The following is a 55,613-nucleotide window of genomic DNA, read 5'->3' on the forward strand; positions in this document are numbered from 1 at the left end:
TTTGTTTCGCACAATCTAGTCAGGTTTTCGCGACCGGCGCTCTGCATGCACAAATTAAATTTGTCCGGACTTCAAATACTTGTAGTGGATGATCAACGCCCTTTTCAGGTGATGCTCAAAGGTATCCTGAAAAGTTTAGGTATGGTCAATATTCAGTTTGCCAGCAGCGGGGAACAGGCGCTCAGCCGCTGTGGCCAAACCGAATTTGATTTACTTTTTGTCGATTACAATCTGGGTGCCGGTAAAAATGGCCGCCAGTTGCTGGAAGACTTAAGGGAAAAACAACTACTGAAAGCCAGCGCTATTTTTATTATTGTCACAGGTGAAAACACCGTCACCATGGTGATGAGTGCCGTTGAAACCGAGCCTGATGATTACCTGATCAAACCTTTTTCGCAGAGCCTGCTGAAAACCCGTCTGTTAAAACTTCAACATAAAAAACAACATTTAGCCGCTTTATATGAAGCTTTGTACCTGCACCAAAGTGCTGAAGTGATTGTTGAATGTGAAAAGGAAATAGCCGCCAACGGCCGTTATGAACAATATTGCCGGCGGGTACTGGCCGAAACTTTATTAAACCAACAAAATTTTTCAGCATTGGAAAGCCTGCTGAGTGACAGCATGCAACAACGCCGGCCGACCTGGGCCTTGTTGTTAGAAGCCAAATTCCGCTTACAGCAACAAGACCATCAACGTTGTCTGGCGTTATGTGATGAAATTATTGAACTGAACCGGCTCTGTGCTCAGGCGCTGGACATCAAATGCAATTGCCAACTGGCACAAGGGGACACAGAAGGCGCCATGCAAAGTGTCACTCAGGCAATTTACATTGCACCTTTCCAGCTTGGCCGGCAGTATTTATTGCTAAAAGTTGCCCGTGAGGCGGCAAGCCCGATGGATATGGTGCAGGCAAGCAAACAAATTTACGAACTGACAAGGCGCACCGCCAAACAAGATGTCAGTCATCTTCTCAATTACATCAGAACCATGCTTGACGCTATTGTCAGTATCGACGAACCGGCCAAACGTAATAAATTACAACAAGAAACCCTGCTGCTACTGCACCGCAGCCAGAAAGATGAACTTTTACTTAAAGACGTTGATTTTGAAAGGTTTGAACAACTTTGTATGGCCAGGCTTGATGCCATTGAGGGGCGATACCATCAGGCGAAAAAAGCCGCAGACAAAATTTGTGACAGCATCAAAGGCACAGAGCCTGATGTGCCCGATTTGGTGATGTTATTAATTGATATCGGTGAGTTCGAAGGTGCCGACCATTTTTTGGCAATGCTCAGTGACAACAATTCGCAGGATCCGGTATTGGCACAAATGCTCAGCCAACATCAACTGCACTCTGAGGACAAACGTCAACAACTGACGGCTCTGAATAAAACCGGCATGGACAGGTATCAGGAAGGCAAATATCAGGAAGCCATGCAGCTGTTTGAACAGGCGCTACAAGTGGCGCCGGGTAACACCGGCGCTGCGCTGAATTTAATTCAGGCGATGCTGCAGGTACTGGAATCACAACAAAAACAAAAGTCGCTTGCGCTTTATCAGCGCTGCCGGCAAATTTTTAAAACCATTGAACAGGAACTGCTGATGGCGCACCACCAGCAACGTTTTGCCCAGTTACAACAGCAGTATCAGGGTTACCGGCAGGAGCTGAAACAAAGCAGCTGAGTAATTATGGCGTAAGCTGAGCCATCAATTCAGCCAGCAGCACACTGGCGCCAATACGCATCAGTTCAGGTTGCGCCAGACGCCCTGTTATTTCTTCATACATAGCAACCAGCTCCACTGCCTGCGCCAGGGTGCGCACACCACCTGATGCCTTAAAGCCAACAGGTTTTTTAGCTGCAGCTATTACTGTTAACATAATACGGGCAGCTTCCATAGTCACACCCACAGGCACTTTACCTGTGGATGATTTTACAAAATCAGCACCGCATTCAATGGCAAGTTCGGTCGCTTTGATAATTTGTTGTGGTGTGACCAGTTCGCCGGATTCAATAATAATTTTCAGGCAATGTGCACCACAGGCTTCGCGAACATCATATAAAAAACTTTTTACCCGACCGGTATCGCCGGCCAATAACGCCTGGTAAGGCAAGACACAGTCAATCTCATCGGCACCAAGCATCAACGCCTGCTGAATTTCCTGCACCACCATATCCGCTGCACAATTGCCGCTTGGGAAATTAACGACTGTTGCCAACCGGCTTTGTACACCCAGTTGCTGCAGACGCTCACGGCACTGTGTTAAAAAAGCCGGATATACACAAAATGCGGCTGGCAACTGTGCCGGCAACATATGAGCAGCTAACCAATCCGCCATGTCGGCACTGGTATCGTTGTCGGTTAAACGGGTCAGATCAAGCAATTTTAACAACTGCTGCAGTTTAAGTTGATTTGTCATTATTGAGGTCCTGGATCCGGGCCGGCTGTTTGCTGTTTTTGGAGTGCCGGCTTTTTACGTCTCTGAGTCGGGTGTGCGATTAAAACAGAAATAGTTGGCATAAATAAAGCCCTGCCACACAGAAATACCAACAAATAGCGGTGTTCAGTTGGGTGTACAAGCTCACACAACAGATCATTTTGCCTAAACTCAGAACAGACAACAGCTAAATATCAGTTTTCCCGGCCCCTTGTCCCCGTCAACACAAATCCAATAAATGCTGATGTTGTTTAAACCAGCCTTTGGCCTGCTGAAACTCTGGGTAAAACAACGCCACCCGTTGCCAAAACGCCGGTGAATGATCCATATGAGTTAAATGTGCCAGCTCGTGCACAACCACATAATCAGCGACCCAAGCAGGGGCCAACATCAGCCGCCAGTTAAAGCTGAGCAGACCTTTGCTGGTACAACTGCCCCACTTTCGCTGCCAGTTTTTAATCTGAATATCAGCCGGTTGCACCTGCATCTGCTGCTGCCAATAAAACACACGAGCAGTAAACCATTGTTGCGCCTGTTGCTGATACCAGCTCTTTAACAGATCAAGCTGTTTTTGCCGGCGACGCCCGGTACTGACCCGAGCCGACAATTGCAGCCACAGAGTCTGACCATCGCGACTGACTGCACTGACTTTATCGGTGACCACTTTTAGCTGTAGTTTTTCATCAAGCAACGGCAACAACGCACTCAGCAGATAATCCGGTGTCACAACACTTTGTTGTTGTGCTTTCAGATGGCGTTCTACCCAGTGCTGCTTTTGCAAAATAAAATGTTCAATTTGCTGTTTTGCCACGGCAACCGGGGCCAACACCGTCAGAGCGCCGTTTCGGATCTGCAACGCAACGCTACGACGACGTGCCGACCGCTTCAGTTGATAAGGCAAGGAAGTAAACTGGCAAATTTCAGACAACAGCAGCATTCCCGTTGGTTATCAAAGTGCCGCAGCATAACGGAAGCAACATAATTACAGCAAGTCCGGGACTTAGCAGCCTGTGGATCTTGATGGTATGATGCCAGACAAAGGCAATTCAGACTTGGGAAAGGTTTAGGCAAACATGAAAGTTATTTCTTTTAATATTAACGGGCTGCGTGCACGTCCACACCAACTGGCCGCTTTGGTAACAACACACCAGCCTGATTTTATCGGTCTGCAGGAAATTAAAGTCCATGATGATGAATTTCCGATGGATGAAGTAAAAACGCTGGGTTATTCGGTTTATCATTTTGGCCAAAAAGGCCATTATGGTGTGGCTATTCTCAGCAAAACGCCGGCAGACAATATGTTGTATGGTTTCCCCGGTGATGAAGCTGATGCTCAGCGCCGCATGTTGATTGGCCGCTGGACACTCCCTGATGGCCGTGTTTTTACCTTGCTCAACGGTTATTTCCCACAAGGTGAAAATCGTGACCACCCAACCAAATTTCCAGCCAAACAAAAATTCTACGCCGATTTAATGCATTACCTGCAACAAAATCACAGCCCTGATGATTTAGTGGCAGTGATTGGCGATATTAATATTTCACCCCTTGATCTGGATATTGGTATTGGTGAGCCCAATCGCAAACGTTGGTTAAAAGAAGGCAAATGTTCATTTTTACCGGAAGAGCGTGACATGCTGCAACGCCTGAAAGACTGGGGTCTGATTGATACTTTCCGCGCTTTACATCCGGAGCGCACCGAACGTTACAGCTGGTTTGATTATCGTTCCAAAGGTTTTGATGATAACAGAGGGCTGCGTATTGATGTGGTGATGGCAACAGCCCCCCTGGCCGCTTTATGTATCGAATCTGACGTAGACTATGATTTACGCGCTATGGAAAGACCATCAGACCATGCGCCTGTCTGGTCAACCTTTAAACTGTAAAAGCATAACCTTGTCACCTATGCTAACACTCTGTCCCACAAGCGTTGCGGGCAGAGTGATTTAAATTAAATCAGAGACTTCAATCATGTTCTGGCTACTGTGCTGGCTAATTCCTCTGTATTTTCTGACGCTGGACAAAAAGCTTTGTTTGTTGTGGCGCCAGGCACAGATCCGCCAGTTGTTTGCAGCAACCGGGCTTTGCCTGCTGGTGCTGTGGCAAATCAAAGCGCAGCTGCCTGATGGACCAGCCCTGCATTTTCTGGGGATCACCAGCGCCACTTTGCTGTTGGGGTTGCGTCTTAGTTTATTGTTGATCCCCGCAATTTTACTCACCACTGCCATCGCCACTTTATTGGTAGTGCCGGCCAAATTGGGCACAACAACACAGCAGCTCATTAACTGGACTGTTCTGACGGTGCTGGCGGTGCAAAGTTATCTGCAGTTGTGGCTGGTGAATAAATACTGTGGCAGACATCTGTTTGTGTATATTTTTCTGACGGCTTTTATCGGCTCAGCCTTGTGTACAGTGATGTTTGTCCTGCTGCAAAGCAGCGCGATATTGTTATTACAACCCGATGCAGCTTATGACTTTAATGCTTATCTGGTGATGTCGCCATTGCTGGCACTGCCGGAGGCGATTCTAAACGGTATGGCCATGACTTTATTGCTGGTGTACCGGCCTGAATGGGTGGCGACTTATCAGCCTGCCACACCGTCGTAACCAACAAAACTACATGCCCCCCAACAAGGCTACTCAAGGGAAACGGGCAATAAAACAAGCCTGACCTTGTATCTGCAAACACAGCATACACAAATTTGGCCTGTCACCTTGAAGGAGTCTTGTTATGGAGCTGACGAAAACCTTGTTACAGCCATTGCCGGATAAAGGTTTTATCCAGCTGCCGCACGGCCAGACTTAACAAAGTGGCCAAATCGGCATAACAGGGTTTAGCTGCAGGGCGTGGCACAGCAACCCCTTGGTGCTGCATTTTATCGGCAATCTCCAGATACCACTGCAACATGGCAGGTGGTAACACAGAATCAGCCCTTTTTCCGAGCCAATACCAACCCTGCAGTGGTAAAGACAACATAAACAAAGCACTGGCCAAAGCGGGAGCCAGATAACTTTGCCCCATCCACTGCAACTGCACAACCAGCGAAATCACACTGAGCGCGGGCAACAGCTGTTGCGCTCTTTTAGTCAGGCGAATAATTTGATTTTCCGGAAAGACACTGTTGAGCTCATTGACTAATGGCCAGGTCCGACTGTAAAGAACCCCATGTTGCAGGGTGGCAATTAAACTGCGCTGCATCTGAACCCCACGACCTATTGCATTGCCTTTTACCTTAGCATAACTGCAGCTTTGTCGGCCAGCTTGCGACTACAAAGCTGCATCAGATCAGAACCTGAAGCAGAGCTTTATCGGTACATACTGTAAGTTTTCCCGACAATAACTGCGGTTTCATTCGCAAAAGAGCTGGATAAATGCACAGTCGCTTTGATTGGCATCATTAAATTGCTATTTTTTGGCATCTTCACACGTTTTTACAAAAATGCTGATATAACAAAAAATATGCCATTCGCATTAAATGTTATTTTTTAATAAGTTACACATTCTAAACAGAGAAATACACAAAGTTGTCCACAGAATCTGTGGACAACTTTTTCCGAATAAACCCTGCCTCACAGCGTCATGCATCCGAATCTGACATCGAAAAACAACGGTTTCAGAAACTTTTCACCACCAAAACCAGTAAAATCACATTTTCTTTTTTGATGTTATAAAGACCAAACAACAGCGGCACAACGCATGCCGTGGTTTTTTGACTTGCTGCCAAACACGAAAAAAACCGAATTCTGCTAGCCTTTAACCTTGCTCTTTGGGTAGTATCAAGGGATTATTTTGTCGGAGAAACAACAGCATGCCGGTGCCTTTTTCCAAAATGCAGCAGACCACTGTGTTGCCTGCAACTCAGGGGCTGACTATTCAAAGCCCGGCAAGCGGTATGGTGATGCCTTTGTCACAAGCAACAGAGCCGGCAGCAGCTGCGGGTTATTTTGGTGAAGGCGTGATGTTATTGTTGCAAGGACATCAGCTAAAGGCGCCTTTTGCCGGTATTTGTATTCGTCAGGACCAGGCAGGACAACAACTCAGATTTTGCCATGCCAATGGTTTGCAGCTCGATATTCATTTTCCACCACAATGCCTGACGCAGCATGGCCGTGGTTTTGACTGGCAGATTGACAATAAAACAACGGTGACAGCAGGACAAACTGTGCTGCATTTTGATGTTGCCCTGCTCAGTCAGTGGGTGCAGCCGCTGTATTGTCTGATCACGCTGAAACAACACAGCAGATTTGGCAACATCTGGTATCGCAGTTGCTATCACGAAGTCTGGCAAGATCCATTATTTTTTGTCGAGTTAAGCGCTGCCGGCAGTGGCCATTCGGCCTGACTGGCATTCTGACACCAGAATTTTCAGGTGTCAGGCCACTTTATCAACGCCTGAAAAAGTAAACATCATGATTAAAATTTACGGCATTAAAAATTGTGACACCATGAAAAAAGCACGGGCTTTTTTAACCCAAGCCGGCGCTGAACATCAGTTTATCGACTACAGAGTGGACGGACTGAGCCGCGATTTATTACAACAATTTGTCGATGCTCTGGGTTGGCAGGCTCTGCTCAATAGCAAAGGCACCACCTACAGGGCTTTGCCTGAAACAGATAAAACCGATTTGACGGTAGAAAAAGCCATGGCACTGATGCTGGCGCAACCCGCTTTAATTAAAAGGCCGTTGCTTGATATCAACGGCAGTTTCCATCTTGGTTTTAAAGCCGAACAATATCAGCAGTTACTCACAGGTGCACAATGAACCCAAATAGTTTTTCCGGCACTGAAGTAACAACTTCCGCTGAACTGAGTCCGGTGGTGGCACTGACGGCAGAACTGATCCGCCGTGCTTCTGTCACCCCTGCTGACGAAGGCTGCCAGCAGCTGATGGCAGATCGTTTAAGCAAACTGGGTTTTCAGATTGAGTCGATGTTTTTTGAAGACACGTTAAATTTATGGGCGCGCCGTGGTCAGGGCAAACCGCTGTTTTGTTTTGCCGGTCACACCGATGTGGTGCCTACAGGGCCGCTGGAGCAATGGCATACGCCACCTTTTGAACCCACTATTATCGACGGCATGATGTATGGCCGTGGCACTGCCGATATGAAAGGCAGCCTGGCCGCCATGATAGTGGCCACTGAGCGCTTTTTAGCGAAAAAACCTGAGCTTACCGGCGATATCGCTTTTTTAATTACCAGCGATGAAGAAGGTCCTTTTATTAACGGCACCAAAAGAGTGATTGAAGTGCTGGAAGCCCGGCAGGAAAAAATCCGCTGGTGTTTAGTGGGTGAACCTTCCAGCACTAAAGCTGTGGGTGATGTGATTAAAAACGGCCGCCGTGGTTCATTAACGGGTTATCTGACCGTTTTGGGTGTGCAGGGCCATGTGGCTTATCCGCATCTGGTCAAAAACCCCATTCATCTGGCAGCACCTGCGCTGGCTGAACTCAGTCAGCAAGTTTGGGACCATGGCAATGCGTTTTTCCCGGCCACCAGTTTTCAGATTTCTAATATTCATGCCGGCACAGGCGCTACCAATGTGGTGCCTGGTGAAATGAGCCTCACCTTTAACTTCCGTTACAGCACAGAAGTGACGGCCGAGCAGCTGCAACAGCAAGTGCTCGCCATTTTGGATAAACATCAGCTCAACTACAAAATGGATTGGGTGTTAAACGGTCTGCCGTTTTTAACGGACAGTGGTGCTTTGGTGGCGGCAGCTGTTAAGGCTGTTGAACAAACCCAGGGTTTTACCCCATCGCTGGAAACTTCAGGCGGTACGTCCGATGGTCGTTTTATCGCGCCCACCGGGGCTCAGGTGCTGGAGCTTGGCCCTTGTAACGGCACTATTCATAAAATTAATGAATGTGTCAGCGTACAGGACCTCGAACTATTAACTGATATGTACGAACTCATGTTGCATGAGATGTTGTGCCAATGAACCTAGCCAGGCTGCTGACAGGCCTTGAGCCGCCGGATTTAGTTTCTGTAAGTGTTGAAAACCAGGCTTTGCAGCTGGAACGGCAAAGTGCGGCCGCTTTGGCAAAAATGCAACAAGCGGCCCGGCTGGATGGTATTGAGCTTGCGGTGGCATCTGCTTATCGCAGTTTTGACCGCCAGGCGGCCATCTGGAACGGCAAAATGTCGGGGCACAGAGCTGTGTATGATCAGCAGCAACAACAGCTTGATATTCAAAAGTTTACTGGTTTTGCCAAACTCGAGGCTGTGTTGTTATATTCGGCCTTGCCAGGTGCCAGCCGTCATCATTGGGGCACAGATCTGGATGTATTTGACGCTGCGGCTGTTGCTAGCAATTATCAGCTTCAGTTGCAGGAGGCTGAATATCAGGCCGGTGGGCCTTTTCACAAATTGGCGATGTGGCTTGCCCAATATGCCGGCGATTTTGGCTTTTTCCGGCCTTATCAACAATATCAGGGCGGCGTGGCAGCAGAGCCGTGGCACTTAAGTTACCAACCTTTGTCTGATTTTTATCTGCAACAATTTGAACTTCTAATGTTGCAACAAGCTATTGCACAAAGTTCTTTGACTGAAAAACCGTTGATTGAACAATATCTGCCGGACATTTTTCAGCGTTATGTATTAAATATTTGTAAGGAGGCTCTGTGAGCTGGACTTTTATCGGAATGTTATTGTTAGTGGTGGGTTTAATTGCCGCCAATCTGGCGCTGCTTAAACATGGCAGCAAAAAAAATCAACGTCCACTGAAACCAGGTAAACCGCAAAGCAGCAGCCAGCAACAGCAGCAAAAAGCGCAGGCCGCAGCGACAACAGCACCAGTGGTGGTACAAAACAGTGAAAAAACAACGCCGGACCAGGATGCCACTGCATCACAAAACAGCACTCAGGATAACGACCAGAGTCAGGTGTAATGATAGACCGGCATTGATTGGCCGGTTTTAGTCACAAACGCAGTGCACAAAGCCTCGCCTGCCAAAACGAATACGCTGTTTGCTGCGGCTTAACCACAGCAAACAGTGTCAGATTTAATCTTCTTTATTGCGGTCAAAACTGGAATAACCACGGATAAACTTCTGCAACTGGTCGCGCAAATTGGGTGGTGTGCCTTTAATGACCAGCACATCGCGCTCGGCGTCATATTGCACTCTATCACCCAGCAGTTTTTGCTCAAAACTCAGACTTAACCCGGCGCCGGCACCGGAAAATTTCACCAGCGTTTTTAACTCTTTTACATCGACGGGGAATTGCTCCGCCACCGGCAACTCACGTTCAGTACAATAACGGGCAAAAGCATGGTCATCTGAGCTGTCGACTGTTGCTGAAAGCTCCTGCAAAGTCACATCCTGACCCTGTTTGGCGCGTTCTTCACAATATTGATATACCTGCTTACGCACGTCATGTTTTTCCGCGCTGTCGTAATCGCCTTCGGCCAGATATTCTTCCACCGAAGCCAGCACCACTTTGCTGCTTTGTTTAGCGTCAACGCCTTCTTCACAACCTAAAAAGTCGAGGAAAAAGTCCGCCACTTTGCGCCCTGCTCTGCCGCGGATAAAACTGATGTATTTGCCCTGCTCAGGCGACATTTGATATTCAGTTAAATCCAGCCTTGCCGCCAGCTGCATGCGGGCAATATCCAGATGTTTGGCGCTGGACAGTTGTAAATCGGCCGACACTGAAAAATGCTCTTTGCTGCCCAAAAGTGCAATAAGCAGGTATTCGTTGGCCAGATAACGGTAATGACACAACATAAAATAACCGGTTTCCGGAATTTGATGTTTGGTTAGTTCCACCACCAACTGGCCAGTGGCGAGTTCAGCCAGACTGACAAAATTACGTTCTTGTTGTTGCCACTGATGAATAGCGTCACAAAACTCCGGATTTTTACCGCTGTTAAATGCTGCATAACCTTTGGCCGGTTTGCCGTTATAAGCTAAATGCAGCTGCTCCAGCAGCAAAGCCACTTGTTGGCTGACCGGCACCAGTTCCTGACGGAAATGCGCTGTTAACTGAGCAGATTCATTGGCTTCGATATAATTAATTGCCAGCAGGTGCACATCGACAGACATAAGTTTTCCTGTTTAAATGGATTTCTGTTAATATTCTACCTGTTTCATTCAGTTAATTTCAGAGTAATTCATGCCGATCCAATCCAAGTATTCCAACCAGCAAATCGAAACCCTTGTCAACATTCTGTTGGAAACCTTGCGGCAACAAAACGCCACCACCGAATTAAGTTTGATGTGCCTGGGTAATACCATCAGCCACATTATCAAAACAAATGTACCTGCCGCCCAACAGGGTGAAGTGGCCAAACACTTCAGTCAGGCGTTACAGGACGCCGTCAGCAGCAAGGCGCACTAACTTTTTATGGTGCTCGAGCAGAACCTGTCACTTGTCAATAAAATTGACCGGTTATTACGCTGGGGCCACTGGTTTACCTTTTTTAATGTATTGCTGGCCTTAGTGGTGACCGGCAGTTATTTTCTGGCCGATCCCTTACCACAATCTGCGATTGGCTGGATTTATCTGTTGTTCACCTGGTTGGGTCATACCGCTTTTATCTGTTTTTTGTTTTTTATCATCACTATATTTCCGGTCAGTCTGATTTTTCCTTATCAGCGCCATGTGCGGGGCTTGGCCGCTTCGCTTGCTACCGGCGGTTTTGTTGCACTTATTTTTGACGCTTATGTCTATCACAGCCTGGGGTATCACGCAGGCTCTGCTTCTTATGAACAAACCTTAGATTTATTACGCCAGCAGGTGGTGACCAATTTACGCAACTTTGTGTTAATCACTGCTGCAGTAGCGGCGCTGCTTTTATGGCTGCAACTGGTACTGAGTAACTTTTGCTGGAAAAAAATTGCCCGTTTAGGCCATTCTGGTGTTGGCAAACCGGCGCTGGTGTTGTTGCTTGGTAGTTTTGTATTCAGTCACTTGCTGCATATCTGGGGCGACGCCAGCCAAAACGATGCGATTACCCGTCAGGACAATATTCTGCCTTTTAGTTACCCGGCAACAGCCCGCACTATGCTGGCGCGTTATAACTTGCTGGAAACTTCAGCAAACGCCACTGAGCTGCAACAAAACTGGCTGCAGCCAGCGGCACTGCGGCAATTACCGGTGCAACTCAGCTGCGCCGCTGCCGCCAATACAGCGCCTGTGCATTTGATCCTGCTTAACAAGCTAACCACGGTACAACAGGCACAGCTGAAACAACTGGGCCTGCGGCCAATGAATACTCACTTTGCGCCAGTGGCCAAAACACAGGCTGTGGACAATTTGTTATACGCCGACATGGCGCAGAACGAAACACAAAAAGCACCGGACTGGCTCAAGCAGCTTCCTCCGGGTTATGTCGCTTTTTATGCCGGAAACAACTGGCAACAACAACTGCCCTGGCTAAAAACACAAAAAACATCCACAACAGCTTTGTTGCATTGGCATTTATTAGACAACGACGATGAACTGACACCATTGCTGCAGCAAGCGAACGACGGCCCTTTGCTGGTACTTGAGCTACAAGGCCAAAGTGATAAATTTGCGCTTGGTGCAGCTGCTTTTTGGTATCGTTGGCCACAGTTGCAACAGATGCGCATCAGCGACGTCACTCAACATCTGGATATTTTGCCAACCTTGCTGGCCGAGCTGGGTTGTTACAACCAGCAAAACTGGAGTGGCGATAATTTATTGCAGCCACAAAGCCAAACCAAACTAAATATTCTTAATAATCAGCTGTATAGCTTTCGCAAAGACAAAATGTTGGTAGTAGAAGAAGACGGTAGTTTTAGCGTCTGGTCGGCCGGCACTGCAGTACGGCTGGAGCAGCGGCTCGATTTACCTATGCTGACCGACGCACTGAAACGTTTACCTTCACAGCAACCCTAAAGGCTGTTAGCTGCTTTTTTAGCAAGCTTATTGCAGATTTTTACTGACTTTGGGCCGCACCACTCTTTTGCCGCTAAGCTCAAGCTCCGCCAGATGAAACAGGTTGGTAAACACTATCGCAGGCGCTTCTGCTGAAAAACGCTCTTTATAGGCCAGTGCTGCCTCTGCCATCAGCTGCGCCGCCAGCCGGTCATATTGGCTGTCACCGTCATAAGACAAAGGCTCCGCAAGCTCTGCTAAACCCAGCTCTTTTTGCCGGCGCATAAAATAATTCATTAAAAACTCATATTGTTTAACGTCGAGAAAATCGCGGCAATCCATACTCATTTTTAACAACCTTTGTGAGGGTCTGTAACCCCGGGAAAACCATCACGCAGCATAGTCACGGCGGGCGGATACATAAAAATGACGCCCTAAGCTAGTCACAACTGCACCTTTGTTATCGTTACAACACCAAAACAACTTCCCCATCCTGATTGATTTTTCCGATGATCTGAAACCAATAATAACGCTGGAAAACATAAATGCGAACAACTATCATTTGCGTATTAACCAGCTTTGGATGCCACATCATGTTAAAAACCCTGAGTTTTGCCATTATGCACTTTAGTATCGCTTTTACTGTGGCTTATTTACTCACCGGCGACATTATTGTTGGTGGCCTGGTAGCTTTGGTTGAACCTGCCGTCAATACAGTGGGTTATGTCTTTCATGAAAAAATCTGGCAGCGCCTGCAACAACGTAAGTTAGCACTGCAAAGCACCAACGCTATTTTCAAAGGCTGACATACCTTCAACCACAAAAAACGTTTACACTAGCGCCCTTTCCCAACCGTCACCCCAATTCAATCTGGGAAGCAGGATTTCTGGCGCATGGCCCTTAAAGCAACCATTTATAAAGCTGAACTCGCAATTGCCGATATGACACGGCACTATTATCAAACCCATAACCTGACGCTGGCACAACATCCGTCCGAAACCATAGAACGAATGATGTTACGTTTGGTGGCATTTACGCTTTGTGCTGACGAACGGTTGTTATTTGGCAAAGGTATTTCTGAAGACAGTGAACCTGATTTGTGGCAACACAACTTAAGTGGTGAAATTGAACTTTGGGTTGAACTGGGTTTACCGGACGAAAAACTGCTGCGCCGCGCCAGCCACAGAGCCAAACAAGGTTTAGTGCTCGCTTATGGTGGCACTGTGGTGGATAAATGGTGGAAAGACGTGCAAAAAGGCGCGCAGGAGCTGAACAACCTGACTGTGGTTGCGATAAAAGCAGACGAATCTGCCGCTCTTGCTACACTTTGTCAGCGCAGTATGCAGCTGCAATGTACCATTCAGGAAGGTCAGCTGTGGTTTGCTGACAATCAGCAGTCTGTTGTGATAAACCCTATCGTGCTCAAAGCTGCCACTTCCCCTCTTTTTACGTTGGAGTAATTATGTTTTTAGGCAAACTCAACACCTTAGTGATGAAAAAGCAGGTTGAATTTGGCGTGTATCTCGATGGCAAAAGTTGGGGTGACATTCTGTTACCACGCCGTTATGTACCCAAAGATCTGGATTTAGGCAGTTCAGTTGAAGTGTTTTTATATCTGGATTCTGAGGACCAGCTGATTGCCACCACCGAAAAACCTTTGGTGATGGTAGGCCAGGTGGCACAGTTAAAAGTAGTAGCAACCACCAAAGTGGGTGCTTTTTTAAACTGGGGTCTGAAAAAAGATTTGCTGGTGCCTTTTTCCGAACAGGCAGTACCAATGCAGCAGGATTACAGTTATCTGGTGTATTGTTATGTCGACCGCAGCAACCGTATTGTTGCTTCCAGCAAACTGGATAAATTTATTGGTAAAACCACACCGGTTTATCAGCGCGGTGATGAAGTAGAAATTCTGGTCACTGAACCTACAGATTTAGGTTACAAAGCTGTGGTTGATAACGAACACTGGGGTGTTTTGTATAAAGATCAGGTGTTTAAGCCGCTGCGTCGTGGTTACCGCTGTAAAGCTTATATTGGCAAAGTGCGGGACGATGGCAAAATTGATTTGCTGCTCGATAAACCTGGTTATGCCAAAACCATCAGTTTTGCTGAACAAATTATTGAAAAATTAACAGTGGCCGGCGGTGAATTGCCGCTGTCGGATAAAAGTGAACCTGAAGCAATTTATGCCGCTTTTGGTGTCAGTAAAAAAGTTTTTAAACAAGCCATTGGCGGTTTAATGAAAGAAGGCAAAATTGAGATTGAACCAAGCCGGATTTTGCTGAAAAAATAAAAAACCACCTCCATAGGAGGTGGTTTTAAATTGACAATAAAATCTTGCCAGCCCGGGCTCAGACCATATCACTGAGCCCGCAATCAGCTAAACCTGTCACATCTTTTATCTGAGCCAGGCGCTGGCTTCTTTGGCCGTTACCGCTTTGGCAAACCAATAACCCTGACCTGCATCACAACCAAGCTCTGACAATAATTTACGTTGCAGGCTGGTTTCAATACCTTCGGCAATGACTGTTAAAGAAAGGGTTTTTGCCAGGGTAATAATGGTATTCACTACGGCATTTTCCTGAATACGCGGCCTGATGCCGGCAATAAAACTGCGATCAATTTTTAACACATCCAATTGAAATTCATGCAGATAACTTAAGCTGGAATAACCGGTACCAAAGTCGTCCAGCAACACTTTGACACCTGCAGCCCTCAAACAATCAATACTCATTTTGGCCTGTGCCATTTTATCTATCAGGGCACTTTCGGTAATTTCAATCGCAAGATAAAAAGGCTGCACCCCGGCCTGCGCCAGCAATTCCAACACCTTGTGCGAAAAATCTGCGTCGGAGAAACTTCGGCCAGACACATTGACACTGACATAAAACGGGTTGGCAAAATCCAGCCGCCATGTCGCCAGTTGTTTTACAGCAGCCTGCACCACATACAAATCAATCTGCTGCAGCAAACCCAGCTCTTCTGCCAGCGGAATAAACTCATTTGGAAGCACCAAACCCCGCTCCGGATGTTGCCAGCGGATCAGCGCTTCAAAACCCAGGGTATGTTCCTGCGCCAAATCAACAATAGGCTGATAATACAAATCAAACTGATTTGTTTGCAGTGCCGCTTTTAATTCAGTCTCCAGCTGATAATGTGCTGTAGTAGCAAAATCCATTTCTGCACAAAACTGCCGCCAAATGCCCCTGCCATCTTGTTTTGCCTGATACATGGCAATATCGGCACGACGGATCAGCTCATCCGTATCCAACTGTTCGGTACTGACATCCGCAAAGGCAATACCAATACTGGTAGAGGTTTGCAGCTGGTGTTGTTTTAACACAAAAGGCTGCTGTAGCTGCGCCGCTATACGTTCCGCCACTTCAACCACATCAGCAAAACTCTGTACATCTTCCAGCAGAATGGCAAATTCATCACCACCAAGCCGCGCCAGCGTATCATTTTGTCGTAAACAACTTTTCAGGGCATGGCCAACCGCAATCAGAAATTCATCACCAACCTGATGCCCCAGGGTATCGTTGACCATCTTAAAACGGTCAAGATCCAGATACAGCACGGCCACCACTTTGTCCGGATACCTTAAACGGCGTTTAAAGGCATGATTAACCCTATCAATAAACAAAATACGGTTTGGCAAATTTGTCAGGGCGTCGTGCAGCGCCTGATGACGCAACCTTTGTTGTACAAAAGCACGTTCCAGCGCACTGGAAATATGCTGGGATACAAAGGTCAGCAGCTCTAAATCTTTTTGATCATAACTGATGCCAGGATCGTAACTTTGCACCACCACCACACCACGCACTGCATCACCGGAGCGAAACGGCACACCAAGCCAGCTTTCAGGTGCAGAGCCATAAGCTGTCACTTCTTTGGTGCGGTCAAATTCTTCCAGCATAGCCCTGTCCGCCAGTAAAGGCCGGTCGGTACGAAATACATAACCTGTTAAGCTGTTTGCCAGAATTTCTTTGGGGTAGATGGTGGTAGGGCTGATATGTTCAGTGGTATCAACAAAATACGGAAAATGCAGCACTTCATCCTGATCATCAAACAAAGCGATATAAAAGTTTGGTGCGTAAATTAATGAGCTGACGTTCTGATGGATATGCTGATAAAAGGCGGTAAAATCTTCGGCGTCATAACTTAATGAAGCAATATTAAACAAAGCTTTTTGGACCAGCTCGGCGTATTCCAGTTTTTGAATCGACTGTTCAAGTGCCGCCAGATCCTGCAACTTACGCAACCTGCTACTGAGAATAGAAGCAACATGCTCCAGAATTTGCTGATGTTGTTCATTAAAAAAATGCGCGTCCCACTGTTCACAGTCAATAACAGCTAATAATTCGCCTTGTTCTAATACCGGCACCGCCAGTTCAGACAAACGTTCAGACACGTCTTGCAAATAATACTGGCATTGCCGGGTATCGGGCACCAGAATGCTTGTCTGTTGCACCGCGCACTGGCCGACAATACCCTGGCCATAAGCCAGCATCCCCAGCCCCTGATGATGAGGTAAATCTCTAGACCCTACAGCAGCCACCCGCTGCAGGCTTTGTGTTGCAACGTCAGCGACAAAAATAGCGCAATCTTCGAAACCAAGTGCAGCCGCCACTTGTTGTGCAACAAAAGGGTAAATCTCAGCTGGCGTCATCAGCTCATTAAGCTGCAACGCCAGTTTATTAATAAGGTGCAAAATTGATGTTTCGCGTTGCAACTGCAGATTTTGTTGCAACAATTCGTGGCGCTGCTGCAACAACTCTTTATTTTGTTGCTGCAGCTGGCACACATCAGCAGGCTGTGCTGCAGACCATTCATCCATAGCGCAACTCATCGCGCTTTATCCATAACACAGATGCCATATTGCAGAACCACCTGTTCTGGTCCATTGGACCGAACTATTTGTTTAGCTTAAGAAAGTTATAACATAGTTCGGCTCCAATGGTAAATCAGCCGCCTCAAAGTGGTTGGCGGTGACCGGGTTTACTCAGCACCAGATGCACAGCACTGGTGGCGCGTTCTAAAAAACCACCTTCACAATAACAAAGGTAAAAATGCCAGAGCCGCACAAAACGATCGTCATAACCCAATTGATGCACAGCATCACGCGCCGCCATAAAATTACTGCACCAATCCGCTAAAGTGCGGGCGTAATCCAGACCAATATCCTGCACCTGACGTATTACCAGATCAGTGTGTTGCGCTGCGGCCTGAGTCATCCGGAACATGGAAGGCAGGCAACCGCCCGGGAACACAAACTTTTTAATAAAATCCACTTCCCGCCGGTAAAATTCATAACGTTGATCGGCAATGGTAATAGCCTGCAATAACATCAGACCGTCAGGTTTAAGCAGGCTTGAACACTTGGCAAAATAACCGTCCAGATATTCATGGCCAACGGCTTCAATCATTTCAATAGACACTAGTTTGTCGTACTGGCCACTAAGCTCTCTGTAATCTTGAAATAACAGGGTTATTTGCTGCTCTAACCCAGCAGCTTCGATTTGCGCTTTGGCATAATCATGTTGTTCCCGCGAAATGGTGGTGGTGGTCACCTTGCAGCCATAATTACGGGCGGCAAAAATGGCCAGACCGCCCCAGCCAGTGCCAATCTCCATCAGATGGTCACCAGATTTCAGCTGCAACTTGTCGCAAATTAATCTGAGTTTGTGTTGTTGCGCTTCTGCCAGGCTGCTGTCAGGCGTTGGATAAACCGCACTTGAATACATCATACTGGCGTCTAAAAACAGCTGATACATGCTGTTACCCAAGTCATAGTGGGCGGAAATATTCTTTTTTGATTGTGCTTTTGAGTTACGGTTACGCCAGTTTAATAATTTCAGCGCTGGTTTACTTAAACGCGCCCAGCCAGACTCAAGTTCATCTAACAACGCCATATTGCGGGCAAAAATCTGCACCAGCGCTGTCAGGTTATCAGTGCGCCAATGGCCTTCGATATAAGATTCTCCAGCACCAACCGAGCCTCCGAGCACCAGTTTTTGATAAAAGGCAGGGTCGACCACAGTTAAAGTAATACGCAAGTCGGCATGGGGATCACCCAGCAGTTGTTTGTCATGGTCTTCTACCAGTTCAATACAACCATGTTGTAATTTGGCCAGATAGCCCAGCATCAGATTACGGCAAATTTTGTCCAGTACGCCCAGATTGGCCAGCACCGACGAGTCTGCAAGTGAAAATGTCATAATGAAGGATCCTTAGGCTGCTGATGGCCATACACAGGTAATCTTTTAAACAAAAGTTTCAGCGCATGCCAATAAATTCGAAACACCACTTGTACGTTTTGCCAGGGCGTGTGGATCAGCTGCTGTTGCAGACTGGGTTTATTAAGTTCATGCCGGGTTAAATCCAGCCAGGCACTAAAAACACGCTCACCAAGCCGCCAGTTGCTGATGCTAAGCTGCAGCTCAGTTTCTGGCTGGTTGATTTTCCATTGATATTGCATATCCAGTGGATTAAAAGGCGACACATGGAAATTTTTATCATGGCAAAACTCAGTGTCACCTTCAGTCTGAAGCGGTATTAAATAATAATGTCGTTCATTCCAGGGTGTATTACTTACTTCTGCTAGTAAATACAAAGGCTTACCATCAGCATAACAGTAGTACAAATTGAGTGGACTGAAAAATACGTTGAAGTTTGCCAGCGGGCTTAATAAAAAAACCAGCTGCACTTCTTTGTCGCCCCCCAACGCTTTCACTTTGTCTTTCACCGCCTGCGCCAAATCATCTGCACCTTGCAGGTAATCCTTGCGTCTGAAACTCCAGGCGGCAAACTTTTCCAAACTTAAATAACGACCAAAAGACGAAAGAGAGTCAAGCTGTTGTAAATCAAGCCATAAATAACTGACGTCATAACCAAAATCATGAACTTCAGGCAAATACCTTTTGTGACCAACCCGGCCTTTATACCAGGCATGCCCTGCTTGCATCAGAACCTGACTCCAAGCAAAGCGGCCACATCAACAGCACTTCTGACGCCATCTTCATGAAAACCGTTATACCAATAAGCACCACAAAAATAGCTGCGGTTGTGGCCGTTTATTTCTGCACGGCGTTGTTGTGACAACATCGTAAAATGGTTATACACCGGATGGGCATAACAAAAAGTGCGTAATATGGCTTGTGGCTTAATACGATGATCTGCATTGAGTGAAACAACAAAAGTGTGTTCACTTTCAATGCCTTGCAGTATGTTCATATTGTAACTTAAGGTTGCTTTCTGGTTGGAACTATCATCCAGTAAATAATTCCAGGAAGCCCAGGCAGCACGGCGTTTGGGCAAAATACTGTGATCAGTATGTAGCGTCACCTGATTGTCCTGATAGGCAATACCACCGAGAATTTGTTGCTCTGCCAGGCTGGCATCGCCTAACAGTTTTAGCGCCTGATCGCTGTGACAAGCAAACACCACCTGATCAAATTGTTCAATACGACCATCCGGCAATTCAACTTCTACATAATCAGCAAAACGGCGCACGGCTTTGACAGGGCTTTGTAAGCGAATGCCTTCATCACCACATTGTTTTAACATGGCCTCAACGTAACTGCGTGAGCCACCTTTGATCACAGCCCACTGCGGCCGGTCTGTGATATTCAGCAAACCATGGTTTTTAAAAAACTGCAGGAAAAACCGCAGCGGAAAGTCGGGCATTTCAGTCAGGCCGGAAGACCAGATAGCAGCGCCCATCGGCAACAAATAATGATCACGCAGCTCTTTGCCAAAACCATGTTTTTGCAAAAAGTCGTCCATTTTCAGGTCAAGATCGGTATGGTCTTCGAGCAGCATTTGTTTTGCGGTGTTATTAAAACGCACTATTTGCCACAACATACGCCAGAACGATGGTCGCAGCAGATTGCGTTTTTGCGCAAACAAACTCCAGAGGGTATTGCCATTGTATTCCAGATTGGCTGACGGTTTTTTTACGGAAAAACTCATTTCAGTTGGTTGAAATGGCACCTTGAGTTCGGTCAAAAAGCGGTTAAACAACGGATAAGTCCAGTTATTAAACACAATAAAACCTGTGTCTATGGCGTAATTTTTCCCGGCAACTTCAACATCAACAGTGGCTGTGTGGCCACCCAGATAATCATTGGCTTCAAATAAGGTCACCTGGTGTTCACGCTTTAATAAATACCAGCTCATCATTCCGGCGATACCACCGCCTATTACTGCAATACGCATGTTTTGTTCCTTCATCTTTACTGCTTAATCCTGCGCCATTTTCTGTTTAACTTTTGTGGTCAGCCAACCCAGCAACGGAATATGCCGGTACACCATATCAGTCAGGTCGTAATAATCACGATGGTAAATAATGCGGCCGTCGCTATGCCATTGCAGTGCGGTACAACCTTGCACTTCAATGTTTTTGCCAGCGGCAATAGCAGGATGGCTTAAGGTCATAGTCCAGCTGAGAAATCCCTGATTGCCTTGTACAGCCTGTTGCAAAGGCAAAAAATGACAGCTACTGAGCCTTGCATAAGCATGGGCAAAATACTGCTCCAGGGACGCTAAACCGTGAATTTCATGTACAGGGTCAATAAACTGCACATCCGGGTGATAAATAGCGGCCAGGCTTTTGAGGTTGTTGGCAGACAAAGCATTATAAAACTCAACGAACTGCTGTAAATTTGCTGAACTTTGCATAATTCCGCTGTCTTTTTCCGTATGTTCACTCACTTGTGATTGCTCCGGCTGGTTTTTTTACCGCATTAAAGATTTCAAGGGTTCTGAGCCTGGCTTTGGCGTGGTCCACCACGGGCTTGGCATAATGCACCGACATAGGCAGAGGGTGTGGCCAATGGATCTGCTTATTGCTTAAAGCCGCCAGCTCAGGCACAAATAAACGGATAAAATCGCCATTGGGATCAAATCTTTCACTTTGGGTGACAGGGTTAAAAATACGGAAATAAGGTGCAGCATCTGTACCTGTTGAAGCGGCCCACTGCCAGCCGCCGTTATTGGCAGCAAAATCGCCGTCAATCAGCTTTGACATAAAATAGGCTTCGCCCCAGCGCCAGTCGATTTGTAAATCTTTCACCAGAAAACTGGCCACTATCATGCGTAATCTGTTGTGCATCCAGCCGGTTTGATTCAGCTGGCGCATCGCAGCATCAACAATAGGGTAGCCGGTTTGGCCTTGACACCAGGCATCAAACCATTTGCTGTTATTGCCCCAGACAATAGCGGCAGTATCCTGCTGAAAGGGTTGGTGTTTAATCAGCTTTGGATAAGCCACCAGAATATGTTTGTAAAACTCCCGCCAAATCAGCTCGCTGAGCCACACAGCTGCGCCAGAGCCTTCCTGATAACATTGCTCACCAGATTCAAGCTGCAACCTTGCTATCGCTTGTTGCGCTGATATGACACCTATTGCTAAATAGGCCGACAAACCCGAAGTACCTGGTTTTGCGGGGAAATCACGTTGTTGTTGATAGTCCAACACTCTTTCACGGCAAAAAGAGCGCAACATCTCCAGCACTTGTTGCTCAGCAACCGGATAAGCAGCAGAGCTGTTATCCCCATCCAGCATGGGTGTCACGCCATCTGGCAGTTTTAAGCTCACAGTGTTCAGGCTTTTCGGTTTTGGCAAACAATAACAACCAGTGCTTTGTAGTTTTTGCAGCCAGGTCTTTTTAAAGGGCGTAAACACCTTATACACATCACCGGTTTTACTCAGCACTGTACCCGGCGCAAAACGGCATTGGTTGTCGATAAAATGGCAAGGCACCCCAAGTTCTGCCAGCGCCGCAGTGACCGCTTTGTCTCTTTGTTGCTCACGCACTTCATATTCAGTCTGGGCAAATAAAGCCTGAGCGCCTTGCTTCGCCAAAGCAACAAGCTGGGCTGAACATTGCTGATAACTGCCGCCTTCCAGCGCCAACAACTGCCCGCCGACAGCGGCAAGCTCCTGTTGCATGGCCTGAACACGACGGCGCAGCAAATCTTGTTTTATCGGCGCCATCTGGTGTTGCAACCAGGTCGTTGGTGTGGCAATAAAAACAGCAACCACAGGCAAACCTAACTCCAAGGCAGCATGCAAAGCGGCATTGTCATAACAGCGCAAGTCGTTACGTAACCATACAATAGAAAAACCGGCCATAACGTTACGCCCGCAAACCAAGTTCAGCCGGGAAAGGCTGCAGATAACGTTGAGCCGCCACATAGGCTTGTGGGTGCTGCCGCAGATGGTGTTTTAATAAAGTTAAAGGTGCCAGCAAAGGGGCATGCCCTACCCTGTATTGGTGAATAAGCTGCAACAATTCTTGCTTGGCATCCGCCGACAGCATTTGTTTAAAAAAGCCTTGCAGGTGCATCAGAACATTGGCTTGTTGTTTGCGGGTTGCCTGTTGTTTTAATGCACGGCTGAAATCAAGCAGATAACGCATCGCAAGCTCCTCAGGCGCAAATAACTTTGCGTTGGCCACCAAACGGCCCAGTTCACGATAAGCTGTGGGATGATGCGCCATGATCAAAAACTTAAACTGGCTATGAAAAGCCACCAGCTTGCCGATGCTAAAACCATCTTTCATCTGCTGCTGCCAGGCATGTATCGCATAAACCCTGGTGATAAAGTTTTCTTTAAGCTCTTCATCCAATAAACGGCCATCTTCCTCCACCGGCAACCATGGATAGGTTTGCATCAACTGTCTGGTAAAAAGTCCGGTGGCAATTTTGCCTTGTAACTCGCCTTTTTCATTGACCAGACGCACACGTTCCATGCCGCAACTGGGTGATTTGGCGCAGACAATATAACCGGACAACTGATGTAAAGACGGCAGTTTGGCTTCAGTAAAAGCCAGCATTTTGTCGGTAAAATCAATGCTACTGTCTTTGTTATTGACCAGCCGGATGTCGCCAACATCGGTTTTCATCAGCCGGATGGCTGGCCTTGGTGTGCCCATGCCAATCGCAAGCTCAGGACACACAGGCACATAAGAAACAAAGTTTCGTAAAATATCACTACAAAAAGCCGAGTTTTTATGACCGCCGTCATAACGGACTTTTTCGCCTATCACACAAGCGCTGATGCCAATTTGAATAGTCATGGTTATTTCTGAATTACTGTCGCGGATACAATGCTTTACAGTTTAACCATCGAATTGGATCAGTGTAATTTTAAATTTATGGCAAAAATCAGCAAGAAAGCTTCAGCAACAACAAAGCAGGTTGCATTGCGCAGAGAAATGAGGAAACGTCATTCGGGGGCTAAGGCCAGCTTAAACTCCAATAAAAAAGGAGCATCCCTGAGGTTTGCTCCTTTTTTCACCCTACAGACATTATTGATTCATGCCTGCAGTGCCATCAGCATTAACACTGATTATTTTTTAGCGGTACCTACTTCAACCCGGCTTTTTAACTTCTGGCCTGGGCGGAAAGTCACCACACAACGGGCGGAAATTGGAATATCTTCACCGGTTTTTGGGTTACGGCCAGGGCGCTGATTTTTGACTCGCAGGTCAAAATTACCAAACCCCGACAGCTTCACCTGGTCGCCAGCTTCCAAAGCCACTCGGATTTCTTCAAAAAAAGCTTCGACTATCATTTTGGCATCGCGTTTGCTGATGCCAAATTTGGTAAATAAACGTTCTGCTAAATCGGCTTTGGTAAGCGCCATTCTCAATCCCTCAACGTTGCGTTGAACTCATCACTAAGTGCTTGCACTACCGAAGAAATCACCTGTTGGATGTCTTTATCTTCCAGCGTGCGTGCCTTGTCCTGCATGGTTAAAGCTATTGCCAGAGACTTCATGCCCTCTGCAATGCCCTGCCCTGTATACACATCAAACAACTTTAGGTCAACTAGTTGATTTCCGCCAACTTTTCTAATAGTAGCAAGGATATCTGAAAAACGCACATCAGATTTCACAACTATTGCCAAATCGCGACGGTTTGCCGGATATTTTGACACTTCCTGAGCTAAAACAATGTGTTTTGAGCCAAAAGCTGCCAATTCCACTTCAAACAAAAAGGCTTTGCCTTTGATGCCCAGTTTACGTTCAGCTTCAGGGTGCAAAGCACCAATAAAACCGGCCGCCTGACCATTACGGCGAATGATGGCCGTCTGACCCGGATGTAATGCGCTGTGTTCACCTTTGGCAAAACTAAACTCCTGACTTGCCGATGTCATGGCAATCAAAGCTTCTACATCACCTTTGATGTCATAAAAATCAACAGCACGTTCCGCCATAGTCCAGTGTTCATTGCCAAAACTACCAACAATCACACCACCAATCACCGGCACCTGACGTACACCACCTTCGGCATTGGCATCAGGGATAAACTTCAGGCCATATTCAAACAAACGAATGCGGTTTTGCTGACGATTTTGATTGTATTGCACAGCCTGCAATAAACCTGGCCACAGATTTAACCGCATCGCCGACATATCGGCAGAAATCGGGTTTGGCAACACTAAAGCTTCAACACCAGGGAACAACGCCTGTTGTACTTTAGGGTCAACAAAACTATAGGTAATAGCTTCCTGATAACCGCGAACGACCAGCACATCTTTCAGGTTGTGCACTGAAATTTCGGCCTCAGAATGATCGCGCATTTTTAAGCTGGCCACTGGTGCAACATTTGGGATGTTGTTGTAACCATAAACCCGCGCCACTTCTTCAATCAGATCTTCGGAGATGCTGATATCAAAACGGTAAGTAGGAACTGTCACCTGCCAGCTGTTGTTATCAAAAACAACTGCAAAACCAAGACGTTGGAAAATTTCTGTCACTGTCTCTGTGGCAATTGAAATGCCCAGAATACGGTCTAGTTTTGCTCTGCTCAGACTGATTTTTGCAGGTTTTGGCAAATGTTCATCAGATTTGGCTTCCACCACAGGACCAGCGTCACCACCCACAATCTCCAGCAGCAACTGTGTTGCGCGCTCCATCGCTTTGTGTTGCAGCTCTGGATCTACACCACGCTCGTAACGGTGCGAAGCATCGGTATGTAAACCGTATTGACGGGCTTTACCTGCCATTTCAATTGGCGAGAAAAACGCACTTTCGAGGAATATATCGGTGGTCGCTTTGGTAACACCACTATGTAGGCCACCAAAAATACCGGCCATGGCCAAAGCTTTGTTCTCGTCGGCAATGACTAAAGTGGCTGGCGTCAGTTTGACTTCGTTTTCATCCAGCAGCACCAGCTTTTCTTCAGGCTTTGCCAGACGCACCACAATGCCGCCTTCAATTTTATTTAAATCAAAAGCATGCATTGGATGACCAAGCTCAAGCAGCACAAAATTGGTCACATCAACCACAGGGTCGATAGCACGAATGCCACTACGGCGCAGCTTTTCTACCATCCAAAGTGGTGTTATTGCACCCGTGTTGATGTTTTTAATCACCCGGCCTAAATAACGAGGACAAGCTTTTGGCGCTGCTAACTCAATGGCTAGCTTGTCATTGATAGTGGCGGCAACAGGGTTTATCACAGGCACTTTGACGTCCAGCTGGTTTAACACCCCCACTTCACGGGCCAGACCCATTAAACCTAAACAGTCAGCGCGGTTTGGCGTTAAATCCACTTCAATAGCGTTGTCATCCAGCTTTAAAAATTCGCGGATATTCATGCCAAGTGGCGCATCCAGCGGCAGCTCAATAATACCGTCAGAACTTTCGGCCATGCCAAGTTCAGACAAAGAACAGAGCATACCGTTTGACGGCTGCCCACGTAATTTGGCGGCTTTAATTTTAAAATCGCCAGGCAATACAGCGCCCACAGTAGCAACGGCAACTTTCAGGCCCTGACGGCAGTTGGCAGCACCACAAACAATGTCCAGCAATTCGCCGCTTCCAATGTCTATTTTGGTCACTTGTAATTTGTCGGCTTCCGGATGTCGGCCACATTCAACCACATGGCCCACCACTACACCGCTGAACTCGCCGGCAATGGCGTCGATACCGTCCACTTCAAGACCGGCCATCGAAATTTGTTCGGAAAGTTCTAAGGTTGATAATTGTGGGTTCACCCACTCACGTAACCAGGATTCGCTGAATTTCATCAATAAACTCCCCGCTTATTTAAATTGCTTCAAGAAACGCAGGTCGTTCTCGAAAAATGATCGTAAATCTGTCACGCCGTAACGCAGCATAGTTAAACGTTCTACACCCATACCAAAAGCAAAACCGCTGTACACTTCAGGGTCAATACCCACTGAACGCAGCACATTTGGGTGCACCATGCCACAACCTAATACTTCCAGCCATTTGCCGTTTTTGCCCATCACGTCCACTTCAGCTGAAGGTTCGGTAAAAGGGAAAAACGAAGGACGGAAACGGATTTGCAAATCTTCTTCAAAATAGTTATTCAGAAAATCGTGCAAAATGCCTTTGAGTTCAGTGAAACTGACGTTTTTGTCCACCATTAAACCTTCCACCTGATGGAACATCGGGGTGTGGGTTTGGTCGTAGTCGTTACGGTAAACGCGGCCTGGCGAAATAATACGTAAAGGCGGTTGTTCAGTTTCCATAGTACGGATTTGCACGCCCGAGGTTTGGGTGCGCAGCATCAGCTTCGGATTAAAATAGAAAGTATCGTGATCAGCACGAGCCGGGTGATGCTCAGGAATATTCAGTGCATCAAAGTTATGGAAATCATCTTCGATTTCCGGACCATGTTTCACTTCAAAACCAAGTTCACCAAAAAAGCTTTCAATACGGCGGATAGTGCGGGTGACCGGGTGTAAACCACCTGCTTCCAGCGTACGGCCAGGTAAAGAAATATCAATTTGCTCAGAGGCCAGCTTTTGCGCCAGCACAGCTTGTTGCATGCCGTCACGACGGGCATTTAACGCGTCCTGAACTTGCTGTTTTACATCGTTAATTTGCTGACCTGCAACTTTGCGGGTTTCAGCGTCCATCGCGCCAAGCGATTTTAACAGTTCAGTAATGCTGCCTTTTTTGCCGAAAAATTCAACACGCACATCTTCCAGTGCTTGTACATCGGCCGCTGCGGCTACGGCAGCTAAGGCGTTTTCTAATATGGCAGTTAGGTTCATCGTTATCCTCAGACCAGCCTGATTATGGTGACTTGATTAAACCGGCAATAATACACCAGAAAGTGCCATGAAGGGCTGTTTATACTGAGGTTTTTTCGGCAGAAAATGTGGTTTTTAATGCATGGCAACATGCAGGCGGAGGGAAATAGACCAATCGCATGGTTGAAACACCAGAGCAGCCAGCAAAACCGACATCGGAGGTGGCATCAGAGCTGGCTGTGCAAGCGGTTTAGTCACCCGTTTCAGACAACACGTCTTTGACAAAAGGAATCGTCAGTTTGCGCTGGTGCACCATAGAGGCTTTGTCGAGTTTGTCGAGAATATCAACCAAAGCACGTAAATCCCGTTGCTGGCGATTAAACAAATAACGCGCAACTTCATCCGGCAATTCAATGCCCCGCAGCCTGGCTTTTTGTTGCAACAGTTTTTGTTTGTCGTCGTCACTTAATAAACGCAGCTGAAAGCTGGTACAAGCCTGCAAGCGCGACACTAAGTCGGGCAAACTAATGCCTAACTGAGTTGGCGCTTCATCGGCTACTATAATGAGCTTTTTACCCTGCTCCACCATGCGGTTGTATAAATCGAACAGCGCCACCTGCCAGTGGCTGTCACCGGCAATGGCCTGAATATTATCAAGGCAGACTAAATCAAGCTGCTCTAAACCATCAAATAACCTCGGGCTGTACTGGCGAAAATCATCCAGCGCCAGCAACTGACTGGTAAGGCCAAGCTCCTGAGCTTGTACACAAGCGGCGTACAACAAATGCGATTTCCCACTGCCGCTGGCGCCAAACAAATACACCGGCAGTTGGGCTGGCCCTGGTTGCAGATATTGCCTGATAAACTGCACCGCCGGACTTGTATCAGCACCAAAAAAGCTCTGCAAGGTTTCATCGTCCGGCAAAGTCACGGCCAGGGTAAATTGGGTAGGTAACATCAGGGTTTGATATACCGGTAAAAAGTGCTGATAACGGCAGTGGTAGTACCGGAGTTGGCAACTGTGCCACTGTTTGTTTGCTGCTCCTGAATTTGCAGCTCAGCAACAGATTCAGTTGTTGCCGCGGTTGGTTCTTCAGCACCCAGCGCTTGCTCCATCGCCTGCTCTGCTGCTGTTAAAGTTGAGGCAGAATTGTTGGCTGCTTCATCCGCGCCGGGTTCAGTGGCTGGTCTCTGCAAGGCTTCATTGTTGGGTTGAATGGCAGCAGGCGCTTGTTCGGGTTGTAACTTTTTCTCCAGCGCTAAAGCACGGTAAAAATCGGCTTCAGTGGCCGTTAATTGCAGCGCTATCACCGCCTGTTGCTGGCTAAAACTTACTAACTGATGCTGGCGCACCGTCAGCATAGAAGCAAAAATTTTCTGCACCTGTACCAAATCGGTCAGGCTGGTTACACCGGCAATGGTCAGTTGCAATTGCCCTTCAGCAGTTACAGTATTCTGCTGATGCAGATTCACTGCATACTGCGCCGATAGTTCGCTGGCAAGTGCCGCTGAAAACTGCGCCATTAAAGACGGAATATCGGCTGCGGTAAATTCTTGTTGTTGCAGCTGACCATCCTGTTGTTGCTGGCGAATCAGCCGGTATTGCAGCTGACCTGTGGCATCCTGTAATTGTTCCACCAGCAAATTTTGCACCCGCTCCGCTTTATAGCGGATAGAGGCTGTGCCTAGCGCTGCCCAGTCGCCGGCCCAAACACTGCTTTCGTTAAGCAGCGCTAAATCGTCAACGTCATACAAAGGATAAATAAAACTTAAACCGTATTTTTTGGCTTGTTGCATTAGGTTTGTGCGCAGCGGATGTTGGTTTTCCAACACAAATTTGGGTTCAGCCAGTGTTTTTTCTGTCAGCCATACCAACACATCAGGGCGGCGGCTGCCCCAGACCGGTACTTGTTGTTGCGCTAATAAAGCAGTGATTTTTTGTTGATCTAAACTCACCACCAGCAGATTGCGGCCGTCGCGCTGCACCATCTGGTATTGTTTCACATAATTGCCGGCTTGTTTCAGTTCAGCCTGCACCTGACTGTTAGCCATAATGGCGTCACTACCTGTCAGTTTTAACAGCACTGCGGCAAAAGCCGCCTGTTGCCAGGCCGACTGGCTTTGGTTTGCATCCACCTCTGCCTGATATAAATCAGTCAGTTCAGCAGCAAGCACAAAGCTGGCTGATGTAGACAGGATAAAGAGGCTGAATAAAAACGCAGACAAAAATCGCATTAAAAAATCCTCAACGCGCCAGCACAGGGAACAAGCCCTTCAGGCCCAGACTGATAAATTCAACTGAAATAGCGGCCAGAATCAAACCCATCACCCGGGTGATAATATTCATGCCGGTCTGACCCAGTTTGCCGGCTATTTTACCTGATAACCGCATCAGAATGGCCAGAATTATACCAACGACAATAATTTCCGCTGAAACAATTAAATAATGTTGCCAGCCTTCTGCTCTGTTGCCGTACAAAATGATAGAACTGATGGCGCCGGGCCCGGCCAGCATCGGCATGGCCAAAGGCACTATGGCAATAGATTCTCTTTTAGTGGCTTCCAAACGTTCGGCTTCGGTATTTTTGGCGCCGCTGGTCTGGGCATGCAACATCGAAATGGCCATTAATAAAATTAAAATACCACCGCCAACCCGGAACGAATTCACCGAAATACCAAAAAAATTCAGGATCATTTCGCCAAAAAACAAGGTCACCAGCAAAATTACAGTGGCGCCTTTGGCTGCTGTCATAGCCACATATTTTTTATCTTGCGCGCTGTGATGTTGAGTTAAGGATAAATACATCGGCAGCGCACCAAGGGGGTTTAAAATGGCGAGAATACCAATAAAAATTTTCAGATAGTCCTGGATTTCTAACACTTAAAATTCCTGTGAGCTATTGCCAATAAAAAGAGTGTCAGTGTAATAACAAGCCAAGGTGCACTGCAATCAGCCACAACAGAATGAGCATTGTTTTCTGCCAGCCCAAAGGTTCAGATGCAAATATGCACTCTGTGTCCCTTTGTTGCGGCCATCAGCAGCAGATTTTGCCAACAGTTTACAACATCAGCTGATAAGGCTGACGAACAAGACAGGCTGGCTGACAAATAATAAAGCCACCATCAGGTGGCTTTATTCTCAGGGCGACAGTACAAACCTGACCGCCATTGTGCTTTACAACAAAAGCCTGGCTTAGAGCTCTACTTTTGTTTTGCGGATAGTGGCGACAAACACTTCGTAAATAGCGTCGACCGTCGCCTGATCCAGCGCATTGCCGTTTTTGTCACGCCATTTAATGGCAGTGCCTTTATCTGTTTTGCTTAGCGCCAACTGATATTCACCTTCGGCAATCGGCAATACCGGCTGCTCTTCACTGCCCCATAACGCATCCCAGAAACCCGCTTCAGGCTTGGTAAAGGTCACATAATAGACATAATCAGTGCGGTTTAAGTCACTCACTTGTAATGACAAGTGTTCAAACAACAATTCAAGCTGAGTCCAGGCCACCTCTAACGATTGGGTCGTTAACAAAACAGCTTCGTTTTTGTCATTGGTCGCCCGGGTTAACAACACATCCGGCAACTTCGCTTTAGCTTCCTGAATACGTGCCAACTCGACAGTGGCCACTTTATCAATAATACGATTTAAAAAATGTACTTCTTCCCGGCGCTGCGCAATAGGGGTAATTGTTTTTGCAGAATCGGCGTATTTGTGCCCGGCAAGCTGCACTTTAACTGCAACAGTGCGGCCATGGGTACGAGGTTCAAACTCGATATTAAAACGGCTTTCCTGAGTCAGACTTTCGCTTTTCCACCACCACCAACCAGTTTCTTCATATTCACTGACCCAGCCTGACTGCCAGCTCGTTGCTGAAGTTTTGGTTAATTCAATCTTCTGCTCAGCAAAAAAGTCTGTGATATTGCTGGTCAAAAACGGCATCAGGTCGCCGGTAAATTCATTGCGTTCAAAAAACACCCGCACTTCTTTGTCGTCTTCTTCCACCCGGGCGTTGGTGGATACAGCCAGCACCTGCATAGGCGCACGCAGCTCCATGTCGTCACCACGAACACCAGCGGCAACTTTAGCCGGAATGTCGTATTGCGCCGGTGTTTTTGGTGCTTTTAAACCAACAGGAACAGCCAGTTCTTTTACATTTGATTTGGTTTGAGCCGTTGTGGTTTCGGGTGCAGTCCATAATGAACAGCCAGATAACAGCAGGGTGGCAAATACAGTGCCGGGGATCCAATAATGCACCTAAAAACTCCTAAAGATTAATTTTGGCTTGTTGTAGCGCTTGTTCGATTACAACATGATGAATTGGTTCCAGCCGGGTTAACGGTAAACGGGCAAAATCAGAAAGAATCAGCCCCATACGTTTCAGCGCCCATTTGGTTGGAATCGGATTACTTTCAATAAATAAATCGCGGTGCAGTGCTTGCAGACTGGCATCAACAGCTTCTGCTTTTTCAGCATCCCCCTTGCGGGCTGCAGCTATCATGGCAGTCATGCCGGCAGGCGCCACATTGGTGGTGACTGAAATCACCCCATGGCCACCTTGTAAAATAAAGTCTTTGGCGCTGGCGTCATCACCACTGAGTAAATCAAAATCTGCACTGCAACTTGCTTTGAGTTGTGCCAGGCGTTCCATTGATCCTGTGGCTTCTTTGATACCAACGATATTGTTCACGCGGCTAAGCTCGGCAACTGTAGCAGCCTGTAAATCGACACCAGTGCGGCCAGGCACGTTGTAAAGCAGCACAGGTTTATTTGCCGCAGCTGCCACAGCTTTAAAATGCGCCACCATACCTTGTTGTGTTGGTTTGTTGTAATAAGGCGTCACAGTTAAAAAACCATCAATGGCAAACGCATTCAACGCTTCAGTTTTAGCCACAGCCTCAGCAGTAGAATTAGAACCGTTACCTGCCAAAATCTGACAACGCCCCGCCACTTGTTCAATCACAGCCTGTAATACTTCCAGCTGTTCAGCAAAAGGAATAGTGGCCGCTTCACCCGTAGTACCCATGATCACCAAACCATCGGTACCGTTTTGCAACTGGTAGTCCACCAGTTGACGCAGGCTGGCGTAATCCACCTGACCTGTTTCTGTCATCGGGGTAATAAGGGCGACGTAACTTCCTCTGAACATGGCTACTGCTCCGTAATTTTCAGGCTGCCTATGGTAATGACGCGGCCATACAAACACAAGCAACTGCTGAGCCTGCTGATGAATTTTCACCGAACTATGTTAAACTCGGCGCCCCTTTTCCGTTCAAGGTCGCTTGTAAAGATGGCTCAACAACTGGTGGTGACTGCAATAGGCGCCGACCGTACCGGTATTGTCAGTCAATTATCCCGGCTGGTCAGTGACTGCAACTGTAATATCGTCGACAGCAGAATGGCGATTTTTGGCAATGAATTTACGTTTATTATGTTGTTGTCAGGCGACGCTGCTGCCATCAGCAAAATTGAATATTTATTACCAAGTTCAGGTGTTGAACTTGATCTGTTGACGATGACCAAACGTACATCCGCCCACAAACCGCCACCGTTGTCGGCGCCTTATCTGCTGTGTTACACCGGACCAGATAAAGTGGGCACTTTGGGGGCTATATCCAGTTTGCTGGCTGACCATCAGGTGTACATTGGTGCTTTGCGCTCGGAAACCCATCAGGTGAACGGCATTGCTCAAACTGATACTCAGATGACGGTACAGCTACCGGGTAGTATTGATGCGGCCACTTTGCGAACTTTGGTGCTGCAGAAACTCAGCGAACTGTCATTAACCGGCAGTTTTGACATGCAGAGTTAACTGGCAAATTTCGTTTTTATTAACATCAAACCGGCCATGACTTTGTTTTGCGCCGGTTTTTTTTATCAAAGGAATCAATATGAATATGCTGACTGTGGGTCAAAAAGCCCCTGAATTTGCACTGCAGGATCAAAACGGCAATACAGTGGAACTGACCCAATTATTAAAATCAGGCGCTGTGCTGCTGTATTTTTATCCTAAAGCTATGACACCGGGCTGCACAGTGCAGGCCTGTAATTTAAGAGACAGCCAGGCCGAATTTGCCAAAAAAGGGGTTCAGGTGGTTGGTATCAGTACGGATCCGGTAAAAAGTCTGGCTAAATTTGTACAGCGTGATGCGCTGAATTTTACTCTGCTGTCAGACCCGGAACATCAGACTGCCGCAGCTTTTGGTGTATGGGGCGAAAAAAAGTTTATGGGCAAGGTCTACGATGGTATTCATCGCACCAGTTTTTTAATTGGGCAAGATGGCATGATTCAGCAGGTTTATCAGGACTTTAAAACCAGCAATCACCATGAAGTGGTGCTAAAGTCTCTGCCATAAAGCGGTTAAAACTGCCAGGAGCATTCTGTTATGAAATTGTATTATGCACCCGCAGCCAGCTCTCTCTCAGCGCACATTAGCTTGTTGGAAGCTGGTTTAAAATTCACCCCGGTGAAAGTGGATTTAAAAACCAAGTTGTTGCCGGATGGCGGCAATTTTAATGACATCAACCCACTTGGTTATGTACCTGCATTACAGTTAAAAAACGGCGAAGTACTGACCGAATGCCCTGCTATTTTGCAATATATTGCCGACCAATCACCGGCCAGCAATCTGGCGCCAGCCAATGGCAGTTTTGCCCGTTATAAACAACAAAGCCTGCTGAATTTTATTGCCACTGAACTACATAAAAATTTTTCGCCGCTGTTTGACCCAACCGCAACCGATTCAGGCAAACAAGCGGCAGTGAAAAAACTGCAACTTCGTTTTACTACAGTTGAACAGCTGCTGGCTGGCAGCTCTTTTTTAACCGGCGACCAATTTACTCTGGCCGATGCTTACCTGTTTAACGTTGCGCTTTGGTCACGTTTTGTAAAATTTGATTTAACCCCTTACCCACAACTTCAGGCTTATCTGGATCGCATTGCCAAACGCCCTGCTGTCAGACAAGCATTGCAGGACGAAGGCCTGTTAAGGCATGGAGAATAATAGATGACAACAATTCAGACTTTACCGCTGGTGCTACTGTTGACCACCATGGCTGCCACTGCCGCCGAACCGGCTTTTTTAGCGACACAACAACACAAACTGAAGATTGAAACCATCACTGAAGGGTTATCCCATCCCTGGGGCATGGCATTTTTACCCGACGGCAGGCTGCTGGTAACAGAACGTGACGGCAAACTTCGCATAGTGACAAACGGCAAAGCGGGCGAACCTGTCACAGGTTTACCCAAGCTGGCTGTTGGCGGCCAGGGTGGTTTACTCGATGTGCTGCTTGATAAAGATTTTGCCAACAACCAGACCCTGTATTTAAGTTTTTCTGAGCCTGGTAAAGATGACAGCAATAGCACTGCAGTGCTGAGCGCCAAACTGGTGGGCAACAGCCTGACCGACAGCAAAGTGCTGTTTAGCCAGCAGCCTAAATTTAACAGCAAATACCATTTTGGCGGCCGCTTGGTGCAAGAAGCCAATGGTGCACTTTTTATCACTTTGGGTGACAGAGGCAGCCGCCGTGAAGACGTGCAGCCACTGTCAACCCATATCGGCAAAGTGGTCCGGGTGATGCCGGATGGCACAGCTGCTGAGGGTAACCCTTTTATTGCAGATAAATCGGCCAAAGCGGAAGTCTGGTCCAATGGCCATCGTAATATTCAGGGCGCAACTTTGGACGCTCAGGGTCGGCTCTGGACCCATGAACATGGTCCACAAGGCGGCGATGAAATTAATATCACCCTGGCGGCCAAAAACTATGGCTGGCCGCTGATCACTTATGGTGAAGAATACGGTGGTGGTGTTATTGGCAATACCAAAGCGGATGGCCTGGAACAACCACTGCACTATTGGGTGCCTTCCATAGCACCAAGCGGCATGACCTTTTATCAACAAAAAATGTTTGGTAAATGGCAACATAACCTGCTGGTGGGTTCGTTAAAGTTTGGTCAGTTGGTCAGGCTTGAAATTAAAAATGATAAAGTGGCACATGAAGAACGTATCCGGATTGGCAGCAGAGTGCGCGATGTGGAAGTGGCACCAGATGGCAGCGTTTATTTATTAACCGACGAAGATAATGGCGCCATTTTAAGACTGACACCGGCCGACTAAGGCCCGCAAGTCCATGATGCCGGTGCCTGCACCGGCTTATTTTTATCTAACGCCTGATCATGCCCTGTTTAAGCCAGGACGGACGCTCGCCGCTGCCGTGACTGAGGACTTTGGCCTTTATTTACGTAGGATAATATTGATGCACCCAGCCCAAGCTTTGCCTTTGTTGTCGTTGTCAGTTTTTTGCTGCACCTTGTTTGCACCTGTGACACTGGCACAAAATCAGGCAGCCGTTCAGCAAAACGACAAAGCGGCAGAAGAAGCGCAACAACTGGAACGGCTAGTGGTAAGCGTGCAACAACAAGCCAGACCCTGGTTAAGTTCGGTGGCCGCTGTCAGCCGCTTGCAACTTGATGAAGATCCGGCTTTGGATATCGCCGCTTTATTGCGTAATATGCCTGGCCTGCAGGCTGACCAACGCGCCAACTTTGCTCAGGATAGCCGTATTAGCCTGCGCGGTTTTGGCAGTCGCAGTAGTTTTGGTGTCAGGGGCATCGAAGTGTTGTTTGATGGTATTCCCTGGTCAACCAGCGACGGTCAAAGCCAACCGTCCAGTATTCCTTTTGAGCAATTAAGTTCAGTCGAAGTATTACGTGGCCCTTTTGCCGCCTTGTATGGCAATGCCGCTGGCGGCGTATTAACTTTACACAGTAAAACCACGCTGCAAGGTGCCTCGCTGCAACATCAACAAAGTGCCGATTATCGCCAGCACAGCCTGCAGCTGGGTGATGGCCAAACCGAACTTTACCTGAAAAAACTGGATCATCAGGGCTATCGGGTGCATAACAGTGCCGAAAAACGCCAGGCTGCACTTCGCAGCAGTTATCAATTTGACGAGGTCAGGCTAAATTGGCGTTATGACTGGAGCGACGACCCGTTGCTGCAGGATCCTCTGGGGTTAACCAAAACCGAATTTTCTACCAATCCACAGCAAACAGCTGCAGTCGCCAGCTTATTTAACAGCCGAAAAAGCAGTGCCCAGCGCCAGCTTAGTCTGCAACTGACACCTGAAGATAACGACTGGCAGTTCGCAGCATGGCAGGGTGAAAGAGACATCACGCAGTTTCTGGCATTTAGTGGTGATGCACCTGGTGCCGCCGGTGGTGTAGTGGCACTGACACGGCATTTCAGAGGCCTCAAGGCGCAACAACAGCTGCAGTTTGGCCAGTGGCAACATCAGCTGGCACTGCAGTTAGAAGAAAATACTGACCAGCGCCGTGGTTATGTCAATCAGCGTGGTGTGGCCGGGGATTTGCGCCGTGATGAAAGTGGCAAAGTCAGCAATAGCGAAATAGCCTGGCAAACTGAATACCAGACTGATGCGCTGTGGCGACTGCATCTTGGCAGCAGGTTAAGCCGTATTCGTTTTGCTGTGGAAGATTATTTTATTCAGGCCGCTAACCCCGACGATAGCGGTCAAAGTTCACAACAACTGGCTGCTGTGGCTATGGGTGCCTCTTATCCCGTGAGTGAGCAACTGCATTTTTACTTCAGTGCCGGTCGTGGTTTTGAAACCCCCACCCTGAGCGAAATGGCTTATCAGGTCAACGGCAATGGTTTAAATCTGGCACTGAAACCTACCCGTAACCGCCAGCTCGATATGGGGCTGAAGTGGCAACAACAACAAACACAAGCATCAATAGACTGGTTTTATATTCAAAGCCGTGACGAACTGGTGATTGCCCAATCAGTCGGCGGTCGCACCAGTTACCGCAATGCGGCACAAACACAAAGAACAGGCGCTGAGTTACTGCTGTTGCACCCTGTGACTGAACAACTGCAACTGCAATGGAGCAGTACTTTGTTGGATGCCAGTTTTGCCGCCGACAGCACAGCAGGGAAAAATCTGCCTGGGGTCGCCAGGGTGCAACATCGGCTCGGGCTGAGTTATGACCCGTTTTTTGATCAATCCTGGTTGTTAGGCAGCAATATCAGTTATCGCAGCAGATTGTGGACTGACGATATCAACAGCATGGCCGCTGACAGCAGCACGCTACTGGATATAAAAAGCAGTTGGCAAGCTGATTGGCAACAAAGTCATTGGAGCTGGTGGCTGGCTGTTGATAATCTGACCGACGCCGATTACGCCGGTGCCGTTGTGGTCAATCAGGCTAATGGCCGCAGTTTTGAACCAGGCACACCCAGACAATTTCAACTGGGTTTTCGTGTACAACTGCTACTGGACTAGGCTAGATTAGCTGTACCCGTTATACTGGGTTCAGCCCTTGCATCTTTGCTGCGGCAGATAGGTGCAATCCGCCCTTGATAACAGCGGAAACATCTTTATTTGGAACACCCCGCACAAGGACGGCTTTGGATTTCAGCCCGGAGCTTTGTAATGCAGTTCAGACAAAGTTTAATATGGTTTTTAAGCATAGTTTTTTGCGCTCTGCCAGCGGCACAGGCCAATACCGGCAAAGTGCTCCGGCTGGGTATGTATCACTCGCCACCTTATTACCACACCGAAAATGTCAGTGAACCTCAGGGTTTATCTCTGGACTTGTTAACCCCTGTGGCAGAGTCGCTGGGTTTTCAACTTGAAGTGGTTCCCTGCCCTTTTCCACGCTGCCTGAAAATGGCAGCTCAGGGTGAACTGGATATAGTGGCAGGCTTAATTAACAACAAAAAACGACAACAGTTTTTATACTTTTTATCGCCACCTATGATGCAGTTTCATTCGGCTTTTGTATTTTACAGCCGTCAGGGCACCCCATTAAAACTAACCCAACTTGCTGATTTAAAAGGCCATAGTGTCGCAGTGATGCGGGACGCTGTTTATTTTGATGCTTTTGACAAAGCGGAAAACTTTACCAGGGTCAAAGTCAATTCTGAAAGTGTAGCGCTGGAAATGGTGGCGATGGGACGGGTGGACTATGCCATCACTGTGGAAAAAACCGCTTTGGGTTCATTACATGACGCAGGCTTGCAGTTGTCTGATTTACACCGCCAGCCTTATTTGCATCACCAAAGCATTGATGGTTATCTGGCGTTTGCCCGCAATTCCCCGCATTTTGCCTTGGTGCCCCAAATAGAAGCACAGTTGCAACTACTGGAAAAAAAAGGAATTTTGCAAAAACTTTGGCTAAAATACGGCCTGATCACACCTTAATACTGCTATTTGCGTTGTGCCGGTTTGAACTTCATGCGTTCTGCTGTGCCAAAGAGGAAAACCTTTCGCGCCAACCACAAGACATAAACTCTACCAGACATCAGGTACAAGGCGGGTCAGGTTACTGTGCCTCTTCTGTTGGATCTGCTTGAAATTGTGATCAGATCCAAGGCAACATGAAGCAGGCCTGCAGTCATATCCAGCAAAGCTGCCGCTAAATTGGCGTTACCATGCGCAGGTAGAACCCGGCATAAGCCTGGCGGATTAAGGTGAAAGGCGTATCCAGCCGCAATGATACCGGCAAAAAAGCGGTAGCTGATGCGGTGATAGATGCAGTAAAGTTATCGGCTTTTAATGCCGGATCATCAGAGCGCAAAAATCCATGAAGTTTTTGGTTGTAAACTCTCCCTGGTTTCAGGTTATCAGCCTGTCAGCCCTGTTAAGTTTTTCGGCACTGGCCAACAATAATCAGTTGCCTGATCTTGGCAGTAATGCCTTTTCGACTTTAACACCGGAAAAAGAAAAACAAATTGGTGATGTAATGATGCGCCAGACCCGCGCCAGTCTGCCAATGGTGAATGATCCCTTATTGGACGAATATCTGAATAATCTTGGCCAGAATCTGATTGCCAAGGCCGAAGGTGTGCGGTTTCCATTTCAGTTTTATTGGGTAAATGACCGTAATATCAATGCTTTTGCTACTTTGGGTGGCCATATAGTTGCCAACACCGGTACTTTGGCAGTGGCAGAAACCGAAAGCGAATTTGCATCAGTGATGTCGCATGAAATTGTGCACGTCACCCAGCGTCATATTGCCCGCTCGGTCGAAGCCCGTTCACAATCTGCGCCTCTGACTATGGCCTCAATACTGGGCTCTATTTTGCTGGCGGCGGTAAATCCGGAAGCTGGTATGGCAGGATTAATGGCATCTCAGGGTGTGGCACAACAATCTGCGATCAACTTTACCCGCAGCAATGAACAGGAAGCCGACCGTATTGGTATTCAGCTTTTGGCCAGTGCCGGTTTTGACCCTTATGCCATGCCGGAATTTTTTAATAAACTTAATGAAAAAACCCGTTTTGCCAATACCCAACTGGCATTTTTATATACCCATCCGCTGTCAAGATCCAGGATTAGCGACTCCAGAGTCAGAGCACAACAGTTTGAACAAAAATTTGTGCCGGACAGCGCCGATTTTGCCCATATCAAAGCCAGGATCTGGGCCAGATATCAGCTGGACAACGCCGCTGCTATAGCCCATTTTCAGAAAAAGCTGTCACAACCCGGGGGCAATACCAGAGCCAATCAATATGGTCTGGCTTTGGCATTATTCGACAGCAAAGATTATCAGGGCGCCGAACAGCTATTAACCAAACTCAGAACAAACGACGATAAAAACCTGTTTTATTTAGACGCCATGACCGATGTATATCTGAGCACCAACAGGGTAAATCAGGCGCTGGAAATGCTGGAACAACAATATCTGCTCAGGCCCAATAATCAGGTGATCACTCTCAATTACGCCAATGCAGCTATGCAGGGTAAATCACACCGGCTGGCATTACATCTGCTGAAAAACCTGTTGTATTACAAAAACGACACCTTTTTGGCTTATGACATGCTGACTGACGCCTACAAAGGCTTAGGCGACATGGCGCGTTATTACGAAGCCCGTTCTGATTTATATTATCAGCTGGCCAATTACCCCAAAGCTATTGACGATATTAATATGGCGCTGAATCAGCTGGGGCCGGAACATCAGCTGGAAAACCGCCGGCTGGAAGCGAAGAAAAAAGCCCTGCACACTGAATTTAGCCGACTGAAAAAACTAAACTGAGGAAACGCCCATGCTGACCATTTATCATAACAACCGCTGCTCTAAAAGCCGCGAAGTACTGTCGTTACTGGAGCAGCTGGGCCGCCCTTTTTTGGTGGTAAATTACCTGAGCGAACCGCTGGACGAAGCTGCCCTGCGTACTTTATTACAACAACTGCAATTATCGCCGCGTGAACTGCTGCGCGACAAAGAAGAAGAATATAAAAACATGGGACTGGACAACACAACTTTGCCTGATGATGTGATTATTCAGGCCATGTTGACCCAGCCTAAGCTGATTGAACGCCCCGTGGTGGTGCATGGTGATAAAGCCGTGATTGCCCGTCCAGCCAGTCGATTACTGGAACTGTTTTAATGCCGGTGACTGTTTTAGTGTTGTACCACTCCCGCCATGGCTCTGTGGCGGCGCTGGCCGAAAAAATTGCCGTTGGCGTTGAAGCTGTCGGCGCCACGGCATTACTGCGCACTGTACCTGCGCTTACTGCAGTTCAAAGCACAACGCCACAACATCCGGTGTTCACTCAGGAAGAACTACTGAAAGCAGATGCGCTGGCTATTGGCAGTCCGGTGCGTTTTGGTGTGATGAGTGCAGAGATGAAAGCATTTTGGGACAACACCAGTGCACTTTGGTTAAAAGGTGCACTCATTGACAAACCAGCCGGGGTTTTTACCTCTTCTTCTTCAATGCATGGTGGTAATGAAGCCACCTTACTGGGTATGATGCTGCCGCTGTTACACCATGGCATGCTGCTGGTTGGCGCGCCTTATGATCAACCGGCGTTGCATCAGACCCAAAGTGGTGGCACCCCTTATGGCCCAAGCCATGTAACAGGACCTGAACACAGTAGTGTTCTGACTGCCCACGAACAGCAATTGGCTGTTCAGTTTGGTAAACGTTTAGCCCTAGTTGCCGGAAAATTACAATGACCTGGTTTATTGCTTCACATATTCCGCTTGCCAGCCGCACCCGACTGTATCTGCGTTTGGGGCAAGTTGGCTTTTTGCTGTTATTTTTGCTTATCCCGCTGTGGGTGTTGTGGCTGGATCCGCCAAAAATGGGCAGCCCAAGAGTTTTATTGGCTTTATTGTGGGGACCTTTGTGGTTACCGCTGATGGGCATTTTACGTGGTAAAGCTTATACCTTTGCCTGGGCCAACTTTATTGTGATGATTTATTTTGTGCACAGTCTGACACATTTGTGGATCAGCAGTGGCACCACCTTATATCTGGCGCTGGTTGAATTAGCTGCCAGCTGCCTGATGTTTGCCGGCTGTACCTATTATGCTAAGTATCGTGGTCAGGAGCTGGGTTTAAAGATCCCAAAACTCAAAGATGATCCGGTGCGGCAATAACAGCTAAATCTGCTAAAAATGGCCCTGTTAACCTGAATTATGTTCAGGCAGATAGGGCCGGATAATCTTCTCAACAAACTGCTGTTGTTGCACTTCATCAAAAGCTTGTTTGATGGCCGCCAAATGACTGGACTTGGGGCTGAGCGCACAATAGACAGCCGGCGCTTTTGTCCAGAGCGGATCATAAGTCAGGCTGGTATCAAACTTCTGGCGGGTCATCACATAACCGTATGATAAATCGACCGTCATCACGGCATCTAACCGCCCTTGTGCCAGTCTTGTCAGATTACTTTCCAGCGAATGGGCGTCATCCCGCACTAATAATTCTTCAGCAAAAGCCTGTTCCAGCTCCGGATAAACAAAACCACGGATAGTGCCAATACGTTTGTGAAATAAGTCACTGAGCTGACGGTTGGGTTTGCTGTCGCTGCGCCGGACTATATATTGTGCGGAATAAAACAAAGGCCCGACCCACTCAAGTTCTTTGGGTTTACTCACCCATTCCGGACTGATAAAACAGCCTAAATCTGCTTTACCTGTGGCTATCCAACTTTCGACTCTGGCGCGTGCCAGTGGTAGATAAACCACAGGTAAAGTGGTTATTTTGCCTATTTCATCAATAAGTTGTTTACTGATACCGCCGCTCAGGCTGCCATCCTGGGAAAACATGGCATAAGGAACAGCATTAGTGTCGCTGACCACTGCTTTAATTTCGTTGCTCTGTACCTGTGGGGTTGCAGCCAATAAGGCCATACCCCACAGTGCCATCTGTATCCGCTTTGATTTCATCAAGTGCTTTTTACCCCTGACATCAAGATCCTGACAGCAGGCCGGATCATTAGTGCCTACAACGACAGCCCTTGTAATGGCTAAAACTCAAAGTTAACCATAGCAAAAATTGTCTGTGCTGACAGTAGTTTTCAATCCGAAATGGCCGTTGCCACGTAATCTTTTACAGCGATAACAAGGTGAAGAAAATATGTGGTCTGAAATAGCCTTATTCCCATTAAGTCAGGTGGTATTGCCAGAAGGGCAAATGCAACTGCGTGTGTTTGAACCACGTTATATCCGTCTGGTGAAAGAAGCCTGCGCCGGTAAACGTGCTTTTGCCAGCGCCTTATTGAATCCTTATGTGGCGCAGCAACATCAGGATAGGATTTTTAAAGTGGCGACTCTGGTGCGGGTGACGGATTTTAGTCAGCTTGAAGATGGTTTGCTGGGCATTACCATTGAAGGTACTGAACGGGTATTGATTGAACAACGCTGGCAGGAAGAAGACGGCCTGCATGTAGCAAAGGCACGGATTTTACCGGCCTGGCCACAACTGCCTTATCTTGCTGCTCATCAGCAGATCCGCGATGAACTTTGCACTGTGTTTCAACAAAACCCGGCGCTCAGTTTGTTGTACCCCACACCACAATGGCAAAACAGCAACTGGCTGGCGCAACGTTGGCTGGAAATTCTGAATATGCAACCACCGTTGAAATATCAGTTGATGGCGGCTGATGGCGCTGAGCCCACACTGGATGCATTACAACACTGGTTGGCAGCTGACGCAGAGCCCGCTAGCAGTGCAGGTTAAATAACCAACACTGACAACCCGGCTCAATAAAACAAATGTTAGTTAATACCAAGGTACTTGTGCACCTGCACACTTAAACGCCAGTTATTCGCCATACAAGCTTCAATGGCCAGTTTGGTGGCTTTGGCTTTTTGGCTTATCGGCTGCAAATAGATATATTTACCTGTGGTATCAAATGTTTGTAATAACTCTTTTAATTCTTCCACATGTTTTTCCATCGCCACAGGGTGTTTAATTTCATTGGCACGCTCGAGGCAACTGGTTAATACCGGATAACCACCTTTCATATTCACTTTAGGCGATACCGTTACCCAGGTGTCTTTGGGCGCCAGAATTTCAAAAGTACCTGAAGTTTCAATCTGAGTGCTGAACCCATGTTGATGTAATAACTCACAAAGCGGGTTTAAGTCATACATACAAGGTTCACCGCCCGTGATCACCACGTGACGGGCGCGATAACCACGCTCAACAAACAAAGCCAGAATACCTGCTGCATCACTACTTGCCCAATGATCAGAATCGGCTTTTTTGGCTGTGGTATCACCCAGCTGGATTAACAATTCAGGCTGTATTTCCCAGGTGTGTTTGGTATCACACCAGGAGCAGCCGACAGGACAACCCTGCAAACGCAAAAAAATGGACGGTGTGCCGGTGTAGTTGCCTTCACCCTGAATAGTTTCAAAAATTTCGTTAACTTTATACACGCTGAGTTGATTTCCTTTAGACCTTGGCGATTATGCAGTACAATGCGCGCCCCAAATTGCTGACCATTATAACGGGAGCTGCAAGAATGCCGCAAAAAGTTGTTGTGATTTATTCAGGTGGCATGGATTCCTTTACCGTGCTGCACAATGCCATTCGTGCCGGCCACCAAGTGTATGCCTTGTCTTTTAACTATGGTCAGCGCCATGTCAAAGAGCTGATTTGTGCACAAAACGTCTGTCAGGAGCTGGGCATTCATCACAAAATTGTTGATATTTCAGCGATTAACCAATTGATTGGTGGCTCGTCGCTGACCGACGATATTGAAGTGCCGGAAGGCCATTATGCCGCCGATAATATGAAATCGACCGTGGTGCCCAACCGCAATATGATTTTATTAAGTCTGGCTGTGGGTTATGCGGTGTCGCTGGACGCTCAGGCAGTTTATTACGGTGCTCATTCAGGGGACCACTTTATTTACCCGGATTGCCGTCCTGAATTTGTGCAAAAAATGAATGATGTCTGCCAGATAGCCAACTATGAGCCTGTTGATATCATCAGCCCTTACCTGCAACAAACCAAAATTGAAATTCTTAAAGACGGTCTTGCGATGGGTCTAGATTACAGTAAAACCTGGACTTGTTATAACGGCCGCGAAAAAGCCTGTGGTAAATGTGGTTCTTGCCAGGAGCGGCTGGAAGCTTTTGCACTGAATCAGGTGACAGATCCACTGCCTTACGAATAAAGCTGTTCCGGCCACAACCCTGGTGGCCTGCCCCGGCTCTTTGCCGATAGTCAGGCACAGAAACATCTGTGCCTCTTATTACTAACCGTTAAGCCACAGCCTGTGGTTGTGCTGCCGGTGAATAACGGCGCAACAGCTGATAAAAAGCCGTTAAAGCCGCACTTTGTTTATCGCGCTGATAAGCCAGATACATCTGACGGCTAAAACCCTGTTCGCTCAGCCTTTTAACAACAATCAGCCCCTGGCTGACAAAAGGTTCCGCCAGCCAACCCGGCAGCACAGCAATGCCCTCGCCCGCCGCCACCAGTTGCAACATCTGACTGGCATGCGCCACTTGTCTGAGTTCACCGCTAAAAGCTGTTTTTTGTAAAAACAGCCGGAATAAATCCTGCCGCTCCGGTGGGATCGGATAAACCAGCAACTTTTCCCGTGCTAAATCTGCGGCTGTCACAAACGCAACTGCTGCCAGCGGATGTTCAGGCGCGATAAAAGCAAACAACTCCAGTTCAAATAACGGCAGATAACTCACTTGCTGCTCCAGCCGTCTGTCTGTGGTTAACACCAGATCCAACTCATCATGCAGCATAGCTTCTATCGCATGATGCTGAATATCAGTTTCAAATGTCAGCTGCACCTGTGGCCATTGCTGGCGAAAGGCTTTTAACGCCGGTAACAACCAATGGACACAGGCATGGCACTCCACAGTGAGCCGCAGTTGTTGCGCCGGTAACTGACCGCTTTTTAGCTGCTGCCAGGCGAGGTCAAGTTGCGGTAATACGGTGGTGGCGACATCCAGCAACAATTTGCCCTGGGCGCTGAACTGCACAGGTTGAGATTTCCGCACAAACAAACTGGCTCCCAGCATTTGCTCGGCATCTTTCAGTTGGTGTGACAAGGCCGACTGGGTAACAAAAAGCCGGCTGGCCGCGCCCTGTAAAGAGCCGGTTTGTTGTAATGCCAGTAAAGTGCGCAGCAGTTTGAGCTCAATCATAATGAATTTTTCTCACGTAACAGAGGCTAGTTATTCAGTTGTGGCACCACAGCATAACCGGCAATAATAGACATATCAACATCTAGACGTCCAAATGAGGGAAAGATATGTCAACAACACACAGCCTTGGTTTTCCGCGTATCGGCAATAAACGCCAGTTAAAACGTGCTTTAGAGCAATATTGGCAAGGTGAAATTTCACAAGAACAACTACAAAACATTGGTGCTCAACTGCGTGCTGATCACTGGCAGTTGCAACAACAAGCCGGTATTGATTTAGTGCCGGTCGGCGATTTTGCTTATTACGACCATGTATTAAACACTTCGTTGTTATTTGGGGTAGTACCAAAACGTCATCAAACGGCAGATGGTCAGATTGATTTTGACTGCCAGTTCCGCATCGGCCGTGGCCGCGCGCCTACAGGCCCAGCCGCCGCTGCCAGCGATATGACCAAATGGTTTAATACCAACTATCACTATCTGGTACCGGAATTTGACGCGCGGCAACAATTTAGCCTGACTGATTTAAGTTTGTTCAACCAAATCAACGAAGCAAAAGCCTTGGGGTTGAATTTTAAACTGGTGTTGCCAGGCCCTGTCACTTACCTGCATTGTGGCAAAGTGGCTGAGGGCGTCGATAAACTCAACCTGCTGCCGGCTCTGCTGAAGGGTTATCAGCAACTGCTGGATGCCCTCAATGCCGCCGGCGTACAGTGGCTGCAACTGGATGAACCTGTGTTGGCACTGGAACTGTCTGCAGACTGGCTCAGTGCTATTCAGACCAGCTACCGCAGCTTGCAAAAAGGTCAGCTGAAACTGTTACTTACCAGCTATTTTGGTGATATTTCCGCTTATTTACCCCAGCTGGTTGATTTACCTTTTGACGGTATTCATCTGGACTTATGCGCCGAGCCAGTGGATTTAACCAAAGTTGCAGCGCTTATCCCCAGCCACTGGGTGTTGTCGGCCGGTATTATCAATGGCCGTAATATCTGGCGCGCCGACTTAAGCAAAGCTTACCAGGAGCTCAAACCGCTGTTTGCACAAAAAGGCGACAAACTCTGGCTTGGCACTTCCTGCTCTTTATTACATAGCCCTGTTGATTTAACCCTGGAAAAACAGCTTGAGCCCGAGATCCGAAGTTGGTTTGCTTTTGCCCGGCAAAAGTGCGAAGAGCTGAAGTTATTACAACAAGCTTTAAAAAGTGACGACACCAGCGCCATTGAACACTACAGCGCGCCTGTTAAAGCAAGGGCACACTCGACCTTGGTGCACAAGGCACAAGTGCAACAAGCTTGTGCCAAAGCAAAAACCGAAAAATCGGATCGCAGCCTGCCTTTTGCCAGCCGTATCAATATTCAGCAACTGAAACTGCAACTGCCGCTGTTGCCAACCACTACTATTGGCTCATTTCCACAAACACCGGATATCCGCAAATTAAGAGTGGATTTAAAAGCCGGCCGTATCAACGAGCAGCAGTATCAGCAGCACATCCAACAGCAGATTGCAAAAGCTGTACAACTGCAGGAGGAGTTAGGTCTGGATGTGTTGGTGCATGGTGAAGCAGAGCGCAATGACATGGTGGAGTATTTTGGCGAGCAGCTGCAGGGTTATGTCTTTACCCAGTTTGGCTGGGTGCAAAGTTATGGCAGCCGTTGTGTCAAACCACCAGTTATTGTTGGTGATATCAGCAGGCCGAAGGATATGACAGTCCGGTGGACAGCTTATGCTCAGTCGCTGACCAAAAAACCAATGAAAGGTATGCTGACAGGCCCTGTTACTATGCTGGCATGGTCTTTCCCAAGGGAAGATTTAAGCCGTGCTGATATCGCGTTGCAGCTGAGTCTGGCACTGGCAGATGAAGTCAAAGCGCTGGAGCAAGCCGGTATTCAGATTATTCAGATTGATGAACCGGCATTTCGTGAAGGTTTACCGCTCAAACGCAGCCAGTGGCAGCAATACCTCAACTGGGCAGTGGACACCTTTAAAAGGTGCAGTACCCATATCAATAGCAGCACACAAATTCATACCCATATGTGTTATTCGGAGTTTAACGACATTATCGGTGCTATTGCCGCTATGGACGCTGATGTGATCACCATCGAAACCTCACGTTCTAATATGGAGTTATTGCAGGCTTTTGAAGATTTTGCTTATCCCAACCAGATTGGCCCCGGCGTGTATGACATTCATTCCCCCAATGTGCCGGATCTTGACTGGATCAAACAGCTCATTCATAAAGCGGCCGGCAAGCTGCCGGTACAACAACTCTGGGTGAATCCGGATTGTGGTTTAAAAACCCGTGGCTGGCCTGAAACTGAAGCAGCACTCAAACATATGGTGCAGGCTTGCAGAGAACTACGGCAGGAGCTGGCGTGACTAAATAATATTTATCAACAATAAGTTAAGCCATCAACTCCGGATGAAACCCAGAAATAGTGCGGGTCTGCTGCCGGGTTGTATAAAAGCCATTGCTCAGGCCTGATTTAATAAAAGCGGATGACCACAAAGGCAGAGCAAGCCAATAAAAAAAGACCACAACAGTGGTCTTTTTTTATCAGTTCAATTCCGGCATTAACGCACCGGCAATTCAATTTTGGCAAACATCCGGTCAATTTCTTCCTGATTTCGCAGCATATTGGCTTTTTCCACCATTTCCTTGGTAAGGTGTGGCGCAAAACGTTCAATAAAATCATACATATAAGTGCGCAGGAACGAACCTTTGCGAAAGCCTATTTTGGTGGTGGAAGCGGCAAATAAATGGCTGGCGTCTATCGAAACCAAATCTTTATCCAGCTCTTTGTCCATCGCCATAGAAGCAATGACACCAACCCCTAAACCCAGACGCACATAAGTTTTAATCACATCGGCGTCTGTTGCAGTAAAGACAATTTTTGGCTCCAGCCCTTTTTCACCAAAAGCACGATCAAGTTCAGAACGACCAGTAAAACCAAACACATAAGTCACAATAGGGTGTTTAGCCACATCTTCAATTTCAATACGGTGATCCAGCTGCGCCAAAGGATGGTCGTGACGCACTATCACACTGCGGTTCCAGTGATAACAAGGCAACATCACCAAATCAGAAAATAAATGCATGGCTTCAGTGGCAATCGCAAAGTCGGCATCACCACGTGACGCTGCTTCTGAAATTTGTTGTGGTGTGCCCTGATGCATATGCAACGACACCTTCGGAAACTTTTTGATAAAACCACCAATCACGTCCGGCAGCGCATAACGGGCCTGGGTATGGGTAGTGGCAATATTCAGTTTGCCTTGATCAGGCAAAGTATGTTCTTTGGCAACTGCTTTGATACTTTCTACTTTAGCCAGAATTTGCTGAGCAATTTCAATCACATCACGCCCGGCAGGTGTCACATGGGTCAGATGTTTACCACTGCGGCCAAATACCTGAATACCCAGTTCATCCTCCAGCATCCGCACCTGCTTACTGATGCCGGGTTGTGAGGTGTACAAACTTTCCGCCGTCGCGGATACGTTAAGATTGTGATTTAACACTTCGACAATATAACGTAACTGTTGTAATTTCATGTGTCAGGCTTCCGTTATTGACATATGATTAGCCATATGCGCGGATGATGTGATTATTCCAGCCAATTCAAAATTTGGCGTTTAGTATAACCAATAGTAGCTAAAAACCTGCCTAAGCAGTAGTTCTTTTTACTGACATTGGTTGAGTGACAGCGGTAAAGGAACTGAAATATCGTGGAACAGCCGGAAATTGATTTTGCCACTGTACTGGCCTCTGCCGTACACGACATGAAAAACTCATTATGTATGCTGATCCAGTCAATGGATTTGTTGCAGCAGGATTTAGCCCCCCATTCAGAAACCGCCAGTCAGGAACTGGCCCGCATTCATTATGAAGCGTCCAGACTGAACAGCAATCTGATGCAGCTGTTGTCGTTATACCGCATCGAAAAAGAACAACTGCCTTTACATCTGGACGAATATTTTGTTGAAGATTTACTGGATGAAGTACTGATCAAAAACGAGATGTACAGTCAGCAAAAACAGATTGCAGTTCAACTCGACTGTGCGGCTGATCTCTGTTGGTTTTTTGACAATGATTTGGTCGGAAATCTGATTAATGATATGTTCGTCAACGCCTTACGTTATAGCACCACCCAGTTATTGCTCAAAGCCAGCATCATTGATGACTATCTTTGTATTGAATTGCATGACGACGGTGAAGGTTTTCCACAGTTTATGCTGGAAAACAGCGACAATAGTATGATGCATTTTAATTTAACAGCCGGACGCACAGGTTTAGGCTTGTTTTTTGCACACTTAATTGCCAAAGCACACCGCAATCAGGGTCGGGTTGGTCGTATTGAGTTATCAAACGGTGGCCAATTTGGTGGCGGCGTCTTTAGGTTGTATCTGCCCTGACGGGCGGCAGAAGATTGGTAATTTTGCCAATTTCTGTTTAAGATGCAGGTGGTAAACCAAGTCAGAGGTTCAGATGGTTTTGACCATGATCATTGTTCTGGTAATAGCATTAGTGGTTTTTGCTGTTATTTCGAACGCAATACAACAACACAAAGAACGGTTAGCCACGTTAAAACGGGCTGAGTTCTCTAAGTTGCGTGGCATGCTGGAAGATACCGAAGAAATTCTGCTGAATGCCGCCAATGTGCCTCTTACCCCACCTATTTCGCAAATGCTGCTTAAACGTATTGCTTATACCCTCAAAGCTATGGTTGAGCTGGAACCCGGCTCGCGCGATTTAAAAAGCCGGCTGGCCGACACCGAAAAAAAGCTGGAAGATATGGGAAGTCACACTCAGGCTCTCAACGAACACATCACCTTGCCTGATAACGACAAACAAATTATTGGCATGATCCAGGGCATTAAAAAACTCAGAACCATTCTGCGGGCAGAACATGCCCGCGGCAATATTGATACCCAGATTGTAGTGCAGGAAGACAGAAGACTGGAAAACCTGCAACTGCGTATTAATGTTGAAAGTCAGATCAAAAGAGGCAACCAGGCCCGTAGCAGCGATATGTTAGGTTCTGCCCGGCAGTGTTATGAAAAAGCCCTTATTACCCTGTCCAATGCCAGCCATGTGGACGAATATGTCACCTCACGCCGTAACGAAATGACGTCATTGTTAGCAGAAATTGCCGAAGAGCTAAAAGAAGGCAATTTACGGGACCGGCAAAAACGTGCCGAAGCGGAAAATAACGACCTGGACGTGTTATTTGCCCCTAAACGCAAGTGGTAACTTGCGGCCGCTTAAGTCTGACGTTTGATGCGAAATTAACTTAACCGCAGCAGTATCCATCCCCCTTTTATCTCCTTTATCGTTTTATTACTTTCGCTTTAGTTATCGGGCAAAATCAAATTTTTGCAGCAGCTTGTGACGTCAACAGCAACTTATTAATAAAACCAGCATTTGCACTGAACAATAAAACGCATCTTAAATCAGCCTGACATCAACAGCTTTGTAAAAACAACAAAGGCCACTACTGTGGCCTTTTTAGCTGATGGAACCAAAGCTTAAGCTTCTGCTTTGCTCTCTTGCCATTTACCGTCTTTAAACCATAAAGACCAGCCGGTTGCTTTGCCGTCTTTTTCCGACATCACATATTGCTGTTTGGTTTTACGGCTCCAGCGCACTATGGTTGGATTGCCGGCCGGATCCTGAGCCGGCGCTGCGGTCAGATATAAAAACTTCGGCACTAACCTGTCTTTAAATCTTTGCAGTTCAGCCACCAAAGGTGCTCTGGTTTCGCGGGAGCGTGGGAAAGTGGACGCAGCCAAAAACAAACCTGCAGCACCATCACGCAATACAAAATAAGCGTCTGACTTTTCACAGGCCAGCTCCGGTAAATGAACCGGATCTTCTTTTGGCGGTGCTGCTTCACCGTTCTTTAACAGTTTGCGGGTGTTTTTACAGTCGCTATTGGTGCAGCCAAAATACTTACCAAAACGGCCGGATTTTAACTGCATGTCAGAGCCGCATTTTTCACATTCTATCAGCGGGCCGTCATAACCTTTAATTTTAAAGGCGCCACTCTCCACCAGATAACCATCACAACCCGGGTTATTACCACAGACATACAACTTACGTTGTTCGTCCAGCAGGTACGAGTCCATCGCGGTGCCACATTTGGCACAACGTTTTTTGTGACGCAGCACTTCGGTTTCAAGTTCGTCTTCGTCGGCCACCAACACAGCTTCATCACCTGGTGTCAGGTTCATGGTGGTGGTGCAACGCTCTTTCGGTGGCAGGTTATAACCGGAACAGCCTAAAAACACACCAGTGCTGGCGGTACGGATACCCATTTTGCGGCCACAACTTGGGCAGTCAATATCAGTTAATACAAACTGATTGGTGCGCATACCACCTTGTTCTACATCCGCTTCTGCTGTTTTCAGCTTGCTTGAGAAGTCGCCGTAAAATTGATCCAGCACTTTTTGCCAGGCCAGTTCACCGTGCGCTATGTCATCAAGTTTTAATTCCATATTGGCGGTAAAATCGTAATTCATCAGATCGCTGAAGTTTTCCACTAAGCGGTCTGTGACAATTTCACCCATTTTTTCGGCGTAAAATCTTTTGTTTTCGACCTTCACATAACCACGTTCCTGGATAGTCGAAATAATGGCAGCATAAGTGGAAGGACGGCCAATACCGCGTTTTTCCAGTTCTTTGACCAGGCTGGCTTCACTGTAACGTGCCGCTGGTTTGGTAAAGTGCTGGGCTGGCAATAACTGCTCTAGCTGCAGCGTTTCGCCGACTTTTAAATCCGGTAATTCTTTTTCTTCTTCGTCTTTGCGTTTTTGTGCTGGTTGCACTCTGGTCCAACCGTCAAAACGTAACACCCGGCCTTTGGCTTTGAGCTCAAAGTCACCGGCCTGCACGGTAATATTGGTGACATCGTACAGCGCATTTGGCATCTGGCAGGCAACAAACTGGCGCCAAATCAGCTCATACAGCTTCTTGGCGTCTGCTTCCATATCACCCAACATACTGGCCTGAATATTCACATCAGAAGGACGTATGGCTTCGTGTGCTTCCTGCGCATTGGCTTTGCTGCCGTAACTTAATGGCTCTGCTGGCAGATACTTTTTACCAAACTGCTGTTCAATAAAATCTCGAACTGCGCCTACCGCTTCTGTCGACAGATTGGTCGAGTCGGTACGCATATAAGTGATATAACCGGCTTCATACAAACGCTGCGCCAGCATCATGGTTTTTTTCACGCCATAACCCATGCGGGTACTGGCGGCTTGTTGCAGTGTAGAGGTAATAAATGGCGCCTGAGGTTTGCTGCTGGACGGTTTATCTTCGCGTTCAGTCACCTGATAACTGGCGCGCTGCAACAGCGCAACAGCGGCATCGGTCTGCGTTTTATTGTCAGGTCTGAAGGCTTTACCGTTTTGGCGTACCACTTCCAGTTTTAACGCTGCTTTTGCCGCTGAAATGGTTTCAGCATCTACTGTCCAGTATTCTTCCGGCACAAAAGCTTTAATTTCGCGTTCACGTTCAACCACTAACCGCACTGCAACAGATTGCACCCGGCCAGCAGATAAACCACGGGCGACTTTTTTCCATAACAGCGGGGAGACCATAAAACCAACAACACGGTCTAAAAAGCGGCGGGCTTGCTGGGCGTTTACCCGGTCGACATTCACCTGACCAGGTTCTACAAAGGCATTTTTAATGGCATTTTGGGTGATTTCGTTAAATACCACCCGTTTAAATTTCTGTTCTTCACCGCCGATGATCTGTTGCAAATGCCATGCAATAGCTTCTCCTTCGCGGTCTAAGTCCGTTGCCAGATAAACTGTGTCAGCTTTTTCAGCTAAAGCTTTGAGTTCTTTAACAACTTTCTCTTTACCTGGCAGAATTTCGTAACGCGCTTTCCAGCCGTTTTCCGGATCTATGCCCATGCGGTCGACCAGCGCCAGATATTCTTTCTGCGCTTTTTCCAGTTTTACGTCTTTTTTGCTTTTTTCTTTGTCTTTATTGCTGCTGGTTGGCAAGTCGCGGATATGTCCCACGCTACTTTTTACAATAAAATCATTACCTAAATATTTATTAATTGTTTTAGCTTTTGCCGGTGATTCGACTATTACCAGTGATTTCGCCATCGTTGTTCCGAGATCCCTAAACTTTGGTGGGCATTCTACATGTCTTTTTAACGTATATCCGCAAACTCAAGTTGTGACAAGTGAATAAACTCATTATTATTCGGTTGACCCTGTCTTTACAGGGTCATTCTGCCGGTTAAATCAGCAGAATATAAAATGAAGCAATCCAATAACGGCCGCAAAAACAATAAAAACAGTGCCCCTTCCCAACTGAAGGAATAAAGCAAAAATGAAGTACTTTGAAGCAAACTTTGATGGCTTAGTTGGGCCAACGCATAACTATGCCGGTTTATCTGTCGGCAACGTTGCGTCACTTAACAACGCCAAAAATACCTCTAGTCCAAAACAAGCTGCATTGCAGGGCTTGCAAAAAATGAAAGCGCTGGCCGATTTAGGCATGGTGCAAGGTGTGTTAGCACCACAAGAACGTCCCGACGTTTATACATTACGCCGGCTCGGTTTTAGTGGTACTGACGCAGAAGTGATTGCCAAAGCAGCAAAACAGGCGCCCTCTGTGTTCAGAGCTGTCTGTTCAGCGTCCAGCATGTGGACAGCCAACGCAGCGACCATTTCACCCAGCAAAGACACAAAAGACGGCAAAATTCATTTTACCCCGGCCAATCTGACCAATAAGTTTCACCGTTCGTTAGAGCCTGAAACCACGGGCCGGATTTTAAAAGCCATGTTTAATAATGAGCGCCATTTTAGTCATCACCAGCATCTGCCGGACAATGACCACTTTGGTGATGAAGGCGCCGCCAACCACACCCGTTTATGCAGTGAATATGGCGAAACAGGTGTAGAACTGTTTGTGTTTGGCCGTTACGCCTTTGATTACAACAAACCAGCGCCACGTAACTTCCCTGCCCGTCATACTTTTGAAGCTTGTGAAGCTGTAGCCCGTTTACATGGTTTGTCGGATGACAAAGTGGTGTATATCCAGCAAAGCCCTGAAGTGATTGATCAGGGTGTGTTTCACAACGATGTGATAGCGGTAGGTAACCAAAATGTGTTGTTTTACCATCAACAGGCTTTTGTCGACAGCACACAGAAACTGGATGAAGTAAAACGCAAATTTGGTGATAAGTCAGAGTTACATTTGATTGAAGTACTGGACCATGAAGTGACAGTACAACAAGCCATTCAGACTTATTTGTTTAACACTCAGGTCATTACCCTGCCGTCCGGCGAAATGGCCATTATTGCCCCGACAGAATGTCGCGACCATCCGCAGGTTGCTGCTTATTTAGAACAGCTGACCGGCCGTGGCACGCCTATCCGTCAGGTGCATTATTATGATGTAAAACAAAGTATGAGAAACGGCGGTGGCCCTGCTTGTCTGCGTTTACGTGTTGCCATGAGCGAAGCGGAAAAACAGGCGGTGAATCCAAATGTGCTGCTGGATGACAACTTGTTTGCCCGGTTAAATCAGTGGGTGAACAGCCATTATCGTGATCAGATTTCAGAAGCAGATTTGGCAGATCCATTGTTGTTGAATGAAAGCCGCGCTGCACTTGATGAACTGACTAAAATTCTGCAACTGGGTTCGGTCTATCAGTTCCAGCGTTAAGTTCACTTTGCCATGGCGCTTTAAGCCTGGTGTTTCATAAAAAGTAAAAGGCTACCTGGGTAGCCTTTTTTATTAACTTTGACCCGTCCTAAATAACGTTGACACTTTTTATCCTGAACCGTGGAGAGTGTCATGAATGCAATAGCCAAGCGTACGCAAAAAGATTATTCCCTTGCCTTTAAATTAGCGGTGGTGGC

54 protein-coding genes are annotated in these 55,613 nt (G+C 47.3%); 29 read left to right on the top strand and 25 right to left on the bottom strand.

Annotated features, from left to right (window positions below):
* Window positions 1–45: 45 nt before the first annotated feature.
* Entirely contained in the window at window positions 46–1,683 is a 1,638-nt protein-coding gene (locus RCH83_RS16115; RefSeq protein WP_306523808.1) for a response regulator, read from the top strand.
* A gap of 4 nt (window positions 1,684–1,687) precedes the next feature.
* Here the strand turns inward: RCH83_RS16115 and deoC are convergent, their stop codons facing one another.
* Together deoC and RCH83_RS16125 are read right to left on the bottom strand one after the other, a co-directional pair.
* Window positions 1,688–2,419, bottom strand: coding sequence for a deoxyribose-phosphate aldolase (gene deoC / locus RCH83_RS16120; RefSeq protein WP_306523809.1), 732 nt, complete (start codon window positions 2,417–2,419; stop codon window positions 1,688–1,690).
* A gap of 238 nt (window positions 2,420–2,657) precedes the next feature.
* Window positions 2,658–3,365 carry a M48 family metallopeptidase gene (locus tag RCH83_RS16125; protein WP_306523810.1) on the bottom strand — a complete coding sequence of 236 codons (708 nt, stop codon included), beginning with the start codon at window positions 3,363–3,365 and terminating at the stop codon, window positions 2,658–2,660.
* Window positions 3,366–3,510: 145 nt separating this feature from the next.
* Here RCH83_RS16125 and xthA point away from each other — a divergent pair, with 145 nt between their 5' ends.
* Together xthA and RCH83_RS16135 are read left to right on the top strand one after the other, a co-directional pair.
* Window positions 3,511–4,320 (top strand): exodeoxyribonuclease III, encoded by an 810-nt coding sequence (gene xthA / locus RCH83_RS16130; RefSeq protein ID WP_306523811.1) that lies wholly within the window; start codon window positions 3,511–3,513, stop codon window positions 4,318–4,320.
* A gap of 85 nt (window positions 4,321–4,405) precedes the next feature.
* Entirely contained in the window at window positions 4,406–5,041 is a 636-nt protein-coding gene (locus RCH83_RS16135) for an energy-coupling factor ABC transporter permease (protein WP_306523812.1), read from the top strand.
* Window positions 5,042–5,186: 145 nt separating this feature from the next.
* Here the strand turns inward: RCH83_RS16135 and yfbV are convergent, their stop codons facing one another.
* Entirely contained in the window at window positions 5,187–5,633 is a 447-nt protein-coding gene (gene yfbV, locus RCH83_RS16140; RefSeq protein ID WP_306523813.1) for a terminus macrodomain insulation protein YfbV, read from the bottom strand.
* A gap of 610 nt (window positions 5,634–6,243) precedes the next feature.
* Here yfbV and RCH83_RS16145 point away from each other — a divergent pair.
* The 5 genes from RCH83_RS16145 (at window position 6,244) to RCH83_RS16165 (ending at window position 9,322) form a co-directional block, all read left to right on the top strand.
* Entirely contained in the window at window positions 6,244–6,777 is a 534-nt protein-coding gene (locus RCH83_RS16145; RefSeq protein ID WP_306523814.1) for a PTS glucose transporter subunit IIA, read from the top strand.
* A gap of 67 nt (window positions 6,778–6,844) precedes the next feature.
* Window positions 6,845–7,198 carry an ArsC family reductase gene (locus tag RCH83_RS16150; protein WP_306523815.1) on the top strand — a complete coding sequence of 118 codons (354 nt, stop codon included), beginning with the start codon at window positions 6,845–6,847 and terminating at the stop codon, window positions 7,196–7,198.
* Window positions 7,199–7,242: 44 nt separating this feature from the next.
* A complete protein-coding gene (gene dapE, locus RCH83_RS16155) occupies window positions 7,243–8,373 on the top strand; it encodes a succinyl-diaminopimelate desuccinylase (RefSeq protein WP_373689805.1) in 1,131 nt (376 codons plus the stop codon).
* Entirely contained in the window at window positions 8,370–9,059 is a 690-nt protein-coding gene (locus RCH83_RS16160; protein ID WP_306523817.1) for a M15 family metallopeptidase, read from the top strand. The genes dapE and RCH83_RS16160 overlap by 4 nt, the downstream gene beginning before the upstream one ends.
* Window positions 9,056–9,322 (top strand): hypothetical protein, encoded by a 267-nt coding sequence (locus tag RCH83_RS16165; protein ID WP_306523818.1) that lies wholly within the window; start codon window positions 9,056–9,058, stop codon window positions 9,320–9,322. Before RCH83_RS16160 ends, RCH83_RS16165 begins: the two co-directional genes overlap by 4 nt.
* 114 nt (window positions 9,323–9,436) lie before the next feature.
* Here the strand turns inward: RCH83_RS16165 and yejK are convergent, their stop codons facing one another.
* Window positions 9,437–10,477, bottom strand: a complete 1,041-nt coding sequence (yejK, locus tag RCH83_RS16170; protein ID WP_306523819.1) for a nucleoid-associated protein YejK — start codon at window positions 10,475–10,477, stop codon at window positions 9,437–9,439.
* 70 nt (window positions 10,478–10,547) lie between these two features.
* Between yejK and RCH83_RS16175 the strand changes: the two genes are divergently transcribed.
* A complete protein-coding gene (locus RCH83_RS16175; protein ID WP_306523820.1) occupies window positions 10,548–10,772 on the top strand; it encodes a DUF1414 domain-containing protein in 225 nt (74 codons plus the stop codon).
* Between the two features lie 6 nt (window positions 10,773–10,778).
* On the top strand, window positions 10,779–12,296 hold the full coding sequence (locus RCH83_RS16180; protein WP_306523821.1) for a DUF3413 domain-containing protein: 1,518 nt from the start codon (window positions 10,779–10,781) through the stop codon (window positions 12,294–12,296).
* Window positions 12,297–12,323: 27 nt separating this feature from the next.
* Here the strand turns inward: RCH83_RS16180 and RCH83_RS16185 are convergent, their stop codons facing one another.
* Window positions 12,324–12,623 (bottom strand): hypothetical protein, encoded by a 300-nt coding sequence (locus RCH83_RS16185; RefSeq protein WP_306523822.1) that lies wholly within the window; start codon window positions 12,621–12,623, stop codon window positions 12,324–12,326.
* A gap of 245 nt (window positions 12,624–12,868) precedes the next feature.
* Between RCH83_RS16185 and RCH83_RS16190 the strand changes: the two genes are divergently transcribed.
* From RCH83_RS16190 to RCH83_RS16200, 3 genes are all read left to right on the top strand, one after another.
* Window positions 12,869–13,081 carry a DUF2061 domain-containing protein gene (locus RCH83_RS16190; protein ID WP_306523823.1) on the top strand — a complete coding sequence of 71 codons (213 nt, stop codon included), beginning with the start codon at window positions 12,869–12,871 and terminating at the stop codon, window positions 13,079–13,081.
* Window positions 13,082–13,168: 87 nt separating this feature from the next.
* On the top strand, window positions 13,169–13,735 hold the full coding sequence (locus tag RCH83_RS16195; RefSeq protein WP_306523824.1) for a YaeQ family protein: 567 nt from the start codon (window positions 13,169–13,171) through the stop codon (window positions 13,733–13,735).
* Window positions 13,736–13,737: 2 nt separating this feature from the next.
* On the top strand, window positions 13,738–14,565 hold the full coding sequence (locus RCH83_RS16200; protein WP_306523825.1) for a S1 RNA-binding domain-containing protein: 828 nt from the start codon (window positions 13,738–13,740) through the stop codon (window positions 14,563–14,565).
* 105 nt (window positions 14,566–14,670) lie between these two features.
* On the opposite strand, the gene RCH83_RS16205 is transcribed toward RCH83_RS16200, so the two are convergent.
* From RCH83_RS16205 to dapA, 15 genes are all read right to left on the bottom strand, one after another.
* Complete coding sequence (locus RCH83_RS16205; RefSeq protein WP_306523826.1) at window positions 14,671–17,109, bottom strand: EAL domain-containing protein; 2,439 nt, start codon at window positions 17,107–17,109, stop codon at window positions 14,671–14,673.
* Between the two features lie 136 nt (window positions 17,110–17,245).
* The gene (locus RCH83_RS16210; protein WP_306523827.1) at window positions 17,246–18,490 is read right to left on the bottom strand and encodes a cyclopropane-fatty-acyl-phospholipid synthase family protein; all 1,245 of its coding nucleotides are present in this window, start codon (window positions 18,488–18,490) and stop codon (window positions 17,246–17,248) included.
* Complete coding sequence (locus RCH83_RS16215; RefSeq protein ID WP_306523828.1) at window positions 18,487–19,236, bottom strand: DUF1365 domain-containing protein; 750 nt, start codon at window positions 19,234–19,236, stop codon at window positions 18,487–18,489. The genes RCH83_RS16210 and RCH83_RS16215 overlap by 4 nt, the downstream gene beginning before the upstream one ends.
* Window positions 19,236–20,489, bottom strand: coding sequence for an NAD(P)/FAD-dependent oxidoreductase (locus RCH83_RS16220; protein WP_306523829.1), 1,254 nt, complete (start codon window positions 20,487–20,489; stop codon window positions 19,236–19,238). The genes RCH83_RS16215 and RCH83_RS16220 overlap by 1 nt, the downstream gene beginning before the upstream one ends.
* Window positions 20,490–20,513: 24 nt before the next feature.
* Window positions 20,514–20,984: a nuclear transport factor 2 family protein gene (locus RCH83_RS16225; protein WP_306523830.1), complete on the bottom strand. Its 471-nt coding sequence runs from the start codon at window positions 20,982–20,984 to the stop codon at window positions 20,514–20,516.
* Window positions 20,977–22,407 carry a deoxyribodipyrimidine photo-lyase gene (phrB, locus tag RCH83_RS16230; RefSeq protein ID WP_306523831.1) on the bottom strand — a complete coding sequence of 477 codons (1,431 nt, stop codon included), beginning with the start codon at window positions 22,405–22,407 and terminating at the stop codon, window positions 20,977–20,979. The genes RCH83_RS16225 and phrB overlap by 8 nt, the downstream gene beginning before the upstream one ends.
* Window positions 22,408–22,411: 4 nt before the next feature.
* Window positions 22,412–23,353, bottom strand: a complete 942-nt coding sequence (locus RCH83_RS16235; RefSeq protein ID WP_306523832.1) for a DUF523 and DUF1722 domain-containing protein — start codon at window positions 23,351–23,353, stop codon at window positions 22,412–22,414.
* A gap of 272 nt (window positions 23,354–23,625) precedes the next feature.
* Window positions 23,626–23,922, bottom strand: a complete 297-nt coding sequence (gene ihfA, locus RCH83_RS16240) for an integration host factor subunit alpha (RefSeq protein WP_068063602.1) — start codon at window positions 23,920–23,922, stop codon at window positions 23,626–23,628.
* Window positions 23,923–23,924: 2 nt separating this feature from the next.
* Window positions 23,925–26,312, bottom strand: coding sequence for a phenylalanine--tRNA ligase subunit beta (pheT, locus tag RCH83_RS16245; protein WP_306523833.1), 2,388 nt, complete (start codon window positions 26,310–26,312; stop codon window positions 23,925–23,927).
* A 15-nt stretch (window positions 26,313–26,327) separates the two neighbouring features.
* A complete protein-coding gene (gene pheS / locus RCH83_RS16250; protein WP_306523834.1) occupies window positions 26,328–27,308 on the bottom strand; it encodes a phenylalanine--tRNA ligase subunit alpha in 981 nt (326 codons plus the stop codon).
* Window positions 27,309–27,537: 229 nt separating this feature from the next.
* Window positions 27,538–28,245 carry a DnaA inactivator Hda gene (hda, locus tag RCH83_RS16255; RefSeq protein ID WP_306523835.1) on the bottom strand — a complete coding sequence of 236 codons (708 nt, stop codon included), beginning with the start codon at window positions 28,243–28,245 and terminating at the stop codon, window positions 27,538–27,540.
* The gene (locus tag RCH83_RS16260) at window positions 28,245–29,522 is read right to left on the bottom strand and encodes a DUF2066 domain-containing protein (RefSeq protein ID WP_306523836.1); all 1,278 of its coding nucleotides are present in this window, start codon (window positions 29,520–29,522) and stop codon (window positions 28,245–28,247) included. Before RCH83_RS16260 ends, hda begins: the two co-directional genes overlap by 1 nt.
* A gap of 10 nt (window positions 29,523–29,532) precedes the next feature.
* Window positions 29,533–30,168 carry a YchE family NAAT transporter gene (locus tag RCH83_RS16265; RefSeq protein ID WP_306523837.1) on the bottom strand — a complete coding sequence of 212 codons (636 nt, stop codon included), beginning with the start codon at window positions 30,166–30,168 and terminating at the stop codon, window positions 29,533–29,535.
* A gap of 312 nt (window positions 30,169–30,480) precedes the next feature.
* The gene (gene bamC, locus RCH83_RS16270; RefSeq protein WP_306523838.1) at window positions 30,481–31,542 is read right to left on the bottom strand and encodes an outer membrane protein assembly factor BamC; all 1,062 of its coding nucleotides are present in this window, start codon (window positions 31,540–31,542) and stop codon (window positions 30,481–30,483) included.
* Between the two features lie 10 nt (window positions 31,543–31,552).
* On the bottom strand, window positions 31,553–32,434 hold the full coding sequence (dapA, locus tag RCH83_RS16275; RefSeq protein ID WP_306523839.1) for a 4-hydroxy-tetrahydrodipicolinate synthase: 882 nt from the start codon (window positions 32,432–32,434) through the stop codon (window positions 31,553–31,555).
* A gap of 141 nt (window positions 32,435–32,575) precedes the next feature.
* Between dapA and RCH83_RS16280 the strand changes: the two genes are divergently transcribed.
* The 10 genes from RCH83_RS16280 to RCH83_RS16325 all read left to right on the top strand — a co-directional run bounded on the left by RCH83_RS16280 (window position 32,576) and on the right by RCH83_RS16325 (window position 41,703).
* A complete protein-coding gene (locus tag RCH83_RS16280) occupies window positions 32,576–33,097 on the top strand; it encodes a glycine cleavage system protein R (protein ID WP_306523840.1) in 522 nt (173 codons plus the stop codon).
* Between the two features lie 79 nt (window positions 33,098–33,176).
* Entirely contained in the window at window positions 33,177–33,641 is a 465-nt protein-coding gene (gene bcp / locus RCH83_RS16285) for a thioredoxin-dependent thiol peroxidase (protein ID WP_306523841.1), read from the top strand.
* 30 nt (window positions 33,642–33,671) lie between these two features.
* On the top strand, window positions 33,672–34,289 hold the full coding sequence (gstA, locus tag RCH83_RS16290; protein ID WP_306523842.1) for a glutathione transferase GstA: 618 nt from the start codon (window positions 33,672–33,674) through the stop codon (window positions 34,287–34,289).
* Between the two features lie 3 nt (window positions 34,290–34,292).
* Complete coding sequence (locus tag RCH83_RS16295; RefSeq protein ID WP_306523843.1) at window positions 34,293–35,405, top strand: PQQ-dependent sugar dehydrogenase; 1,113 nt, start codon at window positions 34,293–34,295, stop codon at window positions 35,403–35,405.
* 139 nt (window positions 35,406–35,544) lie between these two features.
* On the top strand, window positions 35,545–37,593 hold the full coding sequence (locus RCH83_RS16300; protein ID WP_306523844.1) for a TonB-dependent receptor: 2,049 nt from the start codon (window positions 35,545–35,547) through the stop codon (window positions 37,591–37,593).
* A gap of 150 nt (window positions 37,594–37,743) precedes the next feature.
* Entirely contained in the window at window positions 37,744–38,514 is a 771-nt protein-coding gene (locus RCH83_RS16305; RefSeq protein ID WP_306523845.1) for an ABC transporter substrate-binding protein, read from the top strand.
* Window positions 38,515–38,896: 382 nt separating this feature from the next.
* Complete coding sequence (locus RCH83_RS16310) at window positions 38,897–40,351, top strand: M48 family metalloprotease (RefSeq protein WP_306523846.1); 1,455 nt, start codon at window positions 38,897–38,899, stop codon at window positions 40,349–40,351.
* Window positions 40,352–40,361: 10 nt separating this feature from the next.
* Window positions 40,362–40,706 (top strand): arsenate reductase (glutaredoxin), encoded by a 345-nt coding sequence (gene arsC / locus RCH83_RS16315; protein ID WP_306523847.1) that lies wholly within the window; start codon window positions 40,362–40,364, stop codon window positions 40,704–40,706.
* Window positions 40,706–41,278 (top strand): NAD(P)H:quinone oxidoreductase, encoded by a 573-nt coding sequence (wrbA, locus tag RCH83_RS16320; RefSeq protein ID WP_306523848.1) that lies wholly within the window; start codon window positions 40,706–40,708, stop codon window positions 41,276–41,278. The genes arsC and wrbA overlap by 1 nt, the downstream gene beginning before the upstream one ends.
* A complete protein-coding gene (locus RCH83_RS16325; RefSeq protein WP_306523849.1) occupies window positions 41,275–41,703 on the top strand; it encodes a DUF2069 domain-containing protein in 429 nt (142 codons plus the stop codon). The genes wrbA and RCH83_RS16325 overlap by 4 nt, the downstream gene beginning before the upstream one ends.
* 27 nt (window positions 41,704–41,730) lie before the next feature.
* On the opposite strand, the gene RCH83_RS16330 is transcribed toward RCH83_RS16325, so the two are convergent.
* A complete protein-coding gene (locus RCH83_RS16330) occupies window positions 41,731–42,471 on the bottom strand; it encodes an ABC transporter substrate-binding protein (protein WP_306523850.1) in 741 nt (246 codons plus the stop codon).
* 211 nt (window positions 42,472–42,682) lie between these two features.
* On the opposite strand from RCH83_RS16330, the gene RCH83_RS16335 reads away from it, so the two are divergent.
* Entirely contained in the window at window positions 42,683–43,285 is a 603-nt protein-coding gene (locus RCH83_RS16335) for an LON peptidase substrate-binding domain-containing protein (protein ID WP_306523851.1), read from the top strand.
* Between the two features lie 38 nt (window positions 43,286–43,323).
* Here RCH83_RS16335 and queE read toward each other — a convergent pair whose 3' ends face one another.
* Window positions 43,324–43,989, bottom strand: coding sequence for a 7-carboxy-7-deazaguanine synthase QueE (gene queE / locus RCH83_RS16340; RefSeq protein ID WP_306523852.1), 666 nt, complete (start codon window positions 43,987–43,989; stop codon window positions 43,324–43,326).
* 86 nt (window positions 43,990–44,075) lie between these two features.
* Here queE and queC point away from each other — a divergent pair, with 86 nt between their 5' ends.
* The gene (gene queC, locus RCH83_RS16345) at window positions 44,076–44,732 is read left to right on the top strand and encodes a 7-cyano-7-deazaguanine synthase QueC (protein WP_306523853.1); all 657 of its coding nucleotides are present in this window, start codon (window positions 44,076–44,078) and stop codon (window positions 44,730–44,732) included.
* Window positions 44,733–44,820: 88 nt separating this feature from the next.
* Here queC and RCH83_RS16350 read toward each other — a convergent pair whose 3' ends face one another.
* Entirely contained in the window at window positions 44,821–45,723 is a 903-nt protein-coding gene (locus RCH83_RS16350) for a LysR substrate-binding domain-containing protein (protein WP_306523854.1), read from the bottom strand.
* A 107-nt stretch (window positions 45,724–45,830) separates the two neighbouring features.
* Here RCH83_RS16350 and metE point away from each other — a divergent pair, with 107 nt between their 5' ends.
* Entirely contained in the window at window positions 45,831–48,101 is a 2,271-nt protein-coding gene (gene metE, locus RCH83_RS16355; RefSeq protein WP_306523855.1) for a 5-methyltetrahydropteroyltriglutamate--homocysteine S-methyltransferase, read from the top strand.
* Window positions 48,102–48,296: 195 nt separating this feature from the next.
* On the opposite strand, the gene cysB is transcribed toward metE, so the two are convergent.
* Window positions 48,297–49,274 (bottom strand): HTH-type transcriptional regulator CysB, encoded by a 978-nt coding sequence (gene cysB, locus RCH83_RS16360; RefSeq protein ID WP_306523856.1) that lies wholly within the window; start codon window positions 49,272–49,274, stop codon window positions 48,297–48,299.
* Window positions 49,275–49,448: 174 nt separating this feature from the next.
* Here cysB and RCH83_RS16365 point away from each other — a divergent pair, with 174 nt between their 5' ends.
* Together RCH83_RS16365 and RCH83_RS16370 are read left to right on the top strand one after the other, a co-directional pair.
* Window positions 49,449–50,135: a sensor histidine kinase KdpD gene (locus tag RCH83_RS16365; protein ID WP_306523857.1), complete on the top strand. Its 687-nt coding sequence runs from the start codon at window positions 49,449–49,451 to the stop codon at window positions 50,133–50,135.
* Between the two features lie 85 nt (window positions 50,136–50,220).
* On the top strand, window positions 50,221–50,973 hold the full coding sequence (locus RCH83_RS16370; protein ID WP_306523858.1) for a hypothetical protein: 753 nt from the start codon (window positions 50,221–50,223) through the stop codon (window positions 50,971–50,973).
* A gap of 275 nt (window positions 50,974–51,248) precedes the next feature.
* On the opposite strand, the gene topA is transcribed toward RCH83_RS16370, so the two are convergent.
* Window positions 51,249–53,846, bottom strand: a complete 2,598-nt coding sequence (gene topA, locus RCH83_RS16375; protein ID WP_306523859.1) for a type I DNA topoisomerase — start codon at window positions 53,844–53,846, stop codon at window positions 51,249–51,251.
* 229 nt (window positions 53,847–54,075) lie between these two features.
* Here topA and astB point away from each other — a divergent pair, with 229 nt between their 5' ends.
* A complete protein-coding gene (gene astB / locus RCH83_RS16380; RefSeq protein WP_306523860.1) occupies window positions 54,076–55,416 on the top strand; it encodes an N-succinylarginine dihydrolase in 1,341 nt (446 codons plus the stop codon).
* Window positions 55,417–55,613 lie beyond the last annotated feature (197 nt).

This window comes from Rheinheimera sp. (genome assembly GCF_030824435.1).
GTDB lineage: Bacteria > Pseudomonadota > Gammaproteobacteria > Enterobacterales > Alteromonadaceae > Pararheinheimera.

Excerpts from the sequence above, each read along its gene's own strand:
- ihfA (WP_068063602.1), bottom strand. The coding sequence starts at position 23,922 with ATGGCGCTTACCAAAGCCGATTTAGCAGAACGTTTATTTACCAAATTT.
- RCH83_RS16235 (WP_306523832.1), bottom strand. The coding sequence starts at position 23,353 with ATGACTATTCAAATTGGCATCAGCGCTTGTGTGATAGGCGAAAAAGTC.
- hda (WP_306523835.1), bottom strand. The coding sequence starts at position 28,245 with ATGTTACCTACCCAATTTACCCTGGCCGTGACTTTGCCGGACGATGAA.
- dapA (WP_306523839.1), bottom strand. The coding sequence starts at position 32,434 with ATGTTCAGAGGAAGTTACGTCGCCCTTATTACCCCGATGACAGAAACA.
- RCH83_RS16175 (WP_306523820.1), top strand. The coding sequence starts at position 10,548 with ATGCCGATCCAATCCAAGTATTCCAACCAGCAAATCGAAACCCTTGTC.
- wrbA (WP_306523848.1), top strand. The coding sequence starts at position 40,706 with ATGCCGGTGACTGTTTTAGTGTTGTACCACTCCCGCCATGGCTCTGTG.
- RCH83_RS16220 (WP_306523829.1), bottom strand. The coding sequence starts at position 20,489 with ATGCGTATTGCAGTAATAGGCGGTGGTATCGCCGGAATGATGAGCTGG.
- RCH83_RS16330 (WP_306523850.1), bottom strand. The coding sequence starts at position 42,471 with ATGGCACTGTGGGGTATGGCCTTATTGGCTGCAACCCCACAGGTACAG.
- RCH83_RS16280 (WP_306523840.1), top strand. The coding sequence starts at position 32,576 with ATGGCTCAACAACTGGTGGTGACTGCAATAGGCGCCGACCGTACCGGT.
- RCH83_RS16335 (WP_306523851.1), top strand. The coding sequence starts at position 42,683 with ATGTGGTCTGAAATAGCCTTATTCCCATTAAGTCAGGTGGTATTGCCA.
- arsC (WP_306523847.1), top strand. The coding sequence starts at position 40,362 with ATGCTGACCATTTATCATAACAACCGCTGCTCTAAAAGCCGCGAAGTA.
- yejK (WP_306523819.1), bottom strand. The coding sequence starts at position 10,477 with ATGTCTGTCGATGTGCACCTGCTGGCAATTAATTATATCGAAGCCAAT.
- RCH83_RS16135 (WP_306523812.1), top strand. The coding sequence starts at position 4,406 with ATGTTCTGGCTACTGTGCTGGCTAATTCCTCTGTATTTTCTGACGCTG.
- RCH83_RS16305 (WP_306523845.1), top strand. The coding sequence starts at position 37,744 with ATGCAGTTCAGACAAAGTTTAATATGGTTTTTAAGCATAGTTTTTTGC.
- astB (WP_306523860.1), top strand. The coding sequence starts at position 54,076 with ATGAAGTACTTTGAAGCAAACTTTGATGGCTTAGTTGGGCCAACGCAT.
- queC (WP_306523853.1), top strand. The coding sequence starts at position 44,076 with ATGCCGCAAAAAGTTGTTGTGATTTATTCAGGTGGCATGGATTCCTTT.
- RCH83_RS16115 (WP_306523808.1), top strand. The coding sequence starts at position 46 with ATGCACAAATTAAATTTGTCCGGACTTCAAATACTTGTAGTGGATGAT.
- RCH83_RS16185 (WP_306523822.1), bottom strand. The coding sequence starts at position 12,623 with ATGAGTATGGATTGCCGCGATTTTCTCGACGTTAAACAATATGAGTTT.
- topA (WP_306523859.1), bottom strand. The coding sequence starts at position 53,846 with ATGGCGAAATCACTGGTAATAGTCGAATCACCGGCAAAAGCTAAAACA.
- RCH83_RS16190 (WP_306523823.1), top strand. The coding sequence starts at position 12,869 with ATGTTAAAAACCCTGAGTTTTGCCATTATGCACTTTAGTATCGCTTTT.
- cysB (WP_306523856.1), bottom strand. The coding sequence starts at position 49,274 with ATGAAATTACAACAGTTACGTTATATTGTCGAAGTGTTAAATCACAAT.
- deoC (WP_306523809.1), bottom strand. The coding sequence starts at position 2,419 with ATGACAAATCAACTTAAACTGCAGCAGTTGTTAAAATTGCTTGATCTG.
- RCH83_RS16195 (WP_306523824.1), top strand. The coding sequence starts at position 13,169 with ATGGCCCTTAAAGCAACCATTTATAAAGCTGAACTCGCAATTGCCGAT.
- RCH83_RS16350 (WP_306523854.1), bottom strand. The coding sequence starts at position 45,723 with ATGATTGAGCTCAAACTGCTGCGCACTTTACTGGCATTACAACAAACC.
- RCH83_RS16200 (WP_306523825.1), top strand. The coding sequence starts at position 13,738 with ATGTTTTTAGGCAAACTCAACACCTTAGTGATGAAAAAGCAGGTTGAA.
- RCH83_RS16145 (WP_306523814.1), top strand. The coding sequence starts at position 6,244 with ATGCCGGTGCCTTTTTCCAAAATGCAGCAGACCACTGTGTTGCCTGCA.
- RCH83_RS16210 (WP_306523827.1), bottom strand. The coding sequence starts at position 18,490 with ATGACATTTTCACTTGCAGACTCGTCGGTGCTGGCCAATCTGGGCGTA.
- phrB (WP_306523831.1), bottom strand. The coding sequence starts at position 22,407 with ATGGCCGGTTTTTCTATTGTATGGTTACGTAACGACTTGCGCTGTTAT.
- RCH83_RS16160 (WP_306523817.1), top strand. The coding sequence starts at position 8,370 with ATGAACCTAGCCAGGCTGCTGACAGGCCTTGAGCCGCCGGATTTAGTT.
- gstA (WP_306523842.1), top strand. The coding sequence starts at position 33,672 with ATGAAATTGTATTATGCACCCGCAGCCAGCTCTCTCTCAGCGCACATT.
- RCH83_RS16260 (WP_306523836.1), bottom strand. The coding sequence starts at position 29,522 with ATGCGATTTTTGTCTGCGTTTTTATTCAGCCTCTTTATCCTGTCTACA.
- RCH83_RS16325 (WP_306523849.1), top strand. The coding sequence starts at position 41,275 with ATGACCTGGTTTATTGCTTCACATATTCCGCTTGCCAGCCGCACCCGA.
- bcp (WP_306523841.1), top strand. The coding sequence starts at position 33,177 with ATGAATATGCTGACTGTGGGTCAAAAAGCCCCTGAATTTGCACTGCAG.
- metE (WP_306523855.1), top strand. The coding sequence starts at position 45,831 with ATGTCAACAACACACAGCCTTGGTTTTCCGCGTATCGGCAATAAACGC.
- RCH83_RS16300 (WP_306523844.1), top strand. The coding sequence starts at position 35,545 with ATGCACCCAGCCCAAGCTTTGCCTTTGTTGTCGTTGTCAGTTTTTTGC.
- RCH83_RS16150 (WP_306523815.1), top strand. The coding sequence starts at position 6,845 with ATGATTAAAATTTACGGCATTAAAAATTGTGACACCATGAAAAAAGCA.
- RCH83_RS16180 (WP_306523821.1), top strand. The coding sequence starts at position 10,779 with ATGGTGCTCGAGCAGAACCTGTCACTTGTCAATAAAATTGACCGGTTA.
- yfbV (WP_306523813.1), bottom strand. The coding sequence starts at position 5,633 with ATGCAGCGCAGTTTAATTGCCACCCTGCAACATGGGGTTCTTTACAGT.
- pheS (WP_306523834.1), bottom strand. The coding sequence starts at position 27,308 with ATGAACCTAACTGCCATATTAGAAAACGCCTTAGCTGCCGTAGCCGCA.
- xthA (WP_306523811.1), top strand. The coding sequence starts at position 3,511 with ATGAAAGTTATTTCTTTTAATATTAACGGGCTGCGTGCACGTCCACAC.
- RCH83_RS16215 (WP_306523828.1), bottom strand. The coding sequence starts at position 19,236 with ATGCAAGCAGGGCATGCCTGGTATAAAGGCCGGGTTGGTCACAAAAGG.
- RCH83_RS16295 (WP_306523843.1), top strand. The coding sequence starts at position 34,293 with ATGACAACAATTCAGACTTTACCGCTGGTGCTACTGTTGACCACCATG.
- pheT (WP_306523833.1), bottom strand. The coding sequence starts at position 26,312 with ATGAAATTCAGCGAATCCTGGTTACGTGAGTGGGTGAACCCACAATTA.
- RCH83_RS16310 (WP_306523846.1), top strand. The coding sequence starts at position 38,897 with ATGAAGTTTTTGGTTGTAAACTCTCCCTGGTTTCAGGTTATCAGCCTG.
- RCH83_RS16205 (WP_306523826.1), bottom strand. The coding sequence starts at position 17,109 with ATGGATGAATGGTCTGCAGCACAGCCTGCTGATGTGTGCCAGCTGCAG.
- RCH83_RS16370 (WP_306523858.1), top strand. The coding sequence starts at position 50,221 with ATGATCATTGTTCTGGTAATAGCATTAGTGGTTTTTGCTGTTATTTCG.